Origin of the sequence: Bacillus sp. SRB_331, assembly GCF_003264175.1 — a bacterium.
Lineage (GTDB): Bacteria > Bacillota > Bacilli > Bacillales > Bacillaceae_G > Bacillus_A > Bacillus_A mycoides.
In genome coordinates, this window is sequence record NZ_NADV01000011.1 from 149,907 (window position 1) to 206,960 (window position 57,054).

General features: G+C 36.5%; 64 protein-coding genes, 2 pseudogenes and 1 other annotated feature (1 of these 67 cut by a window edge). Of the genes and pseudogenes, 44 read left to right on the forward strand and 22 right to left on the reverse strand.

Annotated features, from left to right (window positions below):
- Positions 1-122: 122 nt before the first annotated feature.
- Genes acuC through acuA form a run of 3 tightly spaced genes read right to left on the reverse strand, consistent with a single transcriptional unit; the run spans position 123 to position 2,580 of the window.
- Positions 123-1,289, reverse strand: a complete 1,167-nt coding sequence (gene acuC, locus B5P42_RS09380; RefSeq protein ID WP_078175968.1) for an acetoin utilization protein AcuC — start codon at positions 1,287-1,289, stop codon at positions 123-125.
- The gene (locus B5P42_RS09385; protein ID WP_002123078.1) at positions 1,286-1,930 is read right to left on the reverse strand and encodes an acetoin utilization AcuB family protein; all 645 of its coding nucleotides are present in this window, start codon (positions 1,928-1,930) and stop codon (positions 1,286-1,288) included. The genes acuC and B5P42_RS09385 overlap by 4 nt, the downstream gene beginning before the upstream one ends.
- Before the next feature lie 17 nt (positions 1,931-1,947).
- A complete protein-coding gene (gene acuA, locus B5P42_RS09390; protein ID WP_113734097.1) occupies positions 1,948-2,580 on the reverse strand; it encodes an acetoin utilization protein acetyltransferase AcuA in 633 nt (210 codons plus the stop codon).
- Positions 2,581-2,756: 176 nt separating this feature from the next.
- Here acuA and acsA point away from each other — a divergent pair, with 176 nt between their 5' ends.
- From acsA to tyrS, 6 genes are all read left to right on the forward strand, one after another.
- Positions 2,757-4,475, forward strand: coding sequence for an acetate--CoA ligase (acsA, locus tag B5P42_RS09395; RefSeq protein WP_003191836.1), 1,719 nt, complete (start codon positions 2,757-2,759; stop codon positions 4,473-4,475).
- A 242-nt stretch (positions 4,476-4,717) separates the two neighbouring features.
- A complete protein-coding gene (locus B5P42_RS09400) occupies positions 4,718-5,275 on the forward strand; it encodes a maltose acetyltransferase domain-containing protein (protein ID WP_113734098.1) in 558 nt (185 codons plus the stop codon).
- Between the two features lie 67 nt (positions 5,276-5,342).
- Positions 5,343-5,798: a hypothetical protein gene (locus B5P42_RS09405; protein WP_113734099.1), complete on the forward strand. Its 456-nt coding sequence runs from the start codon at positions 5,343-5,345 to the stop codon at positions 5,796-5,798.
- Entirely contained in the window at positions 5,779-6,324 is a 546-nt protein-coding gene (locus B5P42_RS09410) for an RNA polymerase sigma factor (protein ID WP_113734100.1), read from the forward strand. The genes B5P42_RS09405 and B5P42_RS09410 overlap by 20 nt, the downstream gene beginning before the upstream one ends.
- Positions 6,305-6,550, forward strand: coding sequence for a hypothetical protein (locus tag B5P42_RS09415; RefSeq protein WP_113734101.1), 246 nt, complete (start codon positions 6,305-6,307; stop codon positions 6,548-6,550). The genes B5P42_RS09410 and B5P42_RS09415 overlap by 20 nt, the downstream gene beginning before the upstream one ends.
- A 77-nt stretch (positions 6,551-6,627) precedes the next feature.
- Positions 6,628-6,856 (forward strand) — a binding site (T-box leader).
- A 70-nt stretch (positions 6,857-6,926) separates the two neighbouring features.
- On the forward strand, positions 6,927-8,183 hold the full coding sequence (gene tyrS, locus B5P42_RS09420) for a tyrosine--tRNA ligase (protein ID WP_113734102.1): 1,257 nt from the start codon (positions 6,927-6,929) through the stop codon (positions 8,181-8,183).
- A gap of 78 nt (positions 8,184-8,261) precedes the next feature.
- On the opposite strand, the gene B5P42_RS09425 is transcribed toward tyrS, so the two are convergent.
- Positions 8,262-8,564: a YjdJ family protein gene (locus B5P42_RS09425; RefSeq protein WP_113734103.1), complete on the reverse strand. Its 303-nt coding sequence runs from the start codon at positions 8,562-8,564 to the stop codon at positions 8,262-8,264.
- Positions 8,565-8,714: 150 nt separating this feature from the next.
- Between B5P42_RS09425 and B5P42_RS09430 the strand changes: the two genes are divergently transcribed.
- Entirely contained in the window at positions 8,715-8,843 is a 129-nt protein-coding gene (locus B5P42_RS09430) for a transporter (protein ID WP_113734104.1), read from the forward strand.
- A gap of 375 nt (positions 8,844-9,218) precedes the next feature.
- Here B5P42_RS09430 and rpsD read toward each other — a convergent pair whose 3' ends face one another.
- The gene (gene rpsD, locus B5P42_RS09435) at positions 9,219-9,821 is read right to left on the reverse strand and encodes a 30S ribosomal protein S4 (RefSeq protein WP_002015568.1); all 603 of its coding nucleotides are present in this window, start codon (positions 9,819-9,821) and stop codon (positions 9,219-9,221) included.
- A 398-nt stretch (positions 9,822-10,219) separates the two neighbouring features.
- On the opposite strand from rpsD, the gene megL reads away from it, so the two are divergent.
- Complete coding sequence (megL, locus tag B5P42_RS09440) at positions 10,220-11,398, forward strand: methionine gamma-lyase (protein WP_044442168.1); 1,179 nt, start codon at positions 10,220-10,222, stop codon at positions 11,396-11,398.
- Positions 11,399-11,597: 199 nt separating this feature from the next.
- Here megL and B5P42_RS09445 read toward each other — a convergent pair whose 3' ends face one another.
- The gene (locus B5P42_RS09445) at positions 11,598-12,077 is read right to left on the reverse strand and encodes a GAF domain-containing protein (protein WP_002138633.1); all 480 of its coding nucleotides are present in this window, start codon (positions 12,075-12,077) and stop codon (positions 11,598-11,600) included.
- 147 nt (positions 12,078-12,224) lie between these two features.
- On the opposite strand from B5P42_RS09445, the gene refZ reads away from it, so the two are divergent.
- The gene (gene refZ, locus B5P42_RS09450; RefSeq protein ID WP_044442170.1) at positions 12,225-12,863 is read left to right on the forward strand and encodes a forespore capture DNA-binding protein RefZ; all 639 of its coding nucleotides are present in this window, start codon (positions 12,225-12,227) and stop codon (positions 12,861-12,863) included.
- Positions 12,864-12,916: 53 nt separating this feature from the next.
- Here the strand turns inward: refZ and B5P42_RS09455 are convergent.
- Positions 12,917-13,189: pseudogene (locus B5P42_RS09455) on the reverse strand (EamA family transporter); the annotation flags it as partial.
- Here B5P42_RS09455 and B5P42_RS32560 point away from each other — a divergent pair.
- From B5P42_RS32560 to B5P42_RS09495, 8 genes and pseudogenes are all read left to right on the forward strand, one after another.
- A pseudogene (locus B5P42_RS32560) lies at positions 13,178-13,746 on the forward strand (LysR family transcriptional regulator substrate-binding protein); the annotation flags it as partial. The pseudogenes B5P42_RS09455 and B5P42_RS32560 sit on opposite strands and share 12 nt — an antisense overlap.
- A gap of 248 nt (positions 13,747-13,994) precedes the next feature.
- Positions 13,995-15,704, forward strand: a complete 1,710-nt coding sequence (gene ezrA, locus B5P42_RS09465) for a septation ring formation regulator EzrA (protein ID WP_113734105.1) — start codon at positions 13,995-13,997, stop codon at positions 15,702-15,704.
- A gap of 274 nt (positions 15,705-15,978) precedes the next feature.
- Entirely contained in the window at positions 15,979-17,121 is a 1,143-nt protein-coding gene (locus B5P42_RS09470; RefSeq protein ID WP_033731427.1) for a cysteine desulfurase family protein, read from the forward strand.
- Between the two features lie 6 nt (positions 17,122-17,127).
- Positions 17,128-18,342: a tRNA uracil 4-sulfurtransferase ThiI gene (gene thiI / locus B5P42_RS09475; RefSeq protein ID WP_002067574.1), complete on the forward strand. Its 1,215-nt coding sequence runs from the start codon at positions 17,128-17,130 to the stop codon at positions 18,340-18,342.
- Positions 18,343-18,421: 79 nt separating this feature from the next.
- Positions 18,422-18,616, forward strand: coding sequence for an alpha/beta-type small acid-soluble spore protein (locus tag B5P42_RS09480; protein ID WP_000168891.1), 195 nt, complete (start codon positions 18,422-18,424; stop codon positions 18,614-18,616).
- A gap of 221 nt (positions 18,617-18,837) precedes the next feature.
- Positions 18,838-20,424 (forward strand): acyl-CoA synthetase MbcS, encoded by a 1,587-nt coding sequence (gene mbcS / locus B5P42_RS09485; RefSeq protein WP_002167572.1) that lies wholly within the window; start codon positions 18,838-18,840, stop codon positions 20,422-20,424.
- 102 nt (positions 20,425-20,526) lie between these two features.
- The gene (locus B5P42_RS09490; protein ID WP_088293498.1) at positions 20,527-20,958 is read left to right on the forward strand and encodes a VOC family protein; all 432 of its coding nucleotides are present in this window, start codon (positions 20,527-20,529) and stop codon (positions 20,956-20,958) included.
- Between the two features lie 88 nt (positions 20,959-21,046).
- Complete coding sequence (locus tag B5P42_RS09495) at positions 21,047-22,615, forward strand: amidohydrolase (RefSeq protein ID WP_113734106.1); 1,569 nt, start codon at positions 21,047-21,049, stop codon at positions 22,613-22,615.
- 221 nt (positions 22,616-22,836) lie between these two features.
- Here the strand turns inward: B5P42_RS09495 and B5P42_RS09500 are convergent, their stop codons facing one another.
- On the reverse strand, positions 22,837-23,640 hold the full coding sequence (locus tag B5P42_RS09500; RefSeq protein WP_016120893.1) for an NAD kinase: 804 nt from the start codon (positions 23,638-23,640) through the stop codon (positions 22,837-22,839).
- 204 nt (positions 23,641-23,844) lie between these two features.
- On the opposite strand from B5P42_RS09500, the gene B5P42_RS09505 reads away from it, so the two are divergent.
- The 5 genes from B5P42_RS09505 to ackA all read left to right on the forward strand — a co-directional run bounded on the left by B5P42_RS09505 (position 23,845) and on the right by ackA (position 28,217).
- Positions 23,845-24,483: a DUF2953 domain-containing protein gene (locus B5P42_RS09505; protein ID WP_016106347.1), complete on the forward strand. Its 639-nt coding sequence runs from the start codon at positions 23,845-23,847 to the stop codon at positions 24,481-24,483.
- Between the two features lie 12 nt (positions 24,484-24,495).
- Positions 24,496-24,891, forward strand: a complete 396-nt coding sequence (gene ytfJ, locus B5P42_RS09510; protein ID WP_000350005.1) for a GerW family sporulation protein — start codon at positions 24,496-24,498, stop codon at positions 24,889-24,891.
- 134 nt (positions 24,892-25,025) lie between these two features.
- Positions 25,026-25,526: a thiol peroxidase gene (tpx, locus tag B5P42_RS09515; protein ID WP_000024524.1), complete on the forward strand. Its 501-nt coding sequence runs from the start codon at positions 25,026-25,028 to the stop codon at positions 25,524-25,526.
- A 211-nt stretch (positions 25,527-25,737) separates the two neighbouring features.
- Complete coding sequence (locus B5P42_RS09520) at positions 25,738-26,724, forward strand: class I SAM-dependent methyltransferase (protein ID WP_113734107.1); 987 nt, start codon at positions 25,738-25,740, stop codon at positions 26,722-26,724.
- Between the two features lie 299 nt (positions 26,725-27,023).
- A complete protein-coding gene (gene ackA, locus B5P42_RS09525) occupies positions 27,024-28,217 on the forward strand; it encodes an acetate kinase (protein WP_002015546.1) in 1,194 nt (397 codons plus the stop codon).
- Positions 28,218-28,245: 28 nt separating this feature from the next.
- Here ackA and B5P42_RS09530 read toward each other — a convergent pair whose 3' ends face one another.
- Together B5P42_RS09530 and B5P42_RS09535 are read right to left on the reverse strand one after the other, a co-directional pair.
- Positions 28,246-28,680 (reverse strand): NUDIX hydrolase, encoded by a 435-nt coding sequence (locus B5P42_RS09530; protein ID WP_044442201.1) that lies wholly within the window; start codon positions 28,678-28,680, stop codon positions 28,246-28,248.
- A gap of 71 nt (positions 28,681-28,751) precedes the next feature.
- Positions 28,752-29,387, reverse strand: coding sequence for a DUF1796 family putative cysteine peptidase (locus tag B5P42_RS09535; RefSeq protein ID WP_002129398.1), 636 nt, complete (start codon positions 29,385-29,387; stop codon positions 28,752-28,754).
- Between the two features lie 137 nt (positions 29,388-29,524).
- Here B5P42_RS09535 and B5P42_RS09540 point away from each other — a divergent pair, with 137 nt between their 5' ends.
- Positions 29,525-30,358 (forward strand): EcsC family protein, encoded by an 834-nt coding sequence (locus tag B5P42_RS09540; protein ID WP_002129397.1) that lies wholly within the window; start codon positions 29,525-29,527, stop codon positions 30,356-30,358.
- 30 nt (positions 30,359-30,388) lie between these two features.
- Here B5P42_RS09540 and B5P42_RS09545 read toward each other — a convergent pair whose 3' ends face one another.
- Positions 30,389-31,051 (reverse strand): YitT family protein, encoded by a 663-nt coding sequence (locus tag B5P42_RS09545; protein ID WP_002015542.1) that lies wholly within the window; start codon positions 31,049-31,051, stop codon positions 30,389-30,391.
- An 856-nt stretch (positions 31,052-31,907) separates the two neighbouring features.
- Here B5P42_RS09545 and B5P42_RS09550 point away from each other — a divergent pair.
- Positions 31,908-32,102 carry a hypothetical protein gene (locus tag B5P42_RS09550; protein ID WP_002067549.1) on the forward strand — a complete coding sequence of 65 codons (195 nt, stop codon included), beginning with the start codon at positions 31,908-31,910 and terminating at the stop codon, positions 32,100-32,102.
- Positions 32,103-32,130: 28 nt separating this feature from the next.
- Here the strand turns inward: B5P42_RS09550 and B5P42_RS09555 are convergent, their stop codons facing one another.
- Positions 32,131-32,448 carry a hypothetical protein gene (locus B5P42_RS09555; protein ID WP_002034320.1) on the reverse strand — a complete coding sequence of 106 codons (318 nt, stop codon included), beginning with the start codon at positions 32,446-32,448 and terminating at the stop codon, positions 32,131-32,133.
- Positions 32,449-32,615: 167 nt separating this feature from the next.
- Between B5P42_RS09555 and B5P42_RS09560 the strand changes: the two genes are divergently transcribed.
- From B5P42_RS09560 to B5P42_RS09570, 3 genes are all read left to right on the forward strand, one after another.
- The gene (locus B5P42_RS09560; RefSeq protein WP_113734108.1) at positions 32,616-33,821 is read left to right on the forward strand and encodes an argininosuccinate synthase; all 1,206 of its coding nucleotides are present in this window, start codon (positions 32,616-32,618) and stop codon (positions 33,819-33,821) included.
- On the forward strand, positions 33,818-35,206 hold the full coding sequence (gene argH / locus B5P42_RS09565) for an argininosuccinate lyase (RefSeq protein ID WP_113734109.1): 1,389 nt from the start codon (positions 33,818-33,820) through the stop codon (positions 35,204-35,206). The genes B5P42_RS09560 and argH overlap by 4 nt, the downstream gene beginning before the upstream one ends.
- Before the next feature lie 98 nt (positions 35,207-35,304).
- Positions 35,305-35,658: a DUF3139 domain-containing protein gene (locus tag B5P42_RS09570; RefSeq protein ID WP_002067555.1), complete on the forward strand. Its 354-nt coding sequence runs from the start codon at positions 35,305-35,307 to the stop codon at positions 35,656-35,658.
- Positions 35,659-35,693: 35 nt separating this feature from the next.
- Here B5P42_RS09570 and B5P42_RS09575 read toward each other — a convergent pair whose 3' ends face one another.
- Together B5P42_RS09575 and B5P42_RS09580 are read right to left on the reverse strand one after the other, a co-directional pair.
- Entirely contained in the window at positions 35,694-36,260 is a 567-nt protein-coding gene (locus B5P42_RS09575; RefSeq protein ID WP_088293492.1) for a DinB family protein, read from the reverse strand.
- A 97-nt stretch (positions 36,261-36,357) separates the two neighbouring features.
- Positions 36,358-36,537, reverse strand: coding sequence for a ProA domain protein (locus B5P42_RS09580; protein ID WP_113734110.1), 180 nt, complete (start codon positions 36,535-36,537; stop codon positions 36,358-36,360).
- A 95-nt stretch (positions 36,538-36,632) separates the two neighbouring features.
- Here B5P42_RS09580 and B5P42_RS09585 point away from each other — a divergent pair, with 95 nt between their 5' ends.
- A complete protein-coding gene (locus B5P42_RS09585; protein WP_113734111.1) occupies positions 36,633-37,337 on the forward strand; it encodes a hypothetical protein in 705 nt (234 codons plus the stop codon).
- 41 nt (positions 37,338-37,378) lie between these two features.
- Here B5P42_RS09585 and B5P42_RS09590 read toward each other — a convergent pair whose 3' ends face one another.
- Positions 37,379-37,837 (reverse strand): universal stress protein, encoded by a 459-nt coding sequence (locus B5P42_RS09590; RefSeq protein WP_001066676.1) that lies wholly within the window; start codon positions 37,835-37,837, stop codon positions 37,379-37,381.
- A 147-nt stretch (positions 37,838-37,984) separates the two neighbouring features.
- Here B5P42_RS09590 and B5P42_RS09595 point away from each other — a divergent pair, with 147 nt between their 5' ends.
- Positions 37,985-38,776 (forward strand): SDR family oxidoreductase, encoded by a 792-nt coding sequence (locus B5P42_RS09595; protein WP_002015530.1) that lies wholly within the window; start codon positions 37,985-37,987, stop codon positions 38,774-38,776.
- A 214-nt stretch (positions 38,777-38,990) separates the two neighbouring features.
- The gene (ald, locus tag B5P42_RS09600) at positions 38,991-40,124 is read left to right on the forward strand and encodes an alanine dehydrogenase (RefSeq protein ID WP_002015529.1); all 1,134 of its coding nucleotides are present in this window, start codon (positions 38,991-38,993) and stop codon (positions 40,122-40,124) included.
- Between the two features lie 51 nt (positions 40,125-40,175).
- On the opposite strand, the gene B5P42_RS09605 is transcribed toward ald, so the two are convergent.
- Both B5P42_RS09605 and B5P42_RS09610 read right to left on the reverse strand, forming a co-directional pair.
- Positions 40,176-40,601, reverse strand: a complete 426-nt coding sequence (locus B5P42_RS09605) for a hypothetical protein (protein ID WP_113734112.1) — start codon at positions 40,599-40,601, stop codon at positions 40,176-40,178.
- Positions 40,591-40,860, reverse strand: coding sequence for a helix-turn-helix transcriptional regulator (locus B5P42_RS09610; protein ID WP_113734113.1), 270 nt, complete (start codon positions 40,858-40,860; stop codon positions 40,591-40,593). Before B5P42_RS09610 ends, B5P42_RS09605 begins: the two co-directional genes overlap by 11 nt.
- 132 nt (positions 40,861-40,992) lie before the next feature.
- Between B5P42_RS09610 and B5P42_RS09615 the strand changes: the two genes are divergently transcribed.
- From B5P42_RS09615 to B5P42_RS09645, 7 genes are all read left to right on the forward strand, one after another.
- Positions 40,993-41,415 (forward strand): hypothetical protein, encoded by a 423-nt coding sequence (locus B5P42_RS09615; protein ID WP_113734114.1) that lies wholly within the window; start codon positions 40,993-40,995, stop codon positions 41,413-41,415.
- Positions 41,416-41,459: 44 nt separating this feature from the next.
- Complete coding sequence (locus tag B5P42_RS09620) at positions 41,460-41,792, forward strand: cupin domain-containing protein (protein ID WP_002129379.1); 333 nt, start codon at positions 41,460-41,462, stop codon at positions 41,790-41,792.
- Positions 41,789-42,583 (forward strand): GNAT family N-acetyltransferase, encoded by a 795-nt coding sequence (locus B5P42_RS09625; protein ID WP_113734115.1) that lies wholly within the window; start codon positions 41,789-41,791, stop codon positions 42,581-42,583. The genes B5P42_RS09620 and B5P42_RS09625 overlap by 4 nt, the downstream gene beginning before the upstream one ends.
- Before the next feature lie 3 nt (positions 42,584-42,586).
- Complete coding sequence (locus B5P42_RS09630; protein WP_113734116.1) at positions 42,587-42,931, forward strand: DUF6176 family protein; 345 nt, start codon at positions 42,587-42,589, stop codon at positions 42,929-42,931.
- Positions 42,932-43,055: 124 nt separating this feature from the next.
- Positions 43,056-43,565, forward strand: coding sequence for an RNA polymerase sigma factor (locus B5P42_RS09635; RefSeq protein WP_002067489.1), 510 nt, complete (start codon positions 43,056-43,058; stop codon positions 43,563-43,565).
- On the forward strand, positions 43,546-44,559 hold the full coding sequence (locus B5P42_RS09640; RefSeq protein ID WP_113734117.1) for an anti sigma factor C-terminal domain-containing protein: 1,014 nt from the start codon (positions 43,546-43,548) through the stop codon (positions 44,557-44,559). Before B5P42_RS09635 ends, B5P42_RS09640 begins: the two co-directional genes overlap by 20 nt.
- 63 nt (positions 44,560-44,622) lie before the next feature.
- Complete coding sequence (locus B5P42_RS09645; protein ID WP_113734118.1) at positions 44,623-44,829, forward strand: hypothetical protein; 207 nt, start codon at positions 44,623-44,625, stop codon at positions 44,827-44,829.
- 45 nt (positions 44,830-44,874) lie between these two features.
- Here B5P42_RS09645 and pepQ read toward each other — a convergent pair whose 3' ends face one another.
- Positions 44,875-45,972 carry a Xaa-Pro dipeptidase gene (pepQ, locus tag B5P42_RS09650; protein WP_113734119.1) on the reverse strand — a complete coding sequence of 366 codons (1,098 nt, stop codon included), beginning with the start codon at positions 45,970-45,972 and terminating at the stop codon, positions 44,875-44,877.
- A gap of 149 nt (positions 45,973-46,121) precedes the next feature.
- Between pepQ and B5P42_RS09655 the strand changes: the two genes are divergently transcribed.
- Complete coding sequence (locus B5P42_RS09655) at positions 46,122-46,805, forward strand: metal-dependent hydrolase (protein WP_060752094.1); 684 nt, start codon at positions 46,122-46,124, stop codon at positions 46,803-46,805.
- 40 nt (positions 46,806-46,845) lie between these two features.
- Here the strand turns inward: B5P42_RS09655 and B5P42_RS31950 are convergent, their stop codons facing one another.
- Positions 46,846-47,007, reverse strand: coding sequence for a hypothetical protein (locus B5P42_RS31950; protein ID WP_165497901.1), 162 nt, complete (start codon positions 47,005-47,007; stop codon positions 46,846-46,848).
- Between the two features lie 244 nt (positions 47,008-47,251).
- Here B5P42_RS31950 and B5P42_RS09660 point away from each other — a divergent pair, with 244 nt between their 5' ends.
- The gene (locus B5P42_RS09660) at positions 47,252-48,565 is read left to right on the forward strand and encodes a CBS domain-containing protein (RefSeq protein WP_060752088.1); all 1,314 of its coding nucleotides are present in this window, start codon (positions 47,252-47,254) and stop codon (positions 48,563-48,565) included.
- Between the two features lie 363 nt (positions 48,566-48,928).
- Positions 48,929-49,192, forward strand: coding sequence for a DUF3949 domain-containing protein (locus tag B5P42_RS09665; protein ID WP_002034294.1), 264 nt, complete (start codon positions 48,929-48,931; stop codon positions 49,190-49,192).
- A 7-nt stretch (positions 49,193-49,199) separates the two neighbouring features.
- Here B5P42_RS09665 and B5P42_RS09670 read toward each other — a convergent pair whose 3' ends face one another.
- Positions 49,200-49,505, reverse strand: a complete 306-nt coding sequence (locus B5P42_RS09670; protein WP_002088950.1) for a YtpI family protein — start codon at positions 49,503-49,505, stop codon at positions 49,200-49,202.
- A 315-nt stretch (positions 49,506-49,820) separates the two neighbouring features.
- On the opposite strand from B5P42_RS09670, the gene B5P42_RS09680 reads away from it, so the two are divergent.
- Positions 49,821-50,753: a DHH family phosphoesterase gene (locus B5P42_RS09680; protein WP_002160252.1), complete on the forward strand. Its 933-nt coding sequence runs from the start codon at positions 49,821-49,823 to the stop codon at positions 50,751-50,753.
- A 52-nt stretch (positions 50,754-50,805) separates the two neighbouring features.
- On the opposite strand, the gene ytrI is transcribed toward B5P42_RS09680, so the two are convergent.
- Together ytrI and B5P42_RS09690 are read right to left on the reverse strand one after the other, a co-directional pair.
- Entirely contained in the window at positions 50,806-51,309 is a 504-nt protein-coding gene (gene ytrI, locus B5P42_RS09685) for a sporulation membrane protein YtrI (RefSeq protein ID WP_002088948.1), read from the reverse strand.
- Positions 51,306-51,719, reverse strand: a complete 414-nt coding sequence (locus B5P42_RS09690) for a YtrH family sporulation protein (protein WP_002015507.1) — start codon at positions 51,717-51,719, stop codon at positions 51,306-51,308. The genes ytrI and B5P42_RS09690 overlap by 4 nt, the downstream gene beginning before the upstream one ends.
- A gap of 42 nt (positions 51,720-51,761) precedes the next feature.
- Between B5P42_RS09690 and dnaE the strand changes: the two genes are divergently transcribed.
- From dnaE to B5P42_RS09705, 3 genes are all read left to right on the forward strand, one after another.
- The gene (dnaE, locus tag B5P42_RS09695) at positions 51,762-55,094 is read left to right on the forward strand and encodes a DNA polymerase III subunit alpha (protein ID WP_113734120.1); all 3,333 of its coding nucleotides are present in this window, start codon (positions 51,762-51,764) and stop codon (positions 55,092-55,094) included.
- A 133-nt stretch (positions 55,095-55,227) separates the two neighbouring features.
- On the forward strand, positions 55,228-56,436 hold the full coding sequence (gene ystJ, locus B5P42_RS09700) for an NADP-dependent malic enzyme (RefSeq protein WP_161793975.1): 1,209 nt from the start codon (positions 55,228-55,230) through the stop codon (positions 56,434-56,436).
- A gap of 14 nt (positions 56,437-56,450) precedes the next feature.
- On the forward strand, positions 56,451-57,054 hold the 5' portion of the coding sequence (locus B5P42_RS09705) for a FadR/GntR family transcriptional regulator (RefSeq protein WP_113734121.1). Its footprint extends 41 nt past the window's final position; only the first 604 of its 645 coding nucleotides appear in the window; it begins with the start codon at positions 56,451-56,453; its stop codon lies off the right edge, out of view.

Below are 57,054 nucleotides of genomic sequence, written 5' to 3' on the forward strand. Positions count from 1 at the left end.
CGATACTCAAAATATATCGGCGCAACTCAAAATATATCAGCGATTTTTAAAAAATATCGACTTACCGACAGAAACCGACAATAAATAAAAGGAGGCTATTTAAAAACGAGCCTCCTTTTCGTTTAGTACAAAGATTTTGTCATATTATTCCGAATAATTTCAAGAGATTTCGCTACAGTTAATGCATTTTTTTCTTCGATTTCTGGTTTTCTAGGGATAGGTTGATACATGTTGTCTGGATCTTCCCATGTAAGGGGAAGGTCGGTTTCTGCTTGTCCTTTCCAAGCGTCAATCCATTCTGGAGGGAGATAACCTGAGATGTTTTGGATGTTGTTCATTTCGAGCCAAATGAGTGCCCAAGCTCTTGGTACGACGCGCCAGTGATCATAGCCACCACCGCCGACAGCAATCCAGCGACCGTCGCAATATTCATTAGCGATTTCACGAGCGAGCTTCGGTATTTCACGGTAAATGTTCATCGTTGCGCAAAGGTGTGTAAGTGGATCGTAATAATGTGCATCAGCACCATTTTGCGTTAAAATAATATCCGGTTTAAAGTATGCTGCCACTTCTTTTACAACTGTTCGATATGAATCTAAAAACGATTCGTCTTCTGTAAAAGCGTCGAGTGGAACGTTAAAAGAATAATTATATCCATTTCCTTGTCCACGTTCATTTACTGCGCCAGTTCCAGGAAATAAATAACGCCCAGTTTCGTGTAATGAAATGGTGCATACGTTAGGATCGTCGTAAAAAGACCATTGTACCCCGTCGCCGTGATGAGCATCTGTATCAATATATAAAACGCGTAAACCGTATTTCTTCTGAATATATTTCATTGCGATAGAGCTATCGTTATAAATACAAAAGCCAGATGCTTTACCACGAAAGCCATGATGTAAGCCGCCACCTAAATTGAGGGCGTGCTTTACTTTCCCAGAAATAACAGCATCGACAGCTGTTAATGTTCCGCCAACGAGTAATGCACTTGCTTCATGCATATTTGGAAACATTGGTGTATCTTCTGTTCCAAGTCCATATGTCATCGCAATTGATTTTTCTAACTTTCCTTCTCCAGCAAGTTTTACCGCATTTATGTACTCCTCTGTATGAATGAATGCAATTTCCTCATCTGTAGCCATTCTTGGCGAGATGACTTGAGAAGGGGAGATAAAACCACTCTTTTGTAATAAGTCATACGTAAGTGTGACGCGTAGTTGGTTAAAAGGATGATCAGGGCTAAAAGAATAGCCCCGAAAGTCATCCGAATAAATGAAGGCGCTGCTCATGCTTGCATCCCCATTATGTTTGGCCATAATACGCGGTAGCCCTCTGCTTCGAGTGCATCAATCACTTTTAGAGGATTCATCGTTTGAATGCGGAAAACGAGTACTTTATCATTCTCATCTTTTGCTGGATAGACGAGAACGCTCACAATATTTATTTGTAAATCACTAAAAATAGCAACGACTTTTCCAAGAATACCAGGTTCATTTTTCACTTGAATTTCAATTTGTGAACTTGGTTGATGAGCTCCTGTTAATTTTACTAACGTGTGCAGCACTGTAGATTCAGAAATGATACCTACGAGTTTTCCAGCTTTCGTAACAGGAAGACAGCCTATTTTATTTTCAAAAAATAAAGTCGCAATTTCCTCAACGAAATCGAGAGGGTGACAAGTCATAACAGGGTGTTTCATTATGAGTTCAAGCGGTTGCTTCAGCATATCGAGTGAAACTTGTTCATCTAAAATAGACGGACTTGCATCTCTTACATCCCGATCAGAAATAATGCCTACGACATGATTATTTTGATCGACAATTGGAATGTGCCGAATGCCTTTCGTACGTATCGTTCGGATTGCTGTTTCGATTGTATCGTTTGGATGTAGTGTTACTACATTTTGATTCATAATTTCTTCTACAATCATTCCAGTTGCCCCCTTTATTAATACATAAAACGATTGTGAAAACGTAGACGATCGAATGCTTGAATGGAATCCGTATCAACACGTGTACCGATGCGGACCATTAAACAGTTGGCAGGATGTGAACAAATTTCAGGATCATCTGTAGCCATCCATTGTAAACCACCAGCATTCATCATTTTTTCCATTACTTTTCGGTATTCCCAAACATTTAAGCCTGTTTGTTTTAAATCCCAGTGCCAATAATATTCAGTCGTTAATATAATGTAATCTTCCATATGATCGTCCATCATTGAAACTTCTAATAAATTTTTTCCGACAGAGCAACCACGAAAGGCTGGGACAACTTCAATCGCCCCGAGTTCAATTAAGTTTTCAATCTTTCCTTCTGACCATCGCTCGAGCGGATCAGGATATAAGTATGTAACATATCCAACGATCGTTTGGTCATGTCTAGCAATAATGAGACGAGCTTCTGGTAATTTAGAAATTTCGACAATTGCTTTATATTGCTGCTCGGCAGGACGAAACGCAATTAAGTCTGGATGAAATTCATACATTTCAAGATTATGTGTAGAGACAGGACCTTCAATAATTAAAGTGCCTTTCGCTGTTTTTAAGTTTCTGGCATTATATATTCTTTTATGAATCAATTTATTGCTCACCACCTTGAGGGTTTGTGAATCTATTAATATCGTACTTTATAATATATGCGATGTGAATCGAATTTTGTCATTAAAAATTTGTCTAAAAATCAACAAAAATACTGAAAATTTTAAATAATGTCATTATAATAGATAATAGAATACATAGGAGGGGGATGTAAAGTATGAAAGTGGAAACGCTTCCTGTCATTAAAGGAGAAAATAATTTGCCGAATTATGAAGAGGCATACGCGAATTTTAACTGGGAAGAGGTTAATAAAAATTTTACTTGGAATGAAACAGGACGAGTAAATATGGCGTATGAGGCAATTGATAAGCATGCGAAATCAGATCGAAAGAATAAAGTAGCACTTTATTATCAAGATGGATCGCGAAAAGAGAAATATACGTTTAAGGAAATGAAGGATTTTTCTAATAAAGCAGGAAATGTCCTGAAAAACTATGGCGATGTTGAGAAAGGCGATCGCGTTTTTATTTTTATGCCGCGTTCCCCAGAATTATATTTCGCACTTTTAGGTGCAGTGAAATTAGGGGCAATTGTTGGACCATTATTTGAAGCATTTATGGAAGGCGCAGTTCGCGATCGTTTAGAAGATAGCGAAGCGAAGGTGTTAATTACAACTCCTGAATTGTTAGAGCGCATACCATTAAATGATTTACCTGCTTTAAAAACAGTCTTCCTTGTTGGAGACAATGCAGAAGAAGGCGGTAAAACTGTAGCGTTCAATCCTTTATTTGAACAAGCTTCAAAAGAATTACATATCGAATGGTTAGGCCGTGAAGACGGTTTAATTCTACATTACACATCTGGTTCTACTGGTAAGCCAAAAGGCGTCCTTCATGCGCAAAACGCAATGGTTCAGCACTATCAAACAGCGAAATGGGTATTAGATTTAAAAGAAGATGATGTATATTGGTGTACAGCTGACCCAGGCTGGGTAACTGGAACAGCTTACGGTATTTTTGCACCGTGGTTAGTGGGAGCATCAAATGTTATTTTAGGCGGGAGATTTAGTCCAGAGGCATGGTATGAAGCACTGCAAGATTACGGTGTAACAGTTTGGTATAGTGCACCGACAGCGTTCCGTATGTTAATGGGAGCTGGACAAGACGCAATTAAAAAATATGATTTATCACAAGTGCGTCACGTATTAAGTGTTGGTGAGCCATTAAATCCAGAAGTAATTCGCTGGGGTATGAGCGCATTTGGACTTCGTATTCATGATACGTGGTGGATGACAGAAACAGGCGGACAAGTTATTTGTAACTATCCTTGTATGGAAATCCGTCCAGGTTCAATGGGGAAACCAATTCCGGGTGTGAAAGCAGCGATTGTTGATAATGAAGGAAATGAAGTGCCTCCATACACAATGGGGAACTTAGCAATTGGTAAAGGTTGGCCATCTATGATGCGTGCGGTTTGGAATAACCCACAAAAATATGATTCTTACTTTATGCCGGGAGATTGGTACGTATCAGGTGATTCAGCTTATATGGATGAAGATGGATACTTCTGGTTCCAAGGACGTATTGACGATGTAATTATGACGTCAGGTGAGCGTGTTGGTCCGTTTGAAGTAGAAAGTAAATTAATCGAGCATGCTGCTGTAGCGGAAGCTGGTGTAATTGGTATTCCTGATCCAGTACGCGGGGAAATCATTAAAGCATTTATCGCGCTTCGCGTGGGATACGAACCATCTGAAGAATTAAAAGAAGAGATTCGTCAATTTGTGAAAAAAGGCTTAGCAGCTCATGCAGCTCCAAGACAAATTGAATTTAGAGATAAATTACCGAAAACGAGAAGTGGTAAAATTATGCGCCGCGTATTAAAAGCGTGGGAATTAAACTTACCAACAGGCGATTTATCGACGATGGAAGATTAAAAGAGGAAGGGTCTGAATGAATACGTTCAGACCCTTCTTTTTTATCCGGCTATTTGTGGGCAGTAAAACTCCCACCTCAAAATTCAGCTAGGGCAAAGAAGTAAGGTGTGAGATCAACTGCCCGTAAACGCCCGATTGGTGAGGGCTAATAATCAGTGGGGGATGAACAAAACCCCCACTGATTAAAGTTTCACTTTATGTTATTATAAACTTATATATACGTGTTGGAAGGGGAGAAGGAAATGAAAACAGAAAAAGAAAAGATGATACAAGGGGAAATGTACATACCGGCTGATCCCGTTTTAGTAAAGGACAGGGAGCAAGCTCGTATATTAACGAGAAAATTAAATGAAACACCAGAAGTAAAACTAGAAGAACGTAGTGCAATCGTAAAAGAATTATTCGGAACGACTGGAGATAACATTCATCTTGAATCTTCTTTTAGATGTGATTACGGTTATAACATTCACGTTGGTGAAAACTTTTACGCAAACTTTGACTGTACGATTTTAGACGTATGCCCAGTTACAATCGGAGTGAACTGTATGTTAGCTCCAGGTGTTCACATTTATACAGCAACGCATCCGCTTGATCCAGTAGAGCGCATAAGCGGATCAGAGTACGGAAAACCAGTTACAATTGGCGATAACGTATGGATTGGCGGAAGAGCGATTATTAATCCGGGCGTAACAATTGGAGATAATGCTGTCATCGCATCTGGCGCTGTTGTAACGAAAAATGTGCCAGATAATGTAGTAGTTGGCGGGAATCCTGCGAGAATCATAAAAAAAATAAAATAATATTTGAACGAAGCGCCTTCCTCGTCTGTATACATTTATGAAAGAATAGATGAGGGAGGCTTTTTATATGTCCAATAAATTGATGCTTACTTTTGCTTTAATTGGAATTATAGTTGTATTTTCTTGTGGTATGTTATTGCCTATACCAATTGGATTTAAAATTTCAATGATTACATTTGGGATTATTATGATTGTTATTTTTTCAATCCTTATTCCGTTTGATAAGAAGTATATTGTACGAAAAAATGGAAATAAAATTGATTTTACAAAAACAAAAATATATTTTCGTTGGAATGTATTTGATACAATTTCGGTCTGTCTTGCAGTGTATGCATGTATATGTGTGCTGGCGTTAAATATTTTAGTTTCAACCGGCCATACGATTCAAAACCCATATGTTCAATTTTTTACGAATCAGTCACAAGCATGGGTCATTGTCGCAAGTGCATATTTAATTTCCCGTATTTCATTAACGTTAAAAGGAATAAAGGAGATCAAAAAAAATGGCGCAGATTGGGATTGAGGAGGAGCTCATGCTTGCGTACCAAAATGGAGATAAGCAAGCTGGAGAAAAACTATATGTTTTAATCAAACCAGCGCTATATACATTTTTGTATCGATTTAATCGTGATGAACAACTGAGTATAGATCTCGTTCAAGATACGTTTTTGACTCTAGAGCGTAAGAAACATATGTATGAAACCCGAAAAGGAAAAATTAAAACGTATTTATTTCAAATCGGTTACCGTCTTATGATTAATAAATTGAATCGAAGAAAAAAATGGCGCTCTCTTTTACCGTTTTTAGTACCGATTCAGGAAAAGGAGTTTTCTCACGAAGACCGGCTTACGGTAAGAGAAGCAATTTTGAAAGTTCCTGAAGAACAGCGAGCGGTCCTGATTCTTTCTTATTATCATGATATGCAGCAAATAGAAATTGCAGAGGTACTAGATATTCCTATTGGAACAGTGAAGTCGAGACTTCATAACGGGATAAAGAAATTGAAACAATTGCTGGAGGTGGATGAAATTGAGCGGAAATCCTTTTAAGAATGAATATAAATTAAAGCAGCATTTAGATAGCGATCATGTAGAAATACCGGATTTTCCAAAAACGGTAAGCCGCTTCGATCGATTACTTGGATTTCTTGCTTCTCCAGCGAAAGATCCTGTGGAAGCGACGATTGGGAATGATTTATCGGTTGTGTTTCATGTGTCGTTATTAGTTGGTGTTCCAGCTATTTCTCTTATTACGATATTCCTTGCGACTTTATAAAGGATTGGTAGGGAAAGAACTCATACCTCTATTTGACACGCCTATATAAATGATGGTATAAAGAAAAGTATATGAATAATTGAGCGTGGAAAGGGAGAAGTAGTGATCATTTCCCTGTTTTAGAGAGCTGATGGTCGGTGGAAATCAGCACATAGATGATCGCGAATTACGCCCCTAGAGCATCTTTTTTCGATTGAATTGTATTCAAAAGGGAAAAGACGGTGCTAAGCCGTTATGTAAATAAGGTGGTAGGCTTTTTTTGTCTGCAACTAGGGTGGTAACGCGATGATCAAAATCGTCCCTTATTTAAAGGGGCGATTTTTTTATGTTTTCAACCTTCACGCCAGTAATGAACTTAAAGGAGAGTATGTAGGATATGGGTATTTTACAAGATCTTGAATTTCGCGGTCTAATTAACCAGCAAACAGATGCTGAGGGACTTGAGCAATTATTAGAAAAAGAAAGCGTTAAATTATACTGTGGTTTCGATCCGACAGCGGATAGCTTACACATCGGTCATATGTTACCAGTATTAATGTTACGTCGTTTCCAATTAGCTGGTCACCAACCAATCGCACTTGTTGGCGGTGGTACTGGTATGATCGGTGACCCAAGTGGTAAAAAAGCAGAGCGTACATTAAATACGAAAGATACAGTTGCTTACTACACAGAAAGCATTAAAAACCAACTTTCAAACTTCTTAGAGTTCGAAAACGTGAACAACCCAGCAACAATGGCTAATAACTATGATTGGCTTGGTAACTTAGATGTAATTTCATTTTTACGCGATATCGGTAAAAACTTCGGTTTAAACTATATGTTAGCAAAAGATACAGTAGCATCTCGTTTAGATACTGGTATTTCATTCACTGAGTTTAGTTATATGATTTTACAATCATACGACTTCTTAAACTTATACCAAAACCATAATTGCCGTCTACAAATCGGTGGTAGTGACCAATGGGGTAACATTACAGCGGGTCTTGAATTAATCCGTAAATCAGAAGAAGATGCGAAAGCATTCGGTTTAACAATTCCACTTGTTACAAAATCTGACGGTACGAAGTTTGGTAAAACAGAAGGCGGCGCAATTTGGTTAGACCCAGAGAAAACAACTCCTTACGAGTTCTACCAATTCTGGATCAATACAGATGACCGCGATGTAGTTAAATACTTAAAATACTTCACATTCTTATCTCATGAAGAAATTCTTGAGCTTGAGAAGCAAGTAACTGAAACGCCAGAAAAACGTGCAGCACAAAAATCATTAGGATCTGAAATGACAAAACTTGTTCACGGCGAAGAAGCGTTAGAGCAAGCAATTAAAATTTCAGCTGCATTATTCAGTGGCTCTGTAGCAGAACTTACTGCAAGCGAAATCGAGCAAGGATTCAAAGACGTACCATCTGTAGAACGTACTGCAGAAGATACAGTATTAATCGACTTACTTGTAGAAAGCAAAATTTCACCATCTAAACGTCAAGCACGTGAAGATGTAACAAACGGTGCAATCTACGTAAACGGTGAGCGTACACAAGCGTTAGACTACGTTGTAACAGAAAACGACCGCATCGAAGGTAAATTCACAATCATTCGCCGCGGTAAGAAGAAATATTTCCTAATTCGTTACTAATCAGAAAAGAATTTAAAACAAATAGTACCCCGAATGGTAGGCTGAAAAGTCTATCGTTCGGGGTTTTTATGTATGCATTTAAATTGCCTCATGATTTCTTTTAAATAGAATATGAAGAATTAATACGAGCATGTAAAGTAAGCCAATTAGCATAACGACAAATGCCCCGGGATAAAATTTTGCCGCATATATAAAGAAATCGATTTGATAAATATCGTCATAATGTGAAACGTACCCTTTAAAATAATTCGTAAACTTAGCGCTATATTTCCATTCATCAGGATAATCTATTAAATTACTCCCTTGATACCAACTCATAAGTGCTGAAGTAATAAAAAGCATACAGGCACTACCCAATTGAACCATTTGATTTATTGTCAAAATGAAACAACCTCCTATTTAATGGTTATTATAGCGTGCATTCGTATTCCTGTAACCTTTTTGTTGTAATCTCCTTTTCGAGTTCATACGGAAATCACATGTAAGCGGTATGATAAATGTATAACAAATAGAAAGGAGTGGTAAAACAAAATGTCACTAGAAGCGCTCATTATTTTTTCTTTGCTAAATGCGGGTCAGCTTGCAGAGAACACGAAGGTTGATGTACATAAAGAGCAGAAAGATGCTTATGTATATGTTAAAAAAGAGGAAAATAAATAATTTTAATATATAAATAAAGGCTACCAGAGAGAACGTTTTAGTTTCTTTGGTAGCTTTTTCTATTGAGATATAATTTGGAAGTAATGAAATAAGGAGTAGTCTGAAAACGGATTATATGTTTAAGGGAATAAGTATAACAGCATGCAATGAAGATGGATTATAAAATTTTGCACAATAAACGGAGCCAGTATTAAAGAGAATCCAATCGTTGGAATGAATAAAAGAGAAGTAAGGACGATTATCCATAACTCATGAAAAAACTTCCTTGAAGTATCTTACTATACATACGACATTTATATAAATAAAAAAAGCCCAGGCCCCTTGATAAACAAGGTTCCTAAGGCTTTTAATAATACTCTTTGCAGAGTACCGAGATTAACGAGAGTAGAACTCTACGATTAATGCTTCGTTGATTTCAGCTGCTAACTCAGAACGCTCAGCGTGACGAGTGTAAGTAGCTTCTAACTTATCAGCATCGAAAGTTAAGTATTCTGGTACGAAGTTGTTAACTTCGATCGCTTCTTTAACAACAACAAGGCTGTTAGATTTTTCGCGAACGCTGATAGTTTGGTTAGGTTTAACGCGGTAAGATGGGATATCTACGCGAGCGCCATCAACCGTGATGTGACCGTGGTTTACTAATTGGCGAGCTGCACGACGAGTGCGAGCTAAGCCCATGCGGTAAACTAGGTTGTCAAGACGAGCTTCAAGAAGGATCATGAAGTTTTCGCCGTGCTTACCAGGCATTTTACCTGCTTGGTCAAATGTGCGACGGAATTGACGTTCAGTCATGCCGTACATGTGACGAAGTTTTTGTTTCTCTTGTAATTGTAAACCGTATTCTGAAAGTTTCTTACGTTGGTTAGGACCGTGAGGACCTGGTGCGTAAGGGCGTTTTTCTAATTCTTTTCCTGTGCCGCTTAGAGAGATTCCAAGACGACGAGACAGTTTCCATGCTGGACCTGTATAACGAGCCATAGTTGACTCCTCCTTTAAAAATGTTTTTATTTTCGTAAAATAAAAACAGACGTAATCGATATTTACGGGTATTTTGTTTTCATGTACCTTCGCTCCAGCAGCAGGGAGTTACGAGATACACCTCCGCAGAGGAACAAAATACAAACGATAAACTCACATTACAAGGCTGCCTTTTTATTTTACACAAACGCTATTATATCTTTTACTTACAGTTTCGTCAAGAGACTCCCTTTTTGTTTTATACAGATAAATTTTGGAAATTAACAAGAAGGAATTTAAAACAATATAAAAGAAAAGATAGAAACACAAATAAAACGCTTACATAAAATGTAGTAAAGACGTTCATCAGATTTTTCCTGGTGGATATGTGGAAATAAAGACATAAGGGGGATGTTTTTATGAAAAAGAAACATATAGAGACAGCATTAATTCATCACGGATATGAATCAAATGAAAATAAAGGGAGTTTAACACCACCTTTATTTCAAACTTCTACATTTACGTTTGAGACAGCACAGCAAGGAGAAGCGAGTTTTGCGGGAGAAGATCCATCTTATATTTATTCAAGGCTTGGGAATCCAACTGTGAAATTATTTGAAGAACGTATGGCTGTTTTAGAAGATGGAGAGGAGGCGCTGGCGTTCGGTTCAGGTATGGCAGCCATCTCAGCAACTTTAATCGGTTTTCTAAAGGCTGGAGATCATATTATTTGTTCAAATGGATTATATGGATGTACGTACGGTTTTTTAGAAGTATTAGAAGAGAAATTTATGATTACTCATTCGTTTTGTGATATGGAGACAGAGACTGATATTGAAAATAAAATTCGTCCAAATACAAAGCTCATTTTCGTTGAAACACCGATAAATCCAACGATGAAATTAATTGATTTAGAAAAGGTGATCGGGGTAGCGAAGCGCAATGATTTGCTTGTTATTGTTGATAATACGTTTTGTTCACCTTATTTACAAAGACCTCTTGAACTTGGTTGTGACGCCGTCGTTCACAGTGCGACAAAATATATTGGTGGTCACGGGGATGTTGTAGCGGGTGTAACAATTTGTAGAACGAAAACGTTAGCTGACAAAATCCGTCCGATGCGAAAAGATATCGGCGGTATTATGGCGCCGTTTGACGCGTGGTTATTGTTACGCGGATTAAAAACATTAGCAGTAAGAATGGATCGTCATTGTGATAATGCGGAAAAAATTGTATCGTTTTTGAAAAATCATGAAGCAGTAGAAGGTGTTTGGTATCCGGAGGGAGAATTAGCATCTCGGCAAATGAAACGAGGTGGGGGCGTTATTTCTTTTTCAATTAAAGGTGGAAAAGAGGAAACACAGTCGTTTATCAATGACCTCCATTTTATTACAATTGCCGTAAGTTTAGGTGATACCGAAACGTTAATTCAGCATCCAGCGACGATGACGCATGCAGCTATTCCGGCTGAACTAAGAAAAGAAATGGGTATTTTTGATAATTTAATACGCCTATCTGTCGGCTTAGAATCATGGGAAGATATCGTTTCTGATTTAGAACAGGCACTAAAGAAGATATCTACTGTTAGTAATCAATAAAGTGAAACTGTAATCAGTGGGGGTTTTGTCCATCCCCCGCTGATTATTAGCCCTCACCAATCGGGCTTTTACGGGCAGTTATCTCCCACCTAACTTCCTTGTATTCGCCGAATTTACTGCCCGTTAATGCGGGATAAAAAAGAGTGAGCTATCGGTTTCGTACGTTACGTACGTAATCGATAGCTCACTCTTTTCTTTATTAAATATGTTTTAGGAGTGTTTCCACAAACTTTTCTAAATAGTGCTGATCTACTTCATCGAAACGATTTTTTTCAGGACTATCAATATCAAGCACACCAATGATATTTCCTTCTTTCATAATCGGTACAACGATTTCAGAATTAGAGGCACTATCGCAAGCGATATGTCCTGGGAATTGGTGAACATCTGCTACAAGTTGCGTTGTTTTTGTTTCAGCTGCAACGCCGCAAACACCACGTCCGAACGGAATACGCACGCAAGCTGGCATCCCTTGGAATGGTCCAAGAACAAGTTGATTTCCTTCTGTTACATAAAAGCCAACCCAATTAACGCGATCTAAAAATTGATTTAATAGTGCGGACGCATTTGATAAGTTTGCGACTACGTTCGGTTCGCCAGTTAATAATGCATCCAGTTGTTTAATTACTGTCTCATATTGCTCTTCACGAGATCCTGCATAACTTTCTTTTGTAAACATGGAAACAACTCCCTTTTTAGCGAGATATGTAAAACGATAGCAAAATACGATGTATTTCACATGACTTTGTCGATAGAAAATTAAAGGAATTTGTCTTAAAAGTCAAGAAATTTAAACTATAGCTGTTCATTGAGAGGAAGTGAGCGCATGAAGCAGACGAAACAAAAGGTAATTGATGCGGCAATATCGTTGTTTAATACGAAAGGTTATGACGGGACATCAGTGCGAGACATTGCAAAGCGAGCGGATGTGAATGTAGCGAATATTTCATATTATTTTGCTGGAAAGCAAGGGTTATTAGAACAGCTTATTACTGATTTTTTAGAAGGATATATTCACGTAATTGAAACGTCATTTGAACAGAGAGAATATTTATCGGCTAAAGATGTGATGGTGCAAATGGTGCGCGGGATTTTACGATATCAATTTGATAATAGAGAACTGACACGTTTTTTTTATAGAGAGCTTTCGCTTGATACGACATTAATTCGTGAAGTGATGACCGTTTATTTTTCTAGAGAAAGATATTATATAGAGCAAATCATTAAACAAGGACAAATGAAGCAAGAATTTAAAAAGATATCTTTTACAATGTTTATGACGCAATTAAAAGGCATGATAAATATGCCGTTTTTATATCCACAATATATATCAGAGGTGCTACACTCATTTCCGTCTGAGACGTTTTTCTTAGAAATGTATACGAAGGAAATTGAGCAATGGATGGAACGAACATTATATAAAGCGAGTATGTATTATGAACTACCAAGAGCTGTTCATATGTGAAAAATCCCCACCTAACGAACTGAGGTGGGGATTTTTATATGTTGTTTTCTTTGCTATAAATTGTTGCATACTAGCGCAATAATTGTTAATGAGGCAACGGCAATTTCTATGTTATCGACAGTATAACTTTGAAACATAGAACCGATAAGTGCAAGTACAGGAACTAAATTCATAAATAATATGCCGTTAATAGATGAAATATATCGATTTCCCGTGTTCCAGCAAAATACAGGGATACATCCCGCAACAATCGACATATAAAAGAGTTCAAAACGAACGCTCATAACGGTATGTAGTGACGGTACAGAAATTATATTTGTGTAGGTATATTACCGAGTTTAGCGGCTCATTACATATCAAAGTGTAAAGACTTATTAGAGGATACATATGAAATAGAATGGAAAATTGAGCATATGAAAGTATTAATAGAGTTATTTAAAGAGTGAAAAGTTGAAGCGATGTTCATCGATTCAGTAGTAGAAGGCGCTACATATATATATAAGAAATGCGGGAAGAAAAAATCGTTTGTGCTGTTTCAAATAATCATCCGTATAGAGTGAAAAAGGTAATCCGAATGGAAGAGTTGCAAAATGAACAGCTAATTGTATACCTAGAAATATGTGATGTAAGGAAAATGATTATGAATGTGTTTCAATGTATGGGCGCGAAACCAATAATTGCGGTTGAAACATCTTATGCAGAACCGATGATTGCGATGGTAGGAGCTGGACTTGGTATAACATTGCTTCCGGAAACCGCTTTACAGTAAGCCGTAATGCAAGGTAACGTACGTGCGATTTCTGTAGAACCACCACTAATGCGAAAGATTTATTTCGTCTCTCATATGAAAGAGAGCTCGTTATCCTGCATTAACTGCCCGTAAAAGTCTTACCTTTATTGCATTCATTTGAGGACGGATAATGGAATAAGTGGAATATTAAGAAATATTACAATCACATGTAAAGAAACATGAAATTTTAAAAAAAACTAGGTCAAAAACACGTCATTACATGGTATGATTAGAACATTGTTAGTTGTTAAATATAGGGGAATTCCCTTTTTATACATAATGCCTTCCATTTCATAAACGGAACGGACAAAAAAAGAGATATAACTAGGAGGCTTTTTTGCATGGATTCTATCCTGACGATCGTTATCATTGTAGTAAGCTCTATTCTAGTGCTGCTCATGATAGAGCTTGTGATAAGAAATCGTTCATATAAAGATATTGAAGCACTGGAGCAGTGGAAACAAGAGATAAAAGATAAACCTGTGGCAGATGAACTAAAGCGGGTAAAGGATTTAAATATGACAGGTCAAACAGAAGAGCTGTTTGGTAAATGGCGTGAAGAGTGGGATGAAATTGTATCAACAACTCTTCCGAAAGCTGAAAAAGATTTAGGGCAAGCGCGAAAATTCGCCTCGCAATTCTCCTTCCGCAAAGCAAAGCATGCGATGAAAGAATCCATAGGTGGTTTAGATGACGCTGATAATCGTATTACAGACATTTTAAATGAATTACAGCAACTGTTAGAAAGCCATGAGAAAAATAGCGCGGAAATTGAAGGATTACGTGATACATATCGTAGTATGAAAAAGAGCGTTCTTGCTCATCGACACATGTATGGAGCAGCTGAGCAAAAAATTGAAGAGATGTTAGATGTTGAATCCGAGAAGTTCAAAACTTTTGAAGAGGCAACAGATAATGGTGATTATTTAAAAGCGAGAGAAATTGTTATTAGTTTAGAAGAAGGTTTAGCAAGTTTAGAAATCGTTATTCATCAAATTCCGGATTTATTGGTAGAGTGTCAAGCGACATTACCAGTTCAGCTGGAAGATTTATTACAAGGCCATGATGATATGATAAGACAAGGCTATGTATTAGAGTATTTGGAAATCCCTAAAGAAGTCCGCGATATGACGACACAACTACACACATGTTTAATGGATATACAGGAACTTCATATAACAGAAGCAGCAGAAAAAGTAGAGAACTTAAAAACTCGTTTAGACAGTTTTTATGATCAACTTGAACAAGAAGTGCATGCGAAACATTATGTGGAGCAAAAAACAATGTCTGTTTATGAAGATTTAGAAGAAATTCGTACAGAAACAATTGAAACGAAAATAGAAACACAACTTGTGAAACAAAGTTATCAATTACAAGACAAAGATATTGAGTCACAAAAAGTAATTGAAAAGCAAATGCATATTTTAATGAAACGTTTTGAAGTGTTACAAATACGCGTTGCTGAACAAGATATTGCATTCTCTATCATTCGTGAGGAACTAGAAGAGGTTTATGAGCAATGTGAAACTTTAAAAGTACTTCATGCAGAATATAAAGAAATGCTGCAAACGATGCGCAAAGAAGAATTTGAAGCACGTGAGAAGTTACAAGAAATGCGAAATACAATTTTTGAGACGAAACGTTTTATGCAAAAGTCGAATTTACCAGGTCTTCCAGAGAGTATTATGGAAGATTTACAAAAAGGGCAAATGGCGATGCAAGCTGTATATGAGCAATTAGAAGTAAAGCCGTTAAATATGAATACTGTAAATAGCAGTTTAGAAGAAGCATACACAGTTGTGAATGGTGTATCTGAAATGACAGAAGAATTAATTGGACAAGCTTATTTAGTTGAAAAACTAATTCAATACGGTAACCGATACCGCAGTCATGATGAGAATCTTGCAGAAAGCTTAAATTATGCGGAGAAATTATTCCGTGAATATCAATACGATGCAGCTTTAGAACAAGCGGCTTCTATATTAGAGCAACTTGAACCTGGTGTTGTTCAAAAAATAGCTGAATATGTAGACAATGAGCAAACCCTTTAATAAAGGGTTTGTTTTTTTGTGTAATTTTGAAGTCGATGTTGCTATAATGAATAGCGGAATACAGTAAGGTTGTTCGTTTCAAAATAAAGTGAAACCATAAGTGATGGGGTTTCATCCACCACTGATTATTAATCTTCACCACTCAGTATGCCTGCAAATGGTGGGGGGAAATGTACACTTTTATATAAAAACGGAACCTTTGAGTAGTCTTAGCGTAATTACACGTATTTGTGATATGATTATATGATGTGATAGCGCTGAAAGGGGAAGAACGATGATCTATTTTGATAATAGTGCGACGACGAAGCCATATCCAGAAGCGCTTCAATCGTACGTAACGGTTGCAGGGAAATATTTTGGTAATCCTTCTTCTATTCACTCGCTTGGAGGAGAGGCAGAACGTCTATTAACACAATCGAGAACGATTGCGGCACAGCTCCTTCACGTTAAACCTTCTGAAATTATTTTCACATCAGGTGGAACGGAAGGGAATAACCTTGCGATTAAAGGGATAGCGATGAGGAATCGTTCGCGCGGCAAACATATCATTACAACAAATATTGAACACGCGTCTGTGTTTGAAGCATATAAACAATTAGAAGATCTCGGTTTTGATGTAACGTATTTACCGGTTAACGAGCACGGTGTTGTATCGGTAGAAGATGTAAAACGAGCACTTCGTGAAGATACGATTCTTGTGTCAATTATTCACGTGAACAACGAGACTGGAGCGATTCAGCCCGTTGCTGAAATTGGAACATTATTAACGAACTATCCGAAAATAAGATTCCACGTGGACCATGTACAAGGGATAGGAAAAGTACCACTTGATTTATACGCTTCTCATATTGACCTTTGTTCAATATCTGGACATAAATTTCATAGCGTAAAGGGGACAGGTCTTCTTTACGTACGTGATGGTGTAAGATTAGATCCAATCTTATCAGGTGGTCAACAAGAGCTCAAGTATCGTTCAGGTACAGAAAATTTACCTGGTATTGTAGCGATGGTGAAAGCACTTCGTATGACGATGGAACAAGTGAAAGAAAAGATAGTTCATTTGCAAAATTTACAAACAGAGCTGGTCCGTTTCTTTAAAGAGATGGAAACTGTAACGATTAATACATCACTTGAATATGCGGCACCGCACATTTTAAATGTATCATTTGTCGGTTTAAAACCAGAAGTAGTCGTTCATGCTTTAGAAGAGCATGGTGTATATGTATCGACGAAGTCTGCTTGTTCTTCAAAAGCAAATGAAGTGAGCAGAGTACTAGTGGCAATGGGAGTACCGCACGCCGCAGCTACAAGTGCGATTCGCATTAGTCTAGCACCAGACAACACGATGGAAGAAGTAAAACAATTTGAAGGTATTGTTAAAGAGACGATGCCAAAATTATATGAAGTGATGAGGTAAAGAAATATGATGACATATGAATATATTTTAGTTCGTTATGGAGAGATGACGACAAAAGGAAAGAACCGTTCTAAGTTTGTAAGTACGTTAAAAGATAATGTGAAATTCAAATTAAAAAAATTCCCAAACATTAAAATTGATGCAACACATGATCGTATGTACATTCAGTTAAATGGTGAAGACCATGAAGCAATTTCTGAAAGATTGAAAGATGTATTTGGTATTCATAAGTTTAACTTAGCAATGAAAGTACCATCAGAATTAGAAGATATTAAAAAAGGTGCATTAGCAGCTTTCTTACAAGTAAAAGGTGATGTGAAAACATTTAAAATTACAGTGCACCGCTCTGATAAGCGCTTCCCAATGAAGACGATGGAGTTACTTCCAGAAATCGGTGGGCACATTTTAGAAAATACAGAGGATATCACAGTAGATGTTCATAATCCAGATGTGAATGTACGTATAGAAATTCGCAGTGGTTACAGCTATATTATGTGTGGTGAGCACATGGGAGCTGGCGGTTTACCAGTTGGCGTTGGCGGAAAAGTAATGGTACTTCTTTCTGGTGGTATCGATAGCCCGGTAGCAACTTACTTAACGATGAAACGCGGCGTATCTGTGGAAGCAGTTCACTTCCATAGTCCACCTTTCACAAGCGAGCGCGCGAAACAAAAAGTAATCGATTTAGCACAAGAGTTAACGAAATACTGTAAACGTGTAACACTTCACCTTGTTCCATTTACTGAAGTGCAAAAAACGATTAATAAAGAAATTCCATCTAGCTATTCTATGACAGTTATGCGTCGTATGATGATGCGTATTACAGAGCGTATTGCAGAGGAGCGTAATGCACTTGCAATTACGACTGGTGAAAGTCTTGGACAAGTAGCCAGCCAAACGTTAGATAGTATGCATACGATTAACGAAGTGACAAACTATCCTGTTATTCGTCCGCTTATTACGATGGATAAATTAGAAATTATTAAAATTGCAAAAGAAATTGGAACGTATGATATTTCAATTCGTCCATATGAAGACTGCTGTACAGTATTTACACCAGCAAGTCCATCGACGAAACCGAAGCGTGAGAAAGCAAATCGTTTTGAAGCGAAGTACGATTTCGCGCCGTTAATTGAAGAGGCTGTAGCGAACAAAGAAACTATGGTATTACAAACAGTAGAAGTAGTGGCTGAAGAAGAAAAATTCGAAGAACTTTTCTAAACCCATAAATTACCACATTCAAATGTGCATGAAGTCATGTTGTTTATCACACTCTATACTCACAAGGAGGTGATACAACATGGCAAGCACAAATAAATTAGCAGTATCTGGTGCTCAAGCAGCATTAGATCAAATGAAATACGAAATCGCTCAAGAGTTTGGTGTTCAACTTGGAGCTGATGCAACATCTCGCGCTAACGGATCTGTTGGTGGCGAAATTACTAAACGTCTAGTTTCACTAGCTGAGCAACAATTAGGCGGTTACCAAAAATAATCCCATATACGATGGCTTAGAAAGAGCGGGTTCTCCCGCTCTTTCTTTTTGTCGTTTTCGTCGTTATTTGCCGATGAATCGTTATGTTAAAAACATCGTCGCTATACATTCATACATCATTTCGACATAAATATAAAAAAATTGTCAAAAGAAGAGGGTTCAAAATTTACTGAAAATTCTTTATTATATAAGGGAGGCATAGAAATAAAGGAGGATGTTATATGAAGAGAGAGGAATTGTTAGCGCCGCCGTCTTATAATTTAGTTTCGGAAATAGAGAAATATACGAGTGATAAAGAGAAGCTTGCTTTAATTTGGCAAGATGATAAAGGGAATAGACGAGAGATTACATATTTTGAATTAATGCAAGGTGCGAATAAAATTGGAAACGCTTTTATAAAAAGTGGCTTACAAAAAGGGGACAAGCTCCTTATTATGATGCCGCGCTTAATTGAAGCTTACATGACGTATATTGCTGCGATTAAAGCAGGATTTGTCGTTATTCCAAGCTCAGAAATGTTGCGTAAAAAAGATATTGAGTACCGTATTGGGCACGGAGAAGTGAAAGCAATTGTAAGTTACGAACCGTATATTGGACAATTCGACGGCGTAGAAGCGGTGGAATCTCTTCAAAAATTCGTTTTGAGCGAGCGTTCAGTAGATGGATGGACGAATTTAAAAACAGCATTAGAAACGGAAAGTGATACGTTAGAAATGGCGAAGACGGATAAAGAAGATATGGTCTTTTTATCTTATACGTCAGGGACGACAGGAAATCCAAAAGGAGTTGTTCATACGCATGCATGGGCATACGCTCATTTACGTACAAGCGCCCCGAACTGGCTCGGAATCGAAGAAGAAGATGTTGTATGGGCAACGGCTAGTCCAGGTTGGCAAAAATGGATTTGGAGCCCGTTTGTAGCGACTCTCGGTTCAGGTGCAACAGGATTTGTATACAATGGTAAGTTTGAACCAAAAACGTATTTAAATTTATTAGGCGATAATAAGGTGAATGTGCTTTGTTGTACGCCGACTGAGTATAGATTAATGGCAAAGGTAGAAAATTTAAGTGAGTACAATTTAGAAGCGTTACATAGCGCTGTATCAGCTGGTGAGCCGTTAAACAGGGAAGTTATTGAAACGTTCCAAAGGCATTTTGATATTACGGTAAGAGACGGTTATGGGCAAACGGAAAACACATTACTCGTTGGGATAATGAAAGGGATGGACATTAGACCAGGATCAATGGGAAAACCGACGCCAGGAAACCATGTTGATATCGTAAATGAAGAAGGAACTCCTGTACAGGTAGGAGAAGTTGGTGATATTGCAGTTCACATTGAAACACCAGCACTCTTTAAACAATATTATAAAGACGATGAGCGCACAGCGATGCAATTCCGTGGTGATTATTATATTACGGGTGATAAAGCGAAAAAAGATGAAGAAGGCTATTTCTGGTTTGAAGGGCGCGGTGATGATATTATTATTAGCTCTGGTTATACAATCGGACCGTTTGAAGTCGAAGATGCACTTGTAAAACATCCATATGTAAGAGAATGTGCGGTTGTCGCAAGCCCTGATGAAATTCGCGGAAGTGTCGTGAAGGCATTTATCGTATTAAGAGAGAATATAGACAAGAACGAAGAAACATTAATTCCAGTGCTCCAACAACACGTCAAAGAATTGACTGCACCATATAAATACCCTCGCAAAATTGAATTTGTAGATGAACTACCAAAAACGATTTCCGGAAAAATTCGCCGTATTGAACTTAGAAAACAAGAAATGGAGCTTCCTTCAAAATAATTTTGAAAATAGGGAAGTAAATAGTTGAATGAAATGTAAAACGATGATATTATAAAAACGAACACAAGTTCGATTTTATAAACTAAAAAAAGAGGTGTCCGTATGATTTTAGGTATTAATCCGTACTTAGTTTTAGATGGTAGTGGGCAAGAAGCTGTACAGTTTTACAAAGAGGCGTTAGACGCAAAAGTAGAAGTAATGCAAACTTTTGGTGACATGCCTGAAAATCCAGAATACCCAATTCCAGCTGAAGCGAAAGAGCGCGTTTTACATGCTACTTTAAAAGTTGGTAATACGGACCTTATGATTTCTGATACATTCCCAGGTCAAGGGCATGCAATCGGATCTCAAGTAACAATCGCAATTCAAATTAATAATGCAGAAAAAGCGAAAGAAGTATTTGATAAGTTACAAGAAGGTGGAGAAGTTATTATGCCACTTCAAGAAACTTTCTGGAGCCCAGCATACGGACAACTAAAAGATAAATTTAACATTGAATGGCAAGTTACAACGAATCCTACTGAACAAAATTAATTTTTGGAAAAGCACCATTTTTAATCGAAATGGTGCTTTTTTTATACGCTCTAATTTCGTAGACTAAAGGGAAAAGGGGGACGAGTATATGGGAGAAATTTGGTATGGGGGCACCATTTACACTATGCGAGAAGAGAATGAAAAAGTAGAAGCTATTTACGTTGAAAATGGCGTCATTGTTCATATGGGGAATAAAGAAGAGTTAGAAAACCGATATTCTGCGGTGAAGTTGTACGATTTAAAAGGGAAAACGATGATTCCAGGACTCGTTGATAGCCATATGCATCTTATTGGGCATGGGGAGAGGTTGCTTCGTCTAGATCTATCAAATTGCAAATCTTATAGCGAAGTACTTACTCTTGTTCAGAAGCGCGTAGAAGAAGCGCCAAAAGGATCTTGGATTATCGGAGAAGGATGGAATGAAAATAATTTCACAGATACAAAACAAGTTCATGTACGTGATTTAGATGAAATCTCTAAAGAACATCCGATTTTATTAAAGCGTGTTTGTCGTCACGTGACATGGGTGAATTCATACATATTGCGAGAAGCGAACATAACAGAAGCGACGCAAGATCCAAAGGGCGGGAAAATTGGCCGTGATGCGTCAAATAATTTAACAGGACTTTTATATGAGCAAGGACAAGAGTTAATTAAACATGTTCAGCCTGAAATAGATAAAGTGTATTTGCAAAGTGCTCTGCAAACAGCGATTTCAGACTGCTGGCAATACGGACTCGTTGGCGGACATACGGAAGACTTAAATTATTATGGCGGCTTTCAAAAAACGTACAATGCGTTTTCACACGTTATAAAAGAAATGCGGTTTAAAGCGCATTTGCTCGTTCATCATGAAGTAGCGAATGAGCGAAAAGAATATGAAAATGAGCACTATATTGAATTTGGGGCGATGAAGATTTTTTCTGATGGCTCTTTTGGCGGAAGAACAGCTTTATTAAGTGAGCCGTATGAAGATGCGAAGGAAACAAATGGAGTTGCCATTTCCTCACGTGAAGAGCTTGCAGGTTTAGTGAAAAAAGCACGAGATTTACATATGCCAGTTGCGATTCATACAATTGGTGATTTATCGCTTGAATATGTCATTGATGCACTTGAATTACATCCACCAGCAGAAGGATTACGTGACCGTATTATTCATTGTCAGCTAGCTCGTGAAGAGTTGATTGAAAGAATGAAACAATTGCCAGCTATTATTGATATTCAGCCAGTCTTTGTTTCGTCAGATTTTCCATCAGTGATTGAAAAACTAGGAGAACGCCGTCTTCGTTATGCGTATGCTTGGAAGACGTTACTGGATGCAGGATTACACTGTAATGGAGGCTCTGATGCTCCAATTGAACAAGTAAATCCGTTTTTAGGTATATATAGTGCTGTTACACGTAGAAGTTTTATTGACGGCGTATGCTATATGCCAGAGGAAAGATTAACGGTATATGAAGCTGTCTCTTTATTTACAACAGGAAGTGCGTATGCAATCGGAAAAGAAGCGAAGCGAGGACAAATCGCAAAAGGATATGAAGCAGACTTTACGATATTAGACCGCAACATTTTTGAAATTGAGGCGGAAGAAATAAAAGAAGTACAGGCAGAAATGACCGTCATTGATGGGAAGATTGTTTATAGAAAAGACGTCTAAAAATTTGAGGGAGCGGCTCCGAAAATACATTTTGGTGCTGCTTCCTCTTTTTAGATAGGTTGATGATGTCGGTAAATTGATATTTTGGGTAAAATCGTTGATATAATTTCATATACTGTTGTCCTGTTCCAAAATGTTTTGTGAAACAGCGTCAAGTTGCATTTGATAAATAAAAAACCCTCGAATTATGGAAATTCCATAATTCGAGGGTTTTTTGATTACTATAAAAACGTTCTCTGTACTTTTTCCCAGAAAGAGTTGTTTTTTAATTTAACAGTTTTAATTTGTTTATCGCTTAAACGAACAACGGCTTTTTCCACTTGTTTAATGCTAAGTGCTTCGTTATCCATTCCGATAACAGGATAATCATTTCCATCTGGTTTAAGTGTTAAAGTTAACGTACGCTCGTGATTTAAAAGGAACGGTGACCCGAGTGTACGGTATGTGTTGTTATTTAAAGATGCTAGTTCGCTTACTTGGAAACATGGGATAAGTGGATCGACAACTGCACCATGTAATGATTTATTGTAAGCGGTACTTCCTGTTGGTGTGGAGATAACTAATCCATCACCTCTAAAGGTTTCGAAATGTAAATTGTCGACGTGTACATCTACGACAAATGTTTTAATGATGCTAGAGCGTAATGAAAATTCATTTAAACAATGGAAAGATGTACCATGATCTACATCTACTTTAATTGTTGGATATTTTCGCACTTCAATTTCGTTTTTTGTAATTTCTTGAAGGGCTGTATCAACGTGATCGATGTGGAAATCGCAGTAGAAAGAAATTTCATCCTTCGTAGAAATACCTGCGTATAAGCAATCTTCTCTAAAGCCAGTTTTACGAACGGCTTGTAAGAAGGTTCCATCATCTCCAACGCTGACGATAGCGTTTGCATTTTTTGGATGATCTAATATGGTAAATCCATTCTCCTCTAAAATACGATATACTGGTTTCATTTTTTCAACGAGCGTTACTTTGTCATCACCATAAAAGAAAAATAAATTGCGACGATTTGCCATTATGTATCCCTCCACTGCAGTTAAATTTTCTAGTCTTAGTGCTGCATATCATCAAAATGTATTCTGAATAATATGCTCAAATAGTATATTTCGATATAAAATGTCAAAATCCCTTTTTATTTTTAGAAAAATTTTTATATTCAATTTTATCAAAGGTTGTTTAATGATGAATAAACTTGTCGATAATGGGTATGGAGTGAAAGGATGGTAAGAATGAAATGGCTTGTAATTGGAATGATAATTCTTCTACTTTTTATTTTGCTTATACTATTATCGAAAATATCGCTTAAGGTGACGTTTTTATATTCAGAAATGGAAAAACAATGTTTATTTCAAGTGAAAATATGGATGATTCGATATACGTTTGATGTATTGGAAAGAATTGAAAAACAACAGAAAAAAACGGGGCAGAAAATCGAAAAAGCTGAGAAAGATGGCGGAATAGATAATAAAATTATGGCACAACTTGATAGCATTGGAGAACTGATAAAAAAGCTTCAAGAAGTTCATACTATTGTTAAAGATTTTCTCAAACGAGTGAAAATCAATAGTTGGAAGTGGCATTCACAAATTGGAGCAGGCGATGCGGCTAGTACTGGAATTGTCACTGGGTATGCATGGGGGACAAAAGGAATGGCTGCTGGAGTTGTAGGACAATATATGCATATTGTCGACGTACCAGAATTTGAAATTACCCCTGTTTTTCAAGGGAAAGGATTTGCATCAAGGTGTGAGTTAACAGCATCTTTTCGTATATTTCGTGCTATAAAAACGGGTATCAAATTACTCACGTTTATGAGAAGACAAAGATCTGGTACGAACGAAAAATCAGTTCAATCATAGGGGGGATATAAAATGGACCATCCAATTCAAGGTTTAATGACAACCGCAATGCAGCATTTAAAACAAATGACTGATGTAAATACAATTGTTGGTGACCCAATTAAAGCGGCAGATGGAAGTGTAATTCTTACAGTTTCGAAAGTCAGTTTTGGATTTGCTGCTGGTGGAAGTGAATTTGGTAAAGTAGAACATTCAGGCCGTCATCCATTTGGCGGGGGAAGTGGTGGAGGAGTTTCTATTAATCCTGTTGCCTTTCTTGTTATAAATGGAGAAGGTGTGAAAGTATTACACTTAGATAAGCAAACACACGTCATCGATAAAATAATTGAATTAGCGCCACAAGCTGTTGATAAAGTGAAAGAAATGATGGATAAACGAAAAGAAGATGATCCTGAATTTCAAATTTAACGAATAAAGAAGCTGATCAATGGATTAGCTTCTTTATTTTTTTGTAAATAAAGCGATTTTATTTGCATTATTGATAGGGACAAACTATCATTTACATTGTACATATTTTGTTTAAAATAAGGGAGGATTTTTAAGTGGCAAATGTAACTTTTAAAGGTAACCCAATGACTTTAGTTGGAACAGAAGTTAAAGTTGGCGATCAAGCGCCTAACTTCCAAGTATTAGCAAATGACTTATCTCCAGTAAGTTTAGAGACATACAAAGGTGAAGTGAAATTAATTAGTGTTGTACCTTCAATTGACACAGGTGTGTGTGATGCACAAACTCGTCGTTTTAACCAAGATGCAGCAGGTATTGAAAACGCGAAAGTATTAACAATTAGCGCTGATTTACCATTCGCTCAAAAACGCTGGTGTGCAGCAAACGGTTTAGAAAATGTTGTAACACTTTCTGATCACCGTGACCTTTCATTCGGTGAAGCTTACGGCTTAGTAATGAAAGAACTTCGTTTACTTGCTCGTGCAGTATTCGTAGTAGATAGCAATGACAAAGTAGTTTACGCAGAATACGTAGGCGAAGGTACAAGCCATCCAAACTATGAAGCAGCATTAGAAGCAGCTAAATCTGCGAAGTAATGTAAATGAAGACGACCTCTCATTAAAGTTTTACTTTAGAAGAGGTCGTCTTTTCTCATGTATTGTTAACTGAACCAATATATGAGAAAAGACGTTACATCATAAACAACTTGAAGGGGAGCTCTTTGCAAGAGGTCGCTTTTTCTTTTGGGAAAAATTTAGATTATGGTATGATATAAGTTATGTGTAAAAGAGAGAAGGAGGAATGTACGTGAGTCAGGCAGTAGAAACATTATTTTCTATTTTTGATTCTTCTACGGTAGTTTTACGTAAAGAATTAGATGTAACATATTTAGAGGCGCTTGTAGAAACAGGTGATAACTTGTTTGAAGGAGCGATTTTACAAGAGGAATTATCCGAATCAACAATTGAACGGTTGAATCGTGAATATAGTACGTTTAATGAAGAAACATATAAAGGGGAAGAAATTCGTAAAGCATTTCAGCTAGCCATTTTAAAAGGAATGAAAGAGGGCGTACAAGCGAATCACGAAATGACGCCAGATGCAGTTGGAATGTTCATGAGCTACTTATTCCATAAGTTTATGCAAGGTCAAAAAGAAATTACTGTTTTAGACCCTGCAATTGGAACTGGTAACTTAATGACTACATTGTTTAATAGCGCCAAAGAAGAACTAACAATGAGTGGATTTGGTGTAGAAGTGGATGAGGTGTTAATTAAACTTGCTTTAGTAAATGCAAATTTACAAAAGCATGCAATCGAATTCTTCCACCAAGATGGACTAGCACCACTTTATATTGATCCAGTTGATGCAGTCGTTTCAGATTTACCAATTGGTTATTATCCAAATGAAATTGTTGCAAGTGAATATACATTAAAAGCAAATGAAGGAATGTCATATGCACATCACTTATTTATTGAACAAAGTGTGAAACATACGAAAGAAGGCGGGTATTTATTCTTCTTAGTACCAAACTTCATTTTTGAAAGTGATCAAGCGCCAAAGCTACATGCATTCATTAAAGAGACATGTTTTATTCAAGGATTATTACAGCTTCCTGTTTCCATGTTTAAAAACGAGAAAAATACAAAAAGTATATTTGTTCTCCAAAAGAAAGGCCAAGGTGTAACAATGCCGAAACAGGCACTACTAGTGGAATTACCTAAATTCTCTAACATGAAGGCTATGGAGAACATTATGGATCAATTGAATACTTGGTTTGCAACACATAAATAATACGATATATATGTAACAGGGTTAGTAATTAATGTAGTACAGTTTTATAGGATATGTAATGTTTTTTAATATATACAAGATTTAACTGAATTTTTTTGAAATCTGTAATATATTTTTTTTCTTGGTGTTACAATTTTTTCACTTGAAATATATGTCGGACGATGTTTAAATTAAAATCGTGAGTATAAAATTTACTAATGATGAAACGTTTTCATCATTAGCGAATTTAATTAGATAAAATCGAGCGGTTTGTGGAATGATCCACACAACTACCAAGAGAAAAAGGGGCGAAAGACTAGATGTCAAAAATCATCGCGATTAACGCAGGAAGCTCTTCGTTAAAGTTCCAATTATTTGAAATGCCAAGTGAAACAGTATTAACAAAAGGTTTAGTAGAACGTATCGGTTTAGAAGATAGTATCTTCACAATTACTGTAAATGGCGAAAAACAAAAAGAAATTACAAACATCCCAGATCATGCAGTAGCAGTTAACATGCTTCTTAAGAAATTAACTGAAAACGGAATCGTAAAATCTCTTGATGAGATTGGCGGTATCGGTCACCGTGTTGTACACGGCGGCGAAAAATTTGCTGATTCTGTTTTAATTGATGCTGAAGTATTAGCTGATATCGAAGAATTAAGCGATTTAGCACCACTTCACAACCCAGCAAACCTTGTTGGTATTAAAGCATTCCAAGAAGTACTACCAAACGTACCAGCAGTAGCAGTATTCGATACAGCATTCCACCAAACAATGCCGGAATCTGCATTCCTATACAGCTTACCATATGAGTACTATGAGAAATTTGGCATCCGTAAATACGGTTTCCACGGAACTTCTCATAAATATGTAACTGAGCGTGCGGCTGAATTATTAGGTCGTCCAATTGAAAGCTTAAGCCTACTTTCTTGTCACTTAGGTAACGGTGCAAGTATCGCAGCAGTAGAAGGCGGTAAGTCTATCGATACTTCTATGGGCTTCACTCCACTTGCTGGTGTAACAATGGGTACACGTTCTGGTAACATTGACCCTGCGTTAATTCCATACATCATGGAAAAAACAGGCCAAACTGTAGAAGAAGTAGTTAGCGTATTAAACAAGAAGAGTGGTATGTTAGGTCTTACTGGTTACTCTAGTGACCTACGTGACATCATTGCGAAAGAAGAAGAAGGCGACCACCGTGCGAAAGTAGCACTTGATGTATTCGTAAGCCGTATCCACAAATACATCGGTTCTTACACTGCTCGTATGAAAGGTGTAGACGCAATCATCTTCACAGCTGGTGTAGGTGAAAACAGTGCAATTATTCGTGAGCGCGTATTAGAAGGCCTTGAGTACATGGGCGTATACTTCGACGTAAAACGTAATAATGTATTCGGTGAAGAAGCATTCATCAGCTTCCCGCACTCTCCAGTAAAAATTATCGTAATTCCAACTGACGAAGAAGTTATGATCGCTCGTGACGTACTACGTCTTGGAGATATTGGTTAATATACTATATGAAAAGAAAGACGAGATCCTATAGGATTTCGTCTTTTTTCTTTTGGATATATTTCGAAATTCCATCCGGATATAGTAATTTTTCTTTTTGAATGAATGCAGTGAGGGAAATCCATTTTGCATATGACAGTGTTTGTTCATCTGGGATATTCAGTATTTCCATTTCATATAGTGACATGTCTAATAAGCGTAAAGAATATAGCTGAATGATTTCATGACCAATTTCTCCATCAAGATGAAAGATGTTTTCTAAGCAGCCTAAATAATTGGTGATTTCCACTTCTGTGTGAAGCTCTTCTTGAAATTCGCGAATAACAGTATGTGCTGATTTTTCACCAAGTTCAATTGATCCGCCAAGAGGTCGGTAATATGTTTCATCGCCTGTATGATATTCTTGTACGAGAAGGCGACCGTGATGTATAGCAATGCCAAAAGCTTTTGCACGTGGATACATATATAATCACTCCTTATTTATTTTGTATAAGGATGATTATAAGGCAGGGTGTGATAAAAGGTGACGTGTATTTAAGCGTTTGGCCGAATTGTGATGCCATTAAATAAGTCATTCCAAAATGCTTCATTGTACTGGTATATATCCATCACTGGGCATTTTATAACACAAATATTTTGTAATCCCCAATCTTCTTGGGCGATAGTTGGTACATCTTCAGGAATGAGTAATAGGACAGAGAATGTATGTTTAACTATTTGAGATAAAATTTGTTCCAAGGAACGTGCTTCTTCGTATGTTCCTCCCGTTCGAATAAACAATGTGGATTCTGCCGTTTCGATTGTAGTTAGAAAACGATTAATTCGATGCTCATAGTTTAACTTAATTTCTGTATAAGAAGGCCAGGATGTTGGTGTGTTTACATCTGTTTTAAAGTCGTGACAGGAGTCGATTTCATATAGGTTGTCACGGAGTCTTAATTTTGCATCATCATCCCAAAATGAGATGAAGGATAAGTTTTCGAACTGTAAAAAACGGTCAAATCGATTTTGTAATAATAAATTCACTTTTTCTAATGAAGGGCTTAGCATAAAATCGATAACACCAAAAAATGGTGATAATTCGAATTGATATAAAGCCCAAGCAGGCCAGCAGTTTTGTCCTAAGCTGAATACTGCATTATATTCTTTTTTTATATTGGATAGATTCATGTGATTCATCTCATCCTTTTTGCTAATATTTTATGTCACTAAAAAATGGTATGTGAATAAAGATAGACAAGCATATTTGCAAAGAAGAAGCAGAAATATGTTACAATAGAAAAAAATCGAACGAGGTGGTTGTTACGATGCGATCGAAGCGAGAACAAGCCATTTTAGACAATATAAAAGAGTGGGAAGGGCAATTAGTAGAGCAAGAAGCGACCGATTTTCAAAAGATGTTTGATAAGTGGTTGCATACGACAATTGCGAAACTGCCTGAGAAAAAACGAAAAGACTTTTTTACGAAAGCAGATGGATGGCTCTTTCATTTGCATGCGCTTATTCAAAGTTCACAATCACAGCTAGATGCACGTAATCGTATTTTAGGAACATCGAGATTATTTGATGAATCAATTGAGCAACTTGAAGATTTGAAGGCGTTATCTATTGATCAATTAACATACATAGCAGAGCAGCAAACAGCACGTCATCGTCTATATTCATTCGTACAAGGCGGAGCAACTGGTGCTGGTGGTTTATTATTATTAACGGCTGATTTTCCGGTTATGATTGCGTTAAATGTGAAGGCTGTCCAACTTGTTGCGACATCATTTGGGCATGATGTGAACAAGCCGTATGAAATGATGCTTGCGTTAAAGGTATTCCATGCAGCATTATTGCCGGCGAGACTTCAGCAATATGCATGGTACAATTTACTGAGAGAACTCGAACAAGAGGATTCATTCTTCTATGAAGGAGACGAAGCAGTATTAAAGCCAGCTTCTACTGAGGTTGTGTTAAAACAAATTTTGAAGACGTTTTCGATTTATGCTCTTCGTCGTAAAGTATTCCAAGGCATTCCTGTACTCGGAATGGCGATTGGCTCTACAGTGAACTATCGCTTAACGAGGAATGTTACTGAATTTGCAAATAAGTTTTATCAAGTACGCTACATATTAGAAAAAGAAAAGAGAGCATGAAAAAAGCGAGAGGCCGAAGCCTTTCGCTTTTTAGTTTGTCGCATGTTTTTTGGATATTGGAATAGAAACGGGTTGCTTTGCTGCTTTCTTTTCTGTTTTTGGATAGTAAATTAAATCCAATGTTTTTGCCTGTACGGCAATCGAAAGAATAGTAAAAGCAATTTCTGTCCAATTTAAATAATATAATGAAAGCGCAAGAACAATCGCGTCAAAGACGAAGAAAATTTGCCCAATTGTAAACCGAGTTCGTTTACTTAATATAATTGTTAAAATATCGTCTCCACCGGTTGCACCGCCAAATCGCAATATAAAACCGAGTCCAATACCAGCTAACGCACCGCCAACTACTGCAGCTACAAATAAATTATTTGATAAATCTACCGTAAAAGGAGAATAATTTTCCATAAGGGAATAAAATACTCCGAATGAAAGTGAACCTAAGAATGAATAGCCAACCATTTTTCTACCTAAAAATGAAGCACATAGTAAAATAATAGGGATATCCATTACTACAGTTGAAATAGATGGTGAAATATCATAAAAATTTTGGATAAATAGTGCAATACCTACAAAGCCACCTTCTGTTAAGTGGTTTTGGAAGTGAATGTGATATAGCGCTGCTGCTAATATAAATGAACCGATTAAAACCATAAAAACTTCTTTAATAATTTGTCGACTTTGGATGTTCCTCATCGTTATTCCTTCTTTCCGTAGTTAGTAGTCCTTTTGGTGTTGTAAACTAACTACGAGCTCACATGTAGCTTTCAGTTAGTTTACGAAAAAAACTAACTACGCTATATGTCGCTGAAGAAATAACGAATAATCCTCTCGTCCATCAATTCTCCCTACCTTCGTTTTAGTTTAAGTCTTAAAGCGACTAAACAAAACGGGGAGTAGGATTCTTCATTTAGCAATCCTGCTCTTCTTTGTTTTGTTTAGCTAGTAACAATTAAGTCCTAAACAAAACGCTATGTGTAAGAAGAGTCTTTTTTTTGCCAAATTATCCTTCGGGCAATCATAATTTCCCCACTCTCGTATTTTTTTCGCTAGACTAAAGTATCTGAGCTGAAAAATACGCTACGTGTATGATTCGTCAATACGATGCCACATGCTCCTTCGAGCGATCATGATATCAAAATCCCTTCCTTCAAGATTTATATTATTATATCATACTTTCAAAAAATACATGCGGATGGAAACCGACAATAACCGGAGAGAATCTACAAAAAATGTTATGTTTAAATATTTTTGTAGAAAAGCCTAAGTTATTTCGTAGAACTGGACAACTTTTAGAAGTTTGTCCAATAAGTAAGAAAAGAAGGGTTTTTATTCAATTGTATTGTTCTCATCACTTTTATCTTTAAAAAATGCATCCCAGCTAATGATACTTAAAAAAGTTAAAGCGATAATAATGAAAGCTCGCATAAGTTTGAGACCTCCTTTTGTACATAGTATATGAATAATTTGTTTCGGAATGTGTCATTTTTTTACAAGCTCTAACTATTATGAGAGTATATTAATATAGATAGATGAGGGGGAGAATGGAGATATGCTAAAAGACATGTTTAAAAGAAAAGAATTAAAATGTGTTTCATGTCAGAAAAAGATTCAATATGAAGAAGAGCTAGTTGCTTTTGTAAAGTTGCCAAAAGAAAGAAGTATATTAGTTGGTCCGTTTGATGTGTGTTTGGCGAAAACAGCACAAGAAATATATTGTAAATCGTGTTACGACAAAAAAGCATGACCCGAATTAATTGAGGGGCATGCTTTTTTCATTGGTGTGCTTTTCCCTCAGATACGTTTTGGGTTAGACGATACCAAAGCCAAAGATCGTTAATAATTGAAGCAAGATCGGCAATTTCTGAATTTAGCCTGCAAGAAATTTCGAAGTCTTCTTCGTTATTTAAGTGGTGTTGTTTAGCGTTAATATGGTGCTCAAGTTCCTTTATGCGATCAGGTATTTTTCCGCGAACTTGCTCCCATTTTAATAAAATAGAATGCTGCGCTTGTTCAGAGATGTCTTCCCATTTTTTTTGTATGTTCGGTACTTCAATTCCTAGATGTTCATTGTATATAAAATACTTTTTCATAGACACCCCTCCATTTTCCTTCCTCTATTTTACATAAAAAAAGAAAGAAGTTCGACGGAATTGTTTGAAAAAATTTTATAAATTCCCCTTGATTCATTTTATGAAAGGTGATAAAGTTTGGATTATTATAAGAAAATATGAATATTTATTCTTTAGGGGGATGCAAAATGGAGAAGAAAAAAGTTGTATTAGCATATTCCGGAGGTCTTGATACTTCCGTTGCAATTAAATGGTTACAAGAGAAGAATTATGATATTATCGCGCTTTGCTTAGATCTAGGGGAAGGTAAAGACTTAGCGTTTGTAAAAGAAAAAGCACTTTCAGTAGGTGCAATTAAATCATATATGATTGATGTTCAAGAAGAATATGCGAATGAATATGCATTGATAGCGATGCAAGCTCACACGTTATACGAAGGGAAATATCCTCTTGTCTCTGCATTATCTCGTCCGCTTATTGCAAAAAAATTAGTAGAAATTGCAGAGCAGGAAGGTGCAAGTGCAGTTGCGCATGGATGTACAGGAAAAGGGAATGACCAAGTTCGTTTTGAAGTTTCTATTCAAGCGTTGAATCCATATTTAGAAGTTATTGCGCCTGTACGTGAATGGAAATGGTCACGTGAAGAAGAAATTGCATATGCAAAAGAAAATGATATACCGATTCCAATTAATTTAGATAGCCCGTTTTCAATCGATCAAAACTTATGGGGACGCAGCAACGAATGTGGAATTTTAGAAGATCCATGGGCAGCGCCGCCAGAAGAAGCATACGAGATGACATTAGCATTAGAAGATACACCGAATAAACCAGAGTTTGTAGAAATCGGATTTGAAGCAGGAGTACCGACGACTTTAAACGGCACTGCATATTCACTTTCAGAACTAATTAAAACGTTAAATGCAGTTGCTGGCAAACATGGCGTGGGACGTATCGACCATGTAGAAAATCGCCTTGTCGGTATTAAATCTCGTGAAGTATATGAATGCCCAGCAGCAATGACATTAATAACAGCGCATAAAGAACTTGAAGATTTAACACTTGTGAAAGAGGTCGCTCATTTCAAACCGATGATTGAGCAAAAACTAACAGAATTAATTTATAACGGTTTATGGTTCTCACCTTTAAAACAAGCGCTCAATGCTTTCTTACAAGAAACGCAAAAAAATGTAACAGGTACAGTGCGTGTGAAATTATTTAAAGGTCATGCGATTGTAGAAGGGCGTAAATCTGAGTACTCTTTATACGATGAAAAATTAGCAACGTATACTGCCCAGGATGAATTTAATCATGATGCAGCAGTTGGATTCATTTCATTATTCGGTTTACCTACGAAAGTATACAGCCAAGTGAATCAAAAGAAGGTGGAAGCGTGAGCAAACTTTGGGGCGGACGTTTTACAGAAGAAGCGGAAGCGTGGGTTGAAGAGTTTGGAGCATCCATCTCCTTTGATCAACAATTAGTAAATCAAGATATAAAAGGGAGTATCGCACATGTAACGATGTTAGCAAAGCAAGGCATCGTTACGAAAGAAGAAGCTGAGAAAATAAAGATAGGGCTTCAATATTTACTAGAGGAAGCGAAACAAAATAAATTGAATTTCTCAGTCGAGGCTGAGGACATTCATTTAAATATTGAAAAGATGTTAATTGAAAGAATCGGTGAAGTAGGAGGGAAACTTCATACAGGCCGAAGCCGTAACGATCAAGTAGCGACAGATATGCATTTGTATTTAAAAGAAAAAGTAGAAGATATTATAAAAGCTACAAAACAATTGCAAACTGTTCTTGTTCATCAAGCGGAAAATAACATTGAAACAATTATGCCCGGCTATACGCACTTGCAACGTGCACAGCCGATTTCATTTGCGCATCATATTCTTGCTTACTTTTGGATGTTAGAGCGCGATGTGAATCGTTATGAAGATTCGTTAAAGCGTATTAACATTTCACCATTAGGAGCAGGAGCACTAGCTGGTACAACATTCCCGATTGACCGAGAATATAGTGCGGAGCTTCTTGGATTTAATGGAATCTATGAAAATAGTTTAGATGCGGTAAGTGATCGTGATTTCATACTGGAGTTTTTAAGTAACTCATCTATGCTTATGATGCACTTATCACGCTTTTGCGAAGAACTTATTTTATGGAGTAGTCAAGAATTTCAATTTATTGAAATGAGCGATCAATACGCAACTGGAAGCAGTATTATGCCGCAGAAGAAAAATCCGGATATGGCGGAACTTATTCGTGGTAAAACGGGCAGAGTATACGGTAATTTATTCAGTTTACTTACAGTAATGAAAGGATTGCCGCTCGCTTACAATAAAGACTTACAAGAAGATAAAGAAGGAATGTTTGATACAGTGAAAACAGTTGAAGGATGCCTTCATATTATGGCAGGCATGCTTGAAACGATGACTGTAAACAAAGAAAAAATGGGGCAAGCTGTGACGCAAGACTTCTCTAACGCAACAGAAATTGCCGACTATTTAGCAAGCAAGGGAATGCCGTTCCGTCAAGCTCATGAAATTGTCGGGAAACTAGTTCTTCATTGTACGCAAAAAGGAATCTATTTATTAGATGTACCACTTGAAACGTATAAAGAAATGAGTCCGTTATTTGAAGAAGATTTATATGAAATTCTTTCACCTTATGCAGCTGTAAAGCGTCGTAACAGTGCTGGCGGGACAGGATTTGAGCAGATTGAAAAGGCTTTGGAGAAGGCTAAGGGGTTAACTAAAGAAGTTATTAGGAATTGAGTTGGAAAGTACGCCAGTCTGTGAAAGTCTGGCGTACTTTCTTTTTTATTAGTGTGTAAGTTATAGTATAGTAAAAAAACACAATTTAGGGGAAATTTATGAAAAAAATAGTATTTATCATTTTACTGTTAATTAGCTTAATTGCAAACGTGAAAGTATTTCTTTTGGACAAATATATGTTTGTTGGTGAACAAGAAAAGCGAGAAGAAGCGATTATCGCAACGATGTGGCACTTGCAAGAGAAAGGATATAAAGAAAGTGATATTTCATACATAAAACCGGCCTTTTATAGTAAAATCGGTTCTTACGGTATGAATGTACAGTTTAAAGATGAACCAAATGAATCGTATACATATAGAGTTTCGAAAGATGCTAAAACAAATAAAATAACTGTACACCAAGATAGCAATGAGCCAGGTGGTATGGGTGGGAAGCATCAAGAGCTTAAATAGATATAGGAGACTGCTGATAAGTAATGAGCAGTCTTTTATATTTTTAGAAGGGAGTCGAGCATTTTATAGTTGTTCTTCATAATGCTAAAATGATGCTTCTCATGAATCGCTAATAGTTGGATAGATTGAATAAGGTTAGGATAGTGAGCAATTGGATCTAAAAATACGATATGTCCTGCAATATCTTCTTCTATATTTTGAACTAGTTTTTTTATTTCATCTGTTTCACGTGAAAGTAATTCTTCTAATTCGTTTACATTCATAGAGTAATAGACTTTTTTTGAAGGGATTAAAATCCAAGGAGCTTTCATTCCTTTACCGTGTTTTTCTTTATATTCGGCATAAATATCATGTATGTCAGTTGCAAATGGGGCGTTTTTTCTTAGTTTGGCATAAGGGATAAGAGTGAAAGAGAATTTAATCGCTACTTTTAGCATCTTTGCAATTAAATATAAGTGATAAAAGTGTTCACCAATAGACCATTTTCCGTCCTCTTTCCTATACCATAGTTGTTCTTGTGAAAGTGAATGAAGCTTAGGAAGGAACTGGTTTCTTTGCACATGTAATGTGTGAAAATGTTTTGAGATATTTTCAGATTGCATATTTTGGTATCCTCCATATTTTTTCCTAATTATAACATTTTTTGTATGGATTTAATTAAGCCTAGAACAATATGTTCTAGGCTTAAAGCTTCATTGATTAATCATACTTGTGTCGATTTTCTGTAATTCGAATGTATTCAATATCCATTAAATCTCTAAGTAATGCACCATGACTTAGTTCAACACCATGTTTTTCTTTAAAATGCTCGCGAATCGTATTTAACATTTCGAGTTCTGTACCGTTCACATCTAAAATAATACGTTCATAATCATCCATGTAGCATCCTCCTTTTCTAAACACATATATTTTGTCCGTCTATTTCTAAAAAATGTATGTTAACCTAATGTTAGGAAATGAGAAAGGAATGGAAGATGAGACGTATTTATTTTGTAGGGTTAATTTTGTACACGCTAATTGTATTACACGCTGCATTCCCAGAAGTATTTTCATTTGAGAATGTAACAACAATGCATATAGCAATCTTTATCTTTACTTTATTTGTAGTAGATTGCTGTATTTCTGTATGGCTTTCTAGAAAAAAGAAAGTACAAGAAGTAAAAGATAAAAAAGAAATAGAACGGAAAAAGAGAAAACGTTCATTTTGGATGACAACGTATTGTTTTTCTTTAGTGATTGCTGCTGCATTTTTTAGTGAGCATATTCCACTAGAAAGATTGGATATTGAATTTTGGGCAATTGTATTTGCATGTTATTTTTTTATGCATTTTCTTCCTTATATGAAAGAAAGGCGAGGAGAAGAGGAAGATCCGATTGAAGAAGAAGTGAGAGAACAAGAGAGTAAGAGAATAGAAGAAGACATAAAGAAACTTGGCGAACAAAAGTGGTATTTAAAATCAAAAATTATATATGTTCTTTGCTTCATTACGCCGCCAATCGGTTATGTGTATGTTTTCTTACTTCGTAAAAAAATGACAGAAGATGCAAAGCAAACGTACTTAACTGTTGCCACGATAATGATGGCGCTATGGTCTTTGAAATTTCTTCCGCCGTATGTGTTGGCAGGTACCGTTGTTGTTGTAGCTTGTCTTGTATTTATAGTGAAGTTTGTGAAATGAAAAACACCAAGCCTATGTGGACTTGGTGTTTTAATTATAAATTAAAGATCACCTTGCTCCTCATCACCACGAACAACAAGGACATCGCATTTCGCATAGCGAATAATATGTTCAGAGACGCTACCAATTAGGAAACGTTCTACAGCATTTAAACCAGTTGCACCACACATAATTAAATCTACTTTATGGTTTGGAGCGATTTCTTTTGAAATTTTAGATTTAGGATTACCAAATTCTAATACAGTTTCCACTTTTTCAAGACCAGCTTCAAGCGCAGTTTTTTTGTAGTCTTCTAATAAGTCTTCTGCAAATAGATTTGCACGTTCAGCAATTGCGCGGCTATAAGCCTCTACTGCTGAGTATGCTTTTACATCAACGATATGAGCAATTGTTAATGTTGCATTGTTTCGTTTTGCAACTTGAATTGCTTTTTTAAAGGCTTTTTCTGCTTCTTTAGAACCGTCCACCGCAATTAAAATATTTGTATATGTATTATTCATAGTAAATTCCTCCCAATCATTTTTATTACCGTTTACAACTTTATTATAAAACAAATTTTGGTAATGTGCTTTTCGGAAACGTTACAGAATTTTGAAAACTTTGCCTTAATTCGTTTTAGTTGTAATTGAAGCGAGAACTTGTTACATATGGAGTATAGCAATTTAAAAGGAGGCATGTTTGTGAGACACGCGCTCATTACAGCCGGTACGAAAGGTTTAGGAAAGCAAGTAACAGAAAAGTTATTGGATAAAGGATATTCAGTAACAGTAACATATCATAGCGATACAAGTGCTATGGAAACAATGAAAGAAACATATAAAAATATGGAAGAACGTCTACAGTTCGTGCAAGCTGATGTCACGAAAAAGGAAGATTTACATAAAATAGTAGAAGAAGCGATGAGCCGTTTTGGCAAAATTGACTTCTTAATTAATAATGCTGGTCCTTACGTATTTGAAAGGAAAAAATTAGTCGATTACGAAGAAGACGAATGGAATGAAATGATCCAGGGTAATTTAACAGCGGTGTTTCATTTATTAAAACTTGTCGTACCGATTATGAGAAACCAGCAATTTGGCCGTATTATTAACTATGGATTTCAAGGGGCAGATAGCGCGCCTGGATGGATTTATCGTTCAGCCTTTGCAGCTGCGAAAGTCGGACTTGTTTCTTTAACGAAAACAGTCGCATACGAAGAAGCTGAATACGGTATTACTGCGAATATGGTATGTCCTGGTGATATAATTGGTGAAATGAAAGAGGCAACAATTGAAGAAGCACGAAATCTGAAAGGTAGTAACACACCAATTGGTAGATCTGGAACAGGGGAAGATATCGCAAGAACCATTTCGTTTTTATGTGAGGACGATTCTGATATGATTACTGGCACGATTATTGAAGTAACAGGCGCTGTTGATGTTATTCATAGACATCGATAGAATTAAATAAAGTGAAGTTTCGAATAATTGGACAGTTTATCCTTTATACTGAGAGGTACGGATAATACTGTCCTTTCATGTGAGATTAAATCTATCGGAAAACTTGTATTATTTTTTGTCAAATATTGAGATATTATGTTAGAATATAAGAGTATAGAAAGCGCTTTAAAAAAATGATTCAGGGGTCATTTCATAACTCAAGGGGGAACTAATAATGCGTATCGGTATTCCAACAGAAATTAAAAACAATGAAAACCGCGTGGCAATGACGCCAGCGGGAGCTGTACATTTAGTACAAAATGGTCATGAAGTTTTTGTTCAAAAAGGATCAGGTGTAGGATCAGGCTTTACAGATGAAGAATACGTACAAGCTGGTGCGAAACTTGTTGAAACTGCTGAAGAAGCATGGAATCAAGATATGGTTATGAAGGTAAAAGAGCCAGTTGAAAGTGAATACGGTTATTTCCGCGAAGGTTTAATTTTATTCACATACTTACACTTAGCTCCAGAGCCAGAATTAACGAAAGCATTAATTGATAACAAAGTGGTATCAATTGCATACGAAACAGTACAATTAGACAATCGTTCTTTACCATTACTTGCACCTATGAGTGAAGTAGCTGGTCGTATGTCTGCGCAAATCGGTGCACAGTTCCTTGAGAAAAACAAAGGTGGTAAAGGTATTTTACTTGCAGGTGTTCCAGGGGTGAAACGCGGTAAAGTAACAATTATCGGCGGTGGTCAAGCTGGTACAAACGCAGCGAAAATTGCAGTAGGTTTAGGTGCAGATGTAACAATCATCGACTTAAGTGCAGAACGTCTTCGTCAATTAGATGACATTTTCGGAAACCAAGTAAAAACGTTAATGTCTAACCCGTATAACATTGCAGAAGCTGTAAGAGAATCTGATCTTGTAATCGGTGCAGTATTAATACCAGGTGCAAAAGCGCCAAAACTTGTAACAGAAGAAATGATTCAATCAATGGAACCAGGTTCTGTCGTTGTAGATATCGCGATTGACCAAGGTGGTATTTTCGAAACAACTGACCGTATTACAACTCACGACAACCCAACTTATGAGAAACATGGTGTTGTTCATTATGCAGTTGCAAATATGCCAGGTGCGGTTCCACGTACATCAACTCTTGCATTAACAAACGTAACAGTACCATATGCAGTACAAATTGCTAACAAAGGCTACAAAGAAGCTTGCCTAGGCAACACTGCATTATTAAAAGGTATTAACACATTAGATGGCTACGTAACATTCGAAGCAGTTGCAGAAGCGCACAGCTTACAATATGCAGATGCAAAAGAGCTTCTTGAAAAAGCTCCTGCTTTATCATAATAGAAATAAAATAAAGACCTTTTCTTTGTAGGAAGGGTCTTTTTGTTTAAACTAATTATCTAATTTCTTCACAATTTTCAAGCCGAACATCATTGTGAAGAAAAGAATTCCAAACAAGTAATACAGGGCATACTCTACTCGTATCGTCGAATTTTTGTCAGTAATATATAAAATAAATAGTATCGCAGAGCCGATTAAATGAGAGAGACCGAAAATTTGCGCCATAAGCTTTAAGCCCATTTTTTCAATTCTTTCATCTGTCTCAGGTAATGGGTATTGCTCGGAATCTTTCTTTTTTTTCTTAAAGAATATTCGTTTCACTACTAATAGTACCAAGGCTAAGAGTATGTATACGCTAGCGAATAGAAGGACAGAACGAATCTTTTCTTCATCACTACTATTGAAATAAAGAAAGGCCGATCCTAACACTAAAATAGTAAGATGCGAAGTAAACCCTTGGATAAAATTATTTTTCATTTTTTTCCTCCCCAGTCTTATCTAATTGAAATAAATCCTCCACTTTACAGCCGAAAAACTCACATAATTTCAATGCTAATTCAAAACTTGGGTTGTATTTATTCTTCTCGATAGCGATGAGGGATTGTCTAGTGATTTGAACAGAGGAAGCTAATTGCTCTTGGGTGATGTCTCTAACGACGCGGAATTGTTTTACTTTATTTTTAATCAAATATACAAAGTCTCCTTTTTGTAAATTTGTTACATTTATAATATCCATTTTTAGGTAAAAAGTAAATAAAACTTTACAAAAAGTAAATGAAACTTTACGAGAAATATTGCTTGTTATGATGTTGTTTTTTTGTGATAATTTGGAATTAAATGAAAAATGAAAGTCGATAGAGGGGATTCAATGGGGAGCAAAAAGAGTAAGAAAAAGCAAGTTAAAAGACAAAAGTATATAAAGAAAAAACAGGAAGAGAACATACCTCTTTCAAAAAAAGTAGTCATTATGATAGAAAAAACATTTCGGTATATTTGTATGTTCTTGTATGTGATTTTTTGCGTGTTTTTATGTGGGATGGTTAAAAATTTTGGGATAACCCCTAATGTTATTGAAGGTATTTTTGGCGTTACACTTGTTATGGTAGAAGGATTCTTATTCTTTATATTATTTGATAAAGTGTGGCCTAGTCATGAAAGTAAAAAAGATAGAAAAAGAAGAAAAAAATCTTCATCCGATTCAAGCTCATCAAGCGGATTTGGTGATTACAGTAGCAACGATTGTAGCAGTTCAAGTGATGGTGGAGGAGATTGCGGAGGTGGTGGAGACTAAATTAGTTTTTCAGAAGAACGACTAATGAAAGGGTGGGACGAAAGATGGAAACTGTGAATTTATTAGAATTAACAAAGGACATTCAAGAACAACATAAAAACTTCGTCGTTTCAAATGTAAATAATCATTGCTTACGAATCGCCGTATTTACTGGTGAATATGATTGGCACTATCATTCTAATTCGGATGAATTATTTATTGTGCTAGAGGGAGAACTACTTATCGATTTTGAAGATGGAGAGACGGCGGTTTTAAAGCCAAATGATTCTATCTTAATTCCAGCATGCACGATCCATAGAACGAGAGCATTCAAGAGAACGGTAAATCTTTGTTTTGAAAATATAGAGGCGGATACGATTAAAGTGGAGCAATTATGAAAAAATTATCTGTAGCCCAGTATAGAAAAATCCTTCCGATTTTAGAAGGTCATATAAGGACAACAACCTTTGCTCATGCGGTATGTGATCAAATGATAGATGGTGAAGTTTTTGCAAACGAGAAATTAACAGCAGGACTAATTCGTACAGCTAATGGTATCTATTATTTATTTGGTGATACGGATGATCAAAATTATAACGAATATTTATTTGCGTATTTAAAAATGGCTATTGAAAAAACAGAGAAGAGATTTACATTGTTCACTTCGAGTGACGAGTGGGAAATGATGTTAGAAGAGCGTTTTAGTAATGCATTTCGGAACATCCCACGAATGACATTTCAATTTCAAAGAGAAGTTTTTGAAGATAGAAGAATAGAATTAAACAAAAATACATATGAAATTAAACGTATTGATAAAAGTGATATAGAACGAAGTAATGAATTTACAGAGGATTATTACAAAGAATATTGGGGATCAAAAGAAGTGTTTTTAAATAACGGCTTTGGTTTTTGTATAGAACAAGATGGGATGATTGTAGCCGAATGCGTCTCAATATTTAGAGGGAATGGTTTTGCTGAAATTGATATTGCAACACATGAAGCACATCAAGGGAAAGGGTTAGCTCAAGCTGTCGCAACACGTTTCATTGAACAGTGTATACAAAATCATATTACACCATGCTGGGATTGTAATGTAGATAATATTCCCTCGCAAAAATTAGCTAGTAAATTAAGCTTCCATAATCCAGTAGAATATGTTTTGTTTGTCCGCAAGAAAATGGGGGAATAAAAGATGAACGTAGAATTAACAAGATTCAAAGTCAAGCCAGGTAAAAGTCATCGTGTAGATGAATGGATGCAGCTTCTTAATGATAATATGAAAGAAGTGCTTTTGACATTAAACGACGAAAAGATGTATGTAGAGACAATTTTCCGGGAAATAAGAGATGGAGAAGAGTACTTATATTGGTATTCTGTGCAAGGAGAAGGCGGGGCTCTTGTCGGAAATTCTCATCATGAAATTGATAAAAAGCACTTAGCGTTTTGGTATGAATGTATTGATGAAGAAGCACCGTCTGTTGATCTGGAAACAGAAGTTGTTATGATTCAAGATGTTGTGAAGGAAGTAATGAAATAATAGAATAGTATGTTGGAGAGAAGCACATCAAAATAGATGTGCTTTTTATTTTGAAAAAAATTTTAAAGAAAAGCTGTATACATTTTACGCTCTCAAACGTTGAGTATATAGAAAGGAGAGCAGAATGAGCCATGATACGTTTGAAACATTATTAATAGAGAAATCAAAAGCTGTGTTTGGATACTTAATTAAGATTGGAGCAGATAGAAAAGAAGCGGAAGATATTGTGCAAGATACGTTGTATAAGGCTTTATTGCTTATGGAGGAAATACCGTTAGAGCATTTAACACCGTGGCTATTTAGAGTTGCGATCAATCAGCACCGAGATTTACACCGAAAAGAAAAAAGACTAAATCCAATTGCGATTGAATCGGTCGTTCTTATTGGTCAAAAGTCATTAGATGAAGTGCTTTTAACAAGTGAACTGCAAGGAGAAGTACAAGAAATACTGGAGACGATGACGGAGGATTACCGTCATATTTTACTGTTGAAATATGAATATGAACTATCTTATAAGGAAATTGCCATTTTATTAAGTATGAAAGAAGAAACAGTGAAAACAAGTTTGTACCGTGCAAGAAATCAATTTAAAAAATTGTATAGGAGGAGAAATGATGAGTCGGAAGGACTTTGATTTGAATATGGATGATAAGCAGATGAAGACTTTGATGAAGAGAGCGAAGAGGAAGCAGCTTTGGCGAAACTGGCTTATTTCTATTTGTGCGTCCATTATTGTTATAGTAAGTTTGTTTTTGGGAGCAGCGTATTTTTCTCAGCAAACGTTTAGAAAAATGGAAAGAGAAATGAATGCACTACATAAGGTTCAAGGCCCTAATATCCGTTTCAGCGGAAGCATGTATTTAAGTCTCGGTATGACAGGAAGTACAGTAATATACAACTCTTATAAAAATATAGCCGGTCAACCAGTAAAATGGATAAATGATATATATGAATCAGGTATCTGGGGTTATAGTATGAAGCACTACAATGGTGAACTTGTTAGTTTAGATGAGGAGAAAAGGGGGGGAGGGGCTGTTACCATACCAGATTATAATGTACAAACAATGCAAAGAGAAATGAGGTTTTATTTACCTTTCGTTACTTATAAAAATTATGTGGATGATCTGGGAAATATTGAGAATTTGCAAAATAAAGTTGCAGAAGTAGCCTTATCTTTTGATAAATCGTATACAGCTGAACAAATTACTGAGATGCTTCCCAAAAGTGTACAGCCAGTTTGGTTTTGGGTAGATACATATAATGAAAAGAAAAGCGATTTTTATGTAGGGTTAAAAGATCCTAAAGATGGTGCGATATTAAATGCGGAAATGGCAAAAAATGTTTTTGGATTTGAAGGAAGTTATTCAAAAGGGAAAGAAGATATGAAAAACGATATAACAATAAACTCAAAAGAATTTCTATACCAAATGAAGTATTTAGCAAAAAATAGTGAAGGTATACCAAGTGATTATTTTGAACAATATTATAAAGAAATAAAAAACACGAAACCAAAAGACATACCAATATACGGTGTAGTTGTAACAGGGAAAACAGAGGATTTACAAGGTTTACAAGGAGTACCATATATTAAAGCGGCTGTTAGAGGTGTAACAGTGGAGAAATATTAATTACAGTTAATTAATATGAATAATCAGAAAATTTATGTTATAATATGGGAAAAGGAGGTTTATATGAGGCAAATACATGGAGCAATTTATATTTACATAACAATGTTTTTCGTGGCGATATCCTATGGATTAGGGCACGTGTATTCGCATCCTATACTAACTTTTTTAAGCGGAGCATGTATGGCGTTTGCGTTTCTTGTCCACCTTTTCTCAGTTTGGATCGTGAAATTTCAAATAAATATTAGTGAGATAGAAGAAGGCACTTTTTAAAGGGCCTTCTTTAATAAAAAGGTAGCGATCACGCTACCTTTTTTATTATTTCACAAATTGTAATTCTTTCGGGAACTTCGTTAAGATCTCTGATCCATCTTTTGTGATGTAAATATCATCTTCAATACGAACGCCGCCTACGTTTGGTACGTAAATACCCGGTTCGATTGTGAAGACCATACCTTCTCTTAATAGAGACTCGTTGCCTTCTTTTACATCTGGATATTCGTGTACGCTAATTCCAAGTCCGTGACCAAGGCGGTGTGGGAAGAAGTCTCCGTAACCTGCATCTGCGATGACAGAGCGAGCAGCGTTGTCGATTGCACCAAATGTAACGCCTGGTTTACACGCTTCAACTGCTTGTAGTTGTCCAGCAAGTACAGTGTTGTAAATGCGAGTTTGCTCTTCAGAAATATCACCAAATGCTACTGTACGCGTAATGTCAGAGCAATAACCTTCAATGATTACACCTAAATCAAATAGTACGAAATCGCCGCGTTTCATTTTGTTTGCACCTGGAATGCCGTGTGGAAGAGCAGAGTTTGCACCTGCTAATACCATCGTATCGAATGACATTTTATGGATGCCTTCTGTTTTTAATTCATGCTCAATAATTGCTAATACTTCTAGCTCGCTACGATTTTCTTTAATTGCATTTACACCAACTTCAACAGCATAATCTGCCATTTTAGCTGCTTCACGTAAAATAGAAAGTTCTTTTTCGTCTTTAATTAAGCGAAGCTCGCGAACTTTCTCTTCAGCTGATTTGAAAGCTGCATTTGGGAACAATTTTGTTAATTCTTCGTAACGCTCTACGTTTAAATGTTCTTTTTCAATTGCAACTGCATTTGCATCAATACCACGATCTTTAATTGCTTTTGCAATCATATCCCATGGTTTGTCCGTATCAGTAAATCCGATAATTTCATGTGCCCAGCCAGCGTTACGCGCTTGGCCTTCTTCCATTTTAGGACAAACTAAAATAGGTTCTTTTTCTTGGAATACAAACATACCAAGTAGTCTTTCATGTGGTTCACAATGGAAGTTCGTCATGTAGAAAACGTTTGGTGTAGAAGTTAAGAACGCAGCTTCTACGTTTTTTTCTTTTAGCCATTGCATTAAATTTTCTAATCTAGCATTCATCGATTGGCACCCCCGAGATATTTAATTACAAATATAACTTTACCTCGGACGAAAGCGTTATGACAAGTAAATAGATGTTAGAAAAGACAGGTAATTGAGAAATCATGTAGAATAAAAAGTGAGAATGTGAATAGGGGAGGAATGTAATGATGAAAGTATCTTATCACGGGCATTCAGTTGTAAAGATTGAAACGAATGGAAAAGTTATTTTAATTGACCCATTTTTAACGGGAAATCCGAAAACAGATTTAAAAGCTGAAGATGTAAAAGTTGATGCGATTATTTTATCGCACGGACACGGTGATCATGTCGGGGATACAGTAGCGTTAGCGAAGAAAAATAATGCGGTCGTTGTGGCACCGTTTGAATTAGCTACATTTTTAGGTTGGCAAGGTGTAAATACACATCCGATGCATATTGGAGGTTCGCATGAATTTGACTTCGGAAAAGTGAAATTTACCCAAGCATTCCACGGCTCTAGTTATATTGATGAAGAAAATAAGACGATTACATATACAGGTATGCCAGCTGGTATTTTGTTTACAGCAGAAGAGAAAACGGTATATCATGCAGGAGATACTGCTTTATTCTCTGATATGAAGTTAATTGGAGAACTTAATAATGTTGATGTAGCATTTTTACCAATTGGTGATAATTTCACAATGGGGCCAGAAGATGCTGTGTTAGCAGCAAAATGGATAGGTGCGAAAACAGTTGTACCGATGCATTACAATACGTTCCCAGTTATTGAACAAGATCCATATCAATTTGTAGAAAAGCTACAAAATTGTACAGGGAAAGTATTAGAAGCTGGAGAAAGTATTACACTATAAAAAAGAAACCCTTCATTTGAAATGACAAGTGAAGGGTTTTTTACGTGTGTAGTAAAGCTTTTAAAGTTTGCGCTTGTTTTGGTGATTCTTTTCTTTTTGGAAGTGGCTGTTCGGGTGTTTCATTCAACTCCATTGCAACTTTTTTTCCATCTACGAAAGCTACAAATACAGCACCTACAACCTCTAAAAATTTTTTCATCATGTATTCGCTCCTTTGTTTCATTTCTTGTCTTAATTGTATATGGAATCGAGTGGACAAACTATCGAACGAGATGACAACAGCATTACATTGTTGTAATAGAGTGACTAATGGAATGTAAGGGGCATTTTGTTATAAAAAAAATAGTACAGGTATATAAAGAGAGAGTGTAACAGTTTTGAAAATATAGTATACTGAAAATACAACACATGAAGAATTTAGGGAAAAGAAAGTATGGTGAAACCATTTGGCTACCAAGCATAATCAAATTTTAGAACATATTAATAGCCTACCGGTAGGGCATAAAATTTCTGTAAGGCAAATTGCGAAAGATTTGAGTGTAAGTGAAGGGACAGCTTACCGTGCAATTAAAGACGCAGAAAATAAAGGATATGTTAGTACAATTGAACGTGTCGGAACAATTCGAATTGAACAAAAGAAGAAAGAGAATATCGAAAAACTGACATATGCAGAAGTCGTTAACATTGTCGATGGCCAAGTGCTTGGGGGCAGAGAAGGACTACATAAAACATTAAATAAATTCGTAATCGGGGCTATGAAATTAGAAGCGATGATGCGCTATACAGAAGCGGGGAACTTGCTTATCATCGGGAACCGTACGAATGCACATCAATTAGCATTAGAAACAGGGGCTGCTGTATTAATTACAGGTGGATTTGATACAGAAGAGCATGTGAAAAAGTTAGCAGACGAATTAAAGCTTCCAATTATTTCGAGTAGCTATGATACATTTACGGTCGCAACGTTAATTAACCGTGCAATTTATGATCAACTTATTAAGAAAGAAATTGTACTCGTTGAAGATATTTTAACACCGATTGAAGAAACGTTATATTTAAAGCCAAGTGATACTGTGCAGAAATGGCATGAGTACAATGAAGAGACGATGCATGGACGTTATCCAATTGTGGATGAAAATAAAAAGGTGTTAGGTATTGTAACTTCAAAAGATATGATTGGTGTCGTGAAAGAAACACCAATTGATAAAGTGATGACAAAGCATCCAATTACGGTGAACGGAAAAATGTCTGTCGCAGCTGCAGCACGTATGATGGTGTGGGAAGGTATTGAGTTACTTCCTGTTGTGGAAGAAGGGAATAAATTGCAAGGGATCATTAGTCGCCAAGATGTACTTCAGGCGTTGCAAATGATTCAACGTCAACCGCAAGTTGGGGAAACAATTGATGATATTGTAACGAACCAATTTATGACGCCGAAAGAAGCTAAAAATGAGCATTTGTATCAATTTTCAGTGACGCCACAAATGACGAATTCAATCGGGACGTTATCTTACGGTGTATTCACAACAATTGTGACAGAAGCAACAAACCGTGTCATTCGTGCGCAGAAGAAGAGCGATTTAATTGTTGAAAACTTAACCATTTATTTCGTTAAGCCAGTTCAAATTGATAATGTTGTATCAGTTCATCCGAAAGTATTAGAAATTGGGCGTAAATTTGGTAAGATTGATGTAGAAGTGCATCATGAAGGTAATGTTGTCGGGAAAGCGTTACTTATGGTGCAATTGATCGATAAATAAAAAGATGGAACAAATCGCTTTGGTTTGTTCCATCTTTTTTGTTTTATCCCGCATTAACGGGCAGTAAGACTCCCACCTCAAAATTCGGCGAATGCGAGGAAGTTAGGTGGGAGATAACTGCCCGTAAAAGCCCGATTGGTGAAGGCTAATAATCAGTGGGGGATGGACAAAACCCCCACTGATTAAAGTTTCACTTTATTGGGTTTTGAAGCTGTTGCTAAAGATGTGGAAGAGTTTTAGCGGGAAATATATATAAGGAGAGATGATTGTATAATTAGAAAAAACAGAATATTGATTTGTTTAGAGTGTATACTATGATATAATTAGATTGTAAGATAATGGATGTCGGAAGGGGGATGCAATATGTCATCAGAATTACTCTTTTTTGGTGGTATCGCACTCTTTTATTTCCTTGTGATGATACCAATTCAATACTTATACTTACAAGGATTAAATGAAAAAAAGAAACGAACAGGATTATCTCAGCAAGAACTATACAAACAGATGTCTTTTGGAGAAGAACAATTACATTTTCACGTGCAAGGTAATCCCTTTAATATACCATCTGCGTTTGTTGCATATATGATTTTGAAAGTGAAGGGACGTAAAAAAGCATCACAATGTTGATGCTTTTTTACGTTGTTTTATAAGATTCGGCTTCTTTGACTGCTAATGGTAGAAAGTGTTTATATTGGCGGAATCCATTAAATGTACTCGCGCTGCCAAGTAAAATAAACAAAACACCAACGATAATGCGTGCAGTTGAAAGTTCTAAAAAGAATTGGTTTATCCCAAAGAATAGGACGAATAAGCCGAGTGCCATTGCGGATTTTCCAGAGAGCCAACCTTTCTCCATTGGACGGTTTGTACGAAAGAATTTTGTTTTATAGAAGAGGTACAACACAAATGAGATGATAATACAAAAGACGAATACTGGCATAATACACGCTCCCATCGATTGGTATAAAAATAACAATTTAGAAAAAAGAAAAATCTAAACTTTCTAACTTTTATTATAAAGCAATTGTTCGCATGTATGAAATGTTTTCCGTTATAATGGGGGATAAAGTGAAACTTTAATTAGTGTGGGGAGATCCCACGTGCTAATTATTAGCCCTCACCAATCGGGCTTTTACGTGCATCCAGGCTCCAAATTAATTTTGCCCCATTGTTTTTAATACTTTTGAGGTGGGAGTCTTACTACACGTTAATGCGGGATAAAATGAAGAAGTTGAATAAAAAGGAGATTATACATATGCATGAGCAAATTTTAGGAGCAATTAAAGAGTTTGATACAATTATTATTCATCGTCATGTACGTCCGGATCCGGATGCGTTAGGTTCTCAGTGCGGACTTGGTACAATTCTGCAAGAATCGTTTCCAGAGAAAAATATTTATATGGTTGGGTACAACGAGCCTTCTTTATCGTTTTTACGAGTAATGGATGATATTGAAGATAGTGTATATGAAGATGCACTTGTTATCGTTTGTGATACAGCGAACCAAGAGCGTGTTTGTGATCAGCGTTATGCAAAAGGAAAGATGTTAATTAAAATTGATCATCATCCGAATGAAGACCCGTACGGAGATATTACATGGGTGGATACGACAGCAAGTTCTACAAGTGAAATGATTTATGAATTTTACAGTTATGGAAAAGATAAAGGATTAACGATTTCAAAGGAAGCAGCTCGCCTTATTTTAGCGGGTATTGTTGGAGATACAGGTCGTTTCTTATTCCCAAATACAACAGCGAAAACACTTCGTTACGTAAGTGAGCTCGTTGACATGGATGTGAAATTCACAGATTTATACAATGAAATGTATAAAACGAAAGAAAAAATTGCTCGTTTAAACGGTTATATTTTACAAAACTTTACGATGGTAGAAGAAGGTGCAGCGTACATTAAATTAACGAAAGAGGTACTAGAAGAGTTTGATGTACTTTCTACTGAAGCATCTGGTGTTGTCGGAGCACTTGGTAATATTGATGGATTAAAGGCATGGGTTCTATTTTTAGAGGAAGATGATGTTATTCGTGTTCGTCTTCGTTCAAAAGGACCAGTTATTAATAAGTTAGCAATGCAATATAATGGCGGAGGACATCCGATGGCTTCTGGTGCAAAAGCATCTTCTTGGGAAGAAGCAGATCGCCTGTTTGCTGATTTACGTGAGCTGTGTAAATAAGAAGTTGTATGTTGAATGAAAGAGAAGGAGAGGCGCTGAAGCCCTCCTTTTTTTATTTTTCTTTCTCTATATCAATACTAATTTCAAGTACGGTATCAAAAGAGACTGTGTCTACTTTAAAGCGGTATATACGATCGTAATGTTTGTACGTTTTATTTTCGATGACTTTTTTGAGCAGGTCTTTATTTTTTGCGATGCTTTGAATGTTTTTCGTTAAAAGATGCTGGAGATCATTATGGATAGAAGTGGTCATGTTTTCAAGTGTAAGATTGTCTAAATCATATTTTTTTCGATTTATAATTTTTATTTTGATTTCTTGAATTGTTAAGAGCCGTTTATTTTCTGTGTTCAATTTCTCTTGGTCTTCGAGAAGGACGTGGAGTTTTGCTTCTTGTTTTTCGATAATTTCTTTTTGTTCTGCTATTTTACTAGTTTGTTCTTCTTGAAAAACACCGTATATGTACAAAAAAACAAACCAGCTCAATACTCCTCCAACAGCAGCGCCAGCTAAAACTAAATACCACCTTTTGGCTGTATTGGCACTGGGTACTCTCATACATGTTCCTGTGTAAGCCATTTAATAATAATAAGACCAGTTTGCATACCGCCAGTTGCAAAAAAAATAAGGAGAATTTGTTTTACGATATCTTTCATATCTCCGCCAAAGAAGCTTCTTTCAAAGCTATAAAAGGTATCGAACGTTCCGCCAATTGCTGCAACGAGTGCCCAAATTCTTAAATTTTGGGCGAATTGATTAATATAAGTTAGAGTTGGTTTTCCGATGAGAAATGCACCAAATCCGCCAATTAATGAACCACCAAGTATAACTCCAAAGGCAATAAAATAACTAATAATAAGCAGAGAGAAAAAAGTATGTTCTCTTACATCCATGGTCATTCCCCTTTCTTCTTCATATATATGGACAAAGTATGAGAAGTATGTTTTGATTTCCGCTTTCCTCATCACCTATAATAAAAGTAGTCACATAGGTAAAGAGAGGGTACAACAGTGAAGTTTGTGCATTTACAATGTCAAACCGTTTTTAGTTTATTAAAAAGTGCTTGTAAAATTGATGAGCTTGTCATTCGGGCGAAAGAGCTTGGATTTTCATCGCTGGCCATTACAGATGAAAATGTTATGTATGGAGTTATTCCGTTTTATAAAGCATGCAAGAAAAATGGTATACAGCCTATTATCGGCTTAACAGCTTCTATTTTTAGTGAAGAAGAAGAAAGGTCTTATCCACTCGTCTTACTTGCTGAGAATGAAATAGGCTATCAAAATTTATTAAAGATCTCTAGCAGCATTATGACGAAGTCAAAAGAAGGTATCCCGAAGAAGTGGCTTGCTCATTATGCGAAAGGGTTAATTGCAATTTCACCAGGGAAAGACGGAGAGATTGAACAGCTATTATTAGAAGACAAAGAGAGTCAGGCTGAAGAAGTAGCTCATACGTATCAAAATATGTTCAGCAATTTTTATATAAGTTTGCAGCATCATGCAATTCAAGATGAACTGCTTTTACAAGAAAAACTGCCTGAATTTATTAATAAGGTAAACGTTCCAGTCGTTGCAACAAATGATGTTCGCTATATTAATCAAAGTGACGCACTTGTTCATGAATGTTTATTATCTGTTGAAGGCGGAACGAAAATGACTGATCCAGATAGACCGAGAATGAAAACGGATCAGTATTATTTAAAGTCATCGGATGAAATGGGAGCACTATTTTCTCATGCTGAGGAAGCGGTTCAAAATACAATAACAATCGCGGAACGTTGCCAAGTAGAAATTCCTTTCCATGTAAATCAATTACCGAAATTTCCTGTTCCATCTAACGAGACGAATGATACGTATTTGCGCCGTGTTTGTGAAGAAGGCTTGCAGAAACGCTATGGTACGCCGAAAGAAGTGCATATAGGACGTTTGGATCATGAATTAAATGTTATTTCTCGTATGGGATTTAGCGATTATTTCCTCATCGTATGGGACTTTATGAAATATGCACATGAAAATCATATTTTAACTGGGCCAGGCCGTGGATCGGCAGCTGGTTCACTCGTTTCTTACGTATTGGAAATTACAGATATTGATCCGATTGAATATGAATTATTATTTGAAAGGTTTTTAAACCCTGAACGTGTGACACTTCCAGATATTGATATTGATTTTCCAGATATAAGACGTGATGAGATGATTCGATATGTGAAAGATAAATATGGTCAGCTTCGTGTTGCTCAAATTGTAACGTTCGGAACTCTTGCAGCGAAAGCCGCAATTAGAGACATTGCTCGTGTAATGGGGCTCCTGCCAAGAGATATTGACATATTTTCAAAACTTATCCCATCAAAGCTTGGTATAACGTTAAGAGATGCATATGAGGAATCGCAATCGCTCCGTGAGTTTATACAAGGGAATCTGTTACATGAGCGTGTGTTTGAAATTGCAAAACGTGTAGAGGGATTACCGCGTCATACGTCTATTCATGCAGCTGGCGTTATTATGAGCCAAGAACCGTTAACGGGAAGTGTAGCGATTCAAGAAGGGCATAACGATGTTTATGTTACGCAATATCCAGCTGATGCATTAGAAGAACTTGGATTGCTCAAGATGGACTTTTTAGGCTTACGTAATTTAACGTTACTTGAAAATATTATAAAATTTATTGTTGAAAAAACTGGGAAACAAATTGATATAAGAAATTTACCTCTGCAAGATGAAAAGACGTTTCAATTGTTAGGAAGAGGGGATACAACAGGTGTATTCCAGCTTGAATCAGGTGGTATGCGAAATGTACTTCGTGGGTTAAAACCGAATGAATTTGAAGACATAGTCGCTGTTAACTCGTTATACAGACCAGGACCGATGGAACAAATTCCAACCTTTATTGAATCGAAGCATGGGAAAAGACGAATTGAATATTTACATCCGGATTTAAAGCCGATTTTAGAAAGAACATACGGCGTAATTGTATACCAAGAACAAATTATGCAAATCGCATCGAAGTTAGCTGGATTTTCGCTTGGAGAAGCAGATTTGCTGCGCCGTGCAGTGAGTAAAAAAAATCGTGATATTTTAGATCAAGAACGTAAGCATTTTGTTCAAGGGTGTTTGGAAAACGGATACGATGAGACATCTTCAGAACAAATTTATGATTTAATTGTAAGATTTGCGAATTACGGTTTTAACCGAAGTCACGCTGTAGCTTACAGTATGATCGGATATCAGCTTGCATATTTAAAAGCAAATTATACGCTGGAATTTATGACTGCGTTATTATCAAGTGCAATTGGAAATGAAGATAAGATTGTGCAGTATGTACGAGAAACGAAGCGGAAAGGTTTTCACGTTTTACCGCCGTCTCTTCAGAGAAGTGGTTACAACTTCCAAATAGAAGGAAATGCGATTCGATATAGTTTACTTTCGATTCGGAATATCGGAATGGCTACCGTGACGGCATTACTCGAAGAACGAGAGGAAAAAATGTTCGAAGATTTATTTGAGTTTTGTCTTCGTATGCCATCAAAATTTGTAACAGAGCGAAATTTAGAAGCGTTTGTCTGGTCTGGTTGTTTTGACGGTTTTGGTGTTTCGAGGACGACGTTATGGAGAAGTCTTAAAGGAGCGTTGGAGTATGCAAATCTTGCACGTGATTTTGATTTAGGGGATGCTGTTCCGAAATCAAAATACGTACAAGGAGAAGAGCTATCCTTTATTGAACAGTTAAATAAAGAGAAGGAAGCACTCGGTTTTTATTTATCTAGCTATCCGACAGCGCAGTATGCGGAACTAGGAAAAGAATTAGAAATTCCATCTCTTGCTCAGGCGATGCGACATAAGAAAAAAGTACAAAGAGCGATCGTATATATAACAAGTGTGAAAGTTATTCGTACGAAAAAGTTGCAAAAGATGGCGTTTATTACATTCTGTGATCAAAATGATGAAATGGAAGCCGTTATTTTTCCAGAAACGTATATACATTTTTCGGACAGGTTACAAGAAGGTGCAATCGTTTTAGTTGATGGTACGATCGAGCAAAGAAATCATAAGTTGCAATGGATCGTGAATGGACTATATCCGCTAGAAGAAATGGATGTTTATGAAGGAATGAAAGAAGCATCTGTTTACGTGAAATTGCCGTCTCAATATGAAAAAAAGCTTGTAAATCAAGTTACGAAAATATTGTTTGATTATTCAGGTTTTACGAAAGTACTAATTTATTATGAAAAGGAACATAAAATGGTACAATTATCTCGAAGTTTATCGATTCATCCAAGTGAAGAATGTCTAGGAGCACTTCGTGAAATTGTCGGTGACGAAAATGTCGTTGTGAAAATATAATGGACAATTTCCCTACACTTCGATTATTATAGTAGTAGTGTTCGTGGTCAGACCACTTGGAGAAATTGATATCAGCAAGCATAATTTGAGGAGAGTGGATAGTTTGTCAACACTTCGTGAAGAAGCACTTCACATGCATAAAGTGCATCAAGGAAAATTAGAAACTGTATCAAAAGTAAAAGTAGAAAATGCAAAAGATTTAAGTCTTGCATATTCTCCAGGGGTTGCAGAGCCTTGTAAAGAAATTTATGACGATAAAAGTAAGGTATATGAATATACAATGAAGGGAAATATGGTAGCAGTTGTGACAGATGGAACGGCTGTACTTGGTCTTGGTAACATTGGACCTGAAGCATCTCTTCCAGTAATGGAAGGTAAAGCTGTATTATTCAAGAGCTTTGCTGGTGTAGATGCATTCCCGATTGCCTTAAATACAAACGATGTAGATAAAATTGTTGAAACTGTAAAATTAATGGAGCCAACTTTTGGCGGTGTAAACTTAGAAGATATCGCAGCGCCAAACTGCTTCGTTATTGAAGAACGTTTGAAAAAAGAAACAAACATTCCAATATTCCATGATGATCAACACGGAACAGCTATCGTAACAGTAGCAGGCCTTGTGAACGCGCTGAAGTTAGTTGGAAAGAAAATGTCTGACATTAAAGTTGTCGCAAATGGTGCAGGTGCAGCAGGTATTGCAATCATTAAACTTTTATATCGCTATGGTGTACGTGACGTTATTATGTGTGACCGTAAAGGTGCAATCTATGAAGGTCGTCCTGTCGGTATGAATCCGGTGAAAGATGAAGTTGCAAAATATACAAATAAGAGTCGTATAGAAGGTTCTTTAGCTGACGTTTTACAAGGTGCGGACGTATTCATTGGTGTATCTGCAGCAGGTGCATTAACTGAAGAGATGGTTCGTACAATGAATGACGATGCAATTATTTTTGCAATGGCGAATCCGGTTCCAGAAATTATGCCAGAATTGGCAAAAGCAGCGGGCGCAGCTGTTGTTGGAACAGGTCGTTCTGACTTCCCGAACCAAGTAAATAATGTACTAGCGTTCCCAGGGATTTTCCGCGGTGCACTTGATGTACATGCGACACAAATTAATGAAGAAATGAAGATGGCAGCTGTACAGGCCATTGCAGAGCTTGTATCAGAGGATGAGTTGAATGCAGATCATATCATTCCAGCACCATTTGACGCGCGTGTAGCGCCTCAAGTAGCGGCTTACGTTGCGAAAGCAGCAATGGAGACAGGAGTAGCTCGCCGTCAAGTAGATCCAAATGAAGTCGCTGAGAAAACAAAACAATTAGCGCTGATTGGTAAAGAATAAGCGAGGAATTTCCATTGACATCATCAAATACAAAAGTATATCTCGAAATTGTAAAAAAAATCCGTTCCATTATGGAAGAGGATTGTTTAGTAGCAGGGGATCGTTTGCCATCTGAGCGTGAGTTAAGTTCACGCTTAAATGTTGGACGTTCCTCTGTAAGAGAAGCATTACGTGCGTTAGAACTGGTAGGATTAATTGAAACGAGACGTGGTGAGGGAACGTTTATTCGAAACTTTTACGATAACGGTCTTGTACAATTAATTGCTCCGTTCTTGCTGCAAGATGAGAAAACAATTCGTGATTTATTACAAACAAAACGATTGCTTGAGAAAGATATGATTCGACTTGTATGTAATTTACCGAAAGAAACGTTTTCTGAAGTACTAAGTAAATTACACCAAGTGCTTGAAGAAAACGAAAGCTCAATTCCGGTGCTTCATCAAACGTTCTTTAAAACACTTATTGAACAATTCGATAATTATTTACTCTATCGCATTTGGATGATCGTAAATGATTACGTTGCAACTCTTTCTTGTGAAGTTTCAGGAGATTCTATCGAAATGTATAGAAAGCTTTATGCTACTTTGGAAGCGAAACAAGAAAATGATGCGTTAAAAA

Coding starts and splice junctions, on each gene's coding strand:
- B5P42_RS09575 (WP_088293492.1), bottom strand. CDS start 36,260: ATGCAATCTGAAAATATCTCAAAACATTTTCACACATTACATGTGCAA.
- B5P42_RS09620 (WP_002129379.1), top strand. CDS start 41,460: ATGGAAACTGTGAATTTATTAGAATTAACAAAGGACATTCAAGAACAA.
- B5P42_RS09545 (WP_002015542.1), bottom strand. CDS start 31,051: ATGAGGAACATCCAAAGTCGACAAATTATTAAAGAAGTTTTTATGGTT.
- tyrS (WP_113734102.1), top strand. CDS start 6,927: ATGGGTATTTTACAAGATCTTGAATTTCGCGGTCTAATTAACCAGCAA.
- B5P42_RS09645 (WP_113734118.1), top strand. CDS start 44,623: ATGAGGCAAATACATGGAGCAATTTATATTTACATAACAATGTTTTTC.
- B5P42_RS31950 (WP_165497901.1), bottom strand. CDS start 47,007: ATGATGAAAAAATTTTTAGAGGTTGTAGGTGCTGTATTTGTAGCTTTC.
- B5P42_RS09445 (WP_002138633.1), bottom strand. CDS start 12,077: ATGTTTACAAAAGAAAGTTATGCAGGATCTCGTGAAGAGCAATATGAG.
- B5P42_RS09500 (WP_016120893.1), bottom strand. CDS start 23,640: ATGGCAAATCGTCGCAATTTATTTTTCTTTTATGGTGATGACAAAGTA.
- megL (WP_044442168.1), top strand. CDS start 10,220: ATGAAAAAGAAACATATAGAGACAGCATTAATTCATCACGGATATGAA.
- B5P42_RS09655 (WP_060752094.1), top strand. CDS start 46,122: ATGAAAGTATCTTATCACGGGCATTCAGTTGTAAAGATTGAAACGAAT.
- B5P42_RS09495 (WP_113734106.1), top strand. CDS start 21,047: ATGGGAGAAATTTGGTATGGGGGCACCATTTACACTATGCGAGAAGAG.
- B5P42_RS09630 (WP_113734116.1), top strand. CDS start 42,587: ATGAACGTAGAATTAACAAGATTCAAAGTCAAGCCAGGTAAAAGTCAT.
- B5P42_RS09580 (WP_113734110.1), bottom strand. CDS start 36,537: ATGGATGATTATGAACGTATTATTTTAGATGTGAACGGTACAGAACTC.
- acuC (WP_078175968.1), bottom strand. CDS start 1,289: ATGAGCAGCGCCTTCATTTATTCGGATGACTTTCGGGGCTATTCTTTT.
- pepQ (WP_113734119.1), bottom strand. CDS start 45,972: ATGAATGCTAGATTAGAAAATTTAATGCAATGGCTAAAAGAAAAAAAC.
- B5P42_RS09385 (WP_002123078.1), bottom strand. CDS start 1,930: ATGATTGTAGAAGAAATTATGAATCAAAATGTAGTAACACTACATCCA.
- mbcS (WP_002167572.1), top strand. CDS start 18,838: ATGAAGAGAGAGGAATTGTTAGCGCCGCCGTCTTATAATTTAGTTTCG.
- B5P42_RS09550 (WP_002067549.1), top strand. CDS start 31,908: ATGCTAAAAGACATGTTTAAAAGAAAAGAATTAAAATGTGTTTCATGT.
- thiI (WP_002067574.1), top strand. CDS start 17,128: ATGATGACATATGAATATATTTTAGTTCGTTATGGAGAGATGACGACA.
- refZ (WP_044442170.1), top strand. CDS start 12,225: ATGAAGCAGACGAAACAAAAGGTAATTGATGCGGCAATATCGTTGTTT.
- B5P42_RS09590 (WP_001066676.1), bottom strand. CDS start 37,837: ATGAATAATACATATACAAATATTTTAATTGCGGTGGACGGTTCTAAA.
- B5P42_RS09535 (WP_002129398.1), bottom strand. CDS start 29,387: ATGAATCTATCCAATATAAAAAAAGAATATAATGCAGTATTCAGCTTA.
- B5P42_RS09670 (WP_002088950.1), bottom strand. CDS start 49,505: ATGCCAGTATTCGTCTTTTGTATTATCATCTCATTTGTGTTGTACCTC.
- B5P42_RS09410 (WP_113734100.1), top strand. CDS start 5,779: ATGGCGCAGATTGGGATTGAGGAGGAGCTCATGCTTGCGTACCAAAAT.
- B5P42_RS09595 (WP_002015530.1), top strand. CDS start 37,985: ATGGAGTATAGCAATTTAAAAGGAGGCATGTTTGTGAGACACGCGCTC.
- B5P42_RS09610 (WP_113734113.1), bottom strand. CDS start 40,860: ATGGATATTATAAATGTAACAAATTTACAAAAAGGAGACTTTGTATAT.
- B5P42_RS09560 (WP_113734108.1), top strand. CDS start 32,616: ATGGAGAAGAAAAAAGTTGTATTAGCATATTCCGGAGGTCTTGATACT.
- rpsD (WP_002015568.1), bottom strand. CDS start 9,821: ATGGCTCGTTATACAGGTCCAGCATGGAAACTGTCTCGTCGTCTTGGA.
- B5P42_RS09570 (WP_002067555.1), top strand. CDS start 35,305: ATGAAAAAAATAGTATTTATCATTTTACTGTTAATTAGCTTAATTGCA.
- ystJ (WP_161793975.1), top strand. CDS start 55,228: ATGCATAAAGTGCATCAAGGAAAATTAGAAACTGTATCAAAAGTAAAA.
- ytrI (WP_002088948.1), bottom strand. CDS start 51,309: ATGAGAGTACCCAGTGCCAATACAGCCAAAAGGTGGTATTTAGTTTTA.
- B5P42_RS09470 (WP_033731427.1), top strand. CDS start 15,979: ATGATCTATTTTGATAATAGTGCGACGACGAAGCCATATCCAGAAGCG.
- B5P42_RS09680 (WP_002160252.1), top strand. CDS start 49,821: ATGCATGAGCAAATTTTAGGAGCAATTAAAGAGTTTGATACAATTATT.
- B5P42_RS09635 (WP_002067489.1), top strand. CDS start 43,056: ATGAGCCATGATACGTTTGAAACATTATTAATAGAGAAATCAAAAGCT.
- B5P42_RS09480 (WP_000168891.1), top strand. CDS start 18,422: ATGGCAAGCACAAATAAATTAGCAGTATCTGGTGCTCAAGCAGCATTA.
- B5P42_RS09400 (WP_113734098.1), top strand. CDS start 4,718: ATGAAAACAGAAAAAGAAAAGATGATACAAGGGGAAATGTACATACCG.
- B5P42_RS09540 (WP_002129397.1), top strand. CDS start 29,525: ATGCGATCGAAGCGAGAACAAGCCATTTTAGACAATATAAAAGAGTGG.
- B5P42_RS09555 (WP_002034320.1), bottom strand. CDS start 32,448: ATGAAAAAGTATTTTATATACAATGAACATCTAGGAATTGAAGTACCG.
- B5P42_RS09615 (WP_113734114.1), top strand. CDS start 40,993: ATGGGGAGCAAAAAGAGTAAGAAAAAGCAAGTTAAAAGACAAAAGTAT.
- B5P42_RS09605 (WP_113734112.1), bottom strand. CDS start 40,601: ATGAAAAATAATTTTATCCAAGGGTTTACTTCGCATCTTACTATTTTA.
- ezrA (WP_113734105.1), top strand. CDS start 13,995: ATGGATTCTATCCTGACGATCGTTATCATTGTAGTAAGCTCTATTCTA.
- B5P42_RS09405 (WP_113734099.1), top strand. CDS start 5,343: ATGTCCAATAAATTGATGCTTACTTTTGCTTTAATTGGAATTATAGTT.
- ald (WP_002015529.1), top strand. CDS start 38,991: ATGCGTATCGGTATTCCAACAGAAATTAAAAACAATGAAAACCGCGTG.
- B5P42_RS09625 (WP_113734115.1), top strand. CDS start 41,789: ATGAAAAAATTATCTGTAGCCCAGTATAGAAAAATCCTTCCGATTTTA.
- B5P42_RS09665 (WP_002034294.1), top strand. CDS start 48,929: ATGTCATCAGAATTACTCTTTTTTGGTGGTATCGCACTCTTTTATTTC.
- ytfJ (WP_000350005.1), top strand. CDS start 24,496: ATGGACCATCCAATTCAAGGTTTAATGACAACCGCAATGCAGCATTTA.
- ackA (WP_002015546.1), top strand. CDS start 27,024: ATGTCAAAAATCATCGCGATTAACGCAGGAAGCTCTTCGTTAAAGTTC.
- B5P42_RS09530 (WP_044442201.1), bottom strand. CDS start 28,680: ATGTATCCACGTGCAAAAGCTTTTGGCATTGCTATACATCACGGTCGC.
- B5P42_RS09640 (WP_113734117.1), top strand. CDS start 43,546: ATGAGTCGGAAGGACTTTGATTTGAATATGGATGATAAGCAGATGAAG.
- B5P42_RS09430 (WP_113734104.1), top strand. CDS start 8,715: ATGTCACTAGAAGCGCTCATTATTTTTTCTTTGCTAAATGCGGGTCAG.
- B5P42_RS09505 (WP_016106347.1), top strand. CDS start 23,845: ATGGTAAGAATGAAATGGCTTGTAATTGGAATGATAATTCTTCTACTT.
- B5P42_RS09490 (WP_088293498.1), top strand. CDS start 20,527: ATGATTTTAGGTATTAATCCGTACTTAGTTTTAGATGGTAGTGGGCAA.
- B5P42_RS09585 (WP_113734111.1), top strand. CDS start 36,633: ATGAGACGTATTTATTTTGTAGGGTTAATTTTGTACACGCTAATTGTA.
- acsA (WP_003191836.1), top strand. CDS start 2,757: ATGAAAGTGGAAACGCTTCCTGTCATTAAAGGAGAAAATAATTTGCCG.